46 protein-coding genes (1 of these 46 running past the window's edge) are annotated in these 57,671 nt (G+C 60.5%); 15 read left to right on the top strand and 31 right to left on the bottom strand.

The features are described 5' to 3' along the window. Positions 1-1,199: helicase-related protein (locus tag DW754_RS05745; RefSeq protein WP_233508890.1), on the top strand; the 1,199-nt coding region annotated here is incomplete at its 5' end. A gap of 64 nt (positions 1,200-1,263) precedes the next feature. Here DW754_RS05745 and DW754_RS05750 read toward each other — a convergent pair. The 5 genes from DW754_RS05750 to DW754_RS05770 all read right to left on the bottom strand — a co-directional run bounded on the left by DW754_RS05750 (position 1,264) and on the right by DW754_RS05770 (position 5,336). Then, positions 1,264-1,572 carry a type II toxin-antitoxin system YafQ family toxin gene (locus DW754_RS05750; RefSeq protein WP_117758774.1) on the bottom strand — a complete coding sequence of 103 codons (309 nt, stop codon included), beginning with the start codon at positions 1,570-1,572 and terminating at the stop codon, positions 1,264-1,266. 2 nt (positions 1,573-1,574) lie between these two features. Further along, positions 1,575-1,874: a type II toxin-antitoxin system RelB/DinJ family antitoxin gene (locus DW754_RS05755; protein ID WP_117758773.1), complete on the bottom strand. Its 300-nt coding sequence runs from the start codon at positions 1,872-1,874 to the stop codon at positions 1,575-1,577. A 113-nt stretch (positions 1,875-1,987) separates the two neighbouring features. Beyond that, a complete protein-coding gene (locus tag DW754_RS05760) occupies positions 1,988-2,746 on the bottom strand; it encodes a TIGR00730 family Rossman fold protein (RefSeq protein ID WP_117758772.1) in 759 nt (252 codons plus the stop codon). A gap of 213 nt (positions 2,747-2,959) precedes the next feature. Further along, positions 2,960-4,099 (bottom strand): tRNA guanosine(34) transglycosylase Tgt, encoded by a 1,140-nt coding sequence (gene tgt / locus DW754_RS05765; protein ID WP_022093813.1) that lies wholly within the window; start codon positions 4,097-4,099, stop codon positions 2,960-2,962. Positions 4,100-4,535: 436 nt separating this feature from the next. Beyond that, entirely contained in the window at positions 4,536-5,336 is an 801-nt protein-coding gene (locus DW754_RS05770; protein ID WP_006235414.1) for an SDR family NAD(P)-dependent oxidoreductase, read from the bottom strand. Between the two features lie 294 nt (positions 5,337-5,630). Between DW754_RS05770 and DW754_RS05775 the strand changes: the two genes are divergently transcribed. Continuing rightward, positions 5,631-7,412 carry a hypothetical protein gene (locus DW754_RS05775; protein WP_117758771.1) on the top strand — a complete coding sequence of 594 codons (1,782 nt, stop codon included), beginning with the start codon at positions 5,631-5,633 and terminating at the stop codon, positions 7,410-7,412. A gap of 306 nt (positions 7,413-7,718) precedes the next feature. Here the strand turns inward: DW754_RS05775 and queA are convergent, their stop codons facing one another. The 3 genes from queA to DW754_RS05790 form a co-directional block, all read right to left on the bottom strand. Beyond that, positions 7,719-8,930, bottom strand: a complete 1,212-nt coding sequence (queA, locus tag DW754_RS05780; RefSeq protein ID WP_117758777.1) for a tRNA preQ1(34) S-adenosylmethionine ribosyltransferase-isomerase QueA — start codon at positions 8,928-8,930, stop codon at positions 7,719-7,721. Positions 8,931-9,000: 70 nt separating this feature from the next. Continuing rightward, a complete protein-coding gene (locus tag DW754_RS05785) occupies positions 9,001-9,576 on the bottom strand; it encodes an epoxyqueuosine reductase QueH (RefSeq protein WP_117758770.1) in 576 nt (191 codons plus the stop codon). Positions 9,577-9,586: 10 nt separating this feature from the next. Beyond that, the gene (locus DW754_RS05790) at positions 9,587-10,153 is read right to left on the bottom strand and encodes a DUF3267 domain-containing protein (protein ID WP_117758769.1); all 567 of its coding nucleotides are present in this window, start codon (positions 10,151-10,153) and stop codon (positions 9,587-9,589) included. Between the two features lie 133 nt (positions 10,154-10,286). Here DW754_RS05790 and DW754_RS05795 point away from each other — a divergent pair, with 133 nt between their 5' ends. Then, the gene (locus DW754_RS05795) at positions 10,287-12,437 is read left to right on the top strand and encodes a methionine--tRNA ligase (RefSeq protein ID WP_117758768.1); all 2,151 of its coding nucleotides are present in this window, start codon (positions 10,287-10,289) and stop codon (positions 12,435-12,437) included. A 36-nt stretch (positions 12,438-12,473) separates the two neighbouring features. Next, a complete protein-coding gene (locus DW754_RS05800) occupies positions 12,474-13,577 on the top strand; it encodes an RsmB/NOP family class I SAM-dependent RNA methyltransferase (RefSeq protein ID WP_117758767.1) in 1,104 nt (367 codons plus the stop codon). A gap of 24 nt (positions 13,578-13,601) precedes the next feature. Here the strand turns inward: DW754_RS05800 and DW754_RS10935 are convergent, their stop codons facing one another. Continuing rightward, positions 13,602-13,772 (bottom strand): hypothetical protein, encoded by a 171-nt coding sequence (locus DW754_RS10935; protein ID WP_158557554.1) that lies wholly within the window; start codon positions 13,770-13,772, stop codon positions 13,602-13,604. Positions 13,773-13,962: 190 nt separating this feature from the next. Between DW754_RS10935 and DW754_RS05805 the strand changes: the two genes are divergently transcribed. Then, the gene (locus tag DW754_RS05805; RefSeq protein WP_117758766.1) at positions 13,963-15,054 is read left to right on the top strand and encodes a hypothetical protein; all 1,092 of its coding nucleotides are present in this window, start codon (positions 13,963-13,965) and stop codon (positions 15,052-15,054) included. 82 nt (positions 15,055-15,136) lie between these two features. Here the strand turns inward: DW754_RS05805 and DW754_RS05810 are convergent, their stop codons facing one another. After that, a complete protein-coding gene (locus tag DW754_RS05810; RefSeq protein WP_117758765.1) occupies positions 15,137-16,027 on the bottom strand; it encodes a DegV family protein in 891 nt (296 codons plus the stop codon). 319 nt (positions 16,028-16,346) lie between these two features. Between DW754_RS05810 and DW754_RS05815 the strand changes: the two genes are divergently transcribed. The 3 genes from DW754_RS05815 (at position 16,347) to DW754_RS05825 (ending at position 19,363) form a co-directional block, all read left to right on the top strand. After that, positions 16,347-18,263 carry a fructose-1,6-bisphosphatase gene (locus DW754_RS05815; RefSeq protein WP_117758764.1) on the top strand — a complete coding sequence of 639 codons (1,917 nt, stop codon included), beginning with the start codon at positions 16,347-16,349 and terminating at the stop codon, positions 18,261-18,263. Between the two features lie 78 nt (positions 18,264-18,341). Then, positions 18,342-18,737: a GtrA family protein gene (locus DW754_RS05820; RefSeq protein ID WP_117758763.1), complete on the top strand. Its 396-nt coding sequence runs from the start codon at positions 18,342-18,344 to the stop codon at positions 18,735-18,737. Between the two features lie 218 nt (positions 18,738-18,955). Beyond that, the gene (locus DW754_RS05825; protein WP_022095123.1) at positions 18,956-19,363 is read left to right on the top strand and encodes a GtrA family protein; all 408 of its coding nucleotides are present in this window, start codon (positions 18,956-18,958) and stop codon (positions 19,361-19,363) included. Between the two features lie 159 nt (positions 19,364-19,522). Here the strand turns inward: DW754_RS05825 and DW754_RS05830 are convergent, their stop codons facing one another. The 7 genes from DW754_RS05830 to DW754_RS05860 form a co-directional block, all read right to left on the bottom strand. Beyond that, complete coding sequence (locus tag DW754_RS05830) at positions 19,523-20,407, bottom strand: DUF4430 domain-containing protein (RefSeq protein ID WP_233508891.1); 885 nt, start codon at positions 20,405-20,407, stop codon at positions 19,523-19,525. Between the two features lie 9 nt (positions 20,408-20,416). Beyond that, a complete protein-coding gene (locus tag DW754_RS05835; protein WP_158561621.1) occupies positions 20,417-24,199 on the bottom strand; it encodes a DUF4430 domain-containing protein in 3,783 nt (1,260 codons plus the stop codon). A 431-nt stretch (positions 24,200-24,630) separates the two neighbouring features. Next, on the bottom strand, positions 24,631-26,394 hold the full coding sequence (locus tag DW754_RS05840; protein WP_117639742.1) for an AarF/ABC1/UbiB kinase family protein: 1,764 nt from the start codon (positions 26,392-26,394) through the stop codon (positions 24,631-24,633). An 8-nt stretch (positions 26,395-26,402) separates the two neighbouring features. Next, positions 26,403-26,819 (bottom strand): hypothetical protein, encoded by a 417-nt coding sequence (locus DW754_RS05845; protein WP_117583986.1) that lies wholly within the window; start codon positions 26,817-26,819, stop codon positions 26,403-26,405. A gap of 99 nt (positions 26,820-26,918) precedes the next feature. Then, on the bottom strand, positions 26,919-28,442 hold the full coding sequence (locus DW754_RS05850; RefSeq protein WP_117758761.1) for a C69 family dipeptidase: 1,524 nt from the start codon (positions 28,440-28,442) through the stop codon (positions 26,919-26,921). A 354-nt stretch (positions 28,443-28,796) separates the two neighbouring features. Continuing rightward, positions 28,797-29,651, bottom strand: coding sequence for a bifunctional 5,10-methylenetetrahydrofolate dehydrogenase/5,10-methenyltetrahydrofolate cyclohydrolase (locus DW754_RS05855; protein WP_117564484.1), 855 nt, complete (start codon positions 29,649-29,651; stop codon positions 28,797-28,799). Positions 29,652-29,653: 2 nt separating this feature from the next. Next, positions 29,654-30,286 (bottom strand): cyclodeaminase/cyclohydrolase family protein, encoded by a 633-nt coding sequence (locus DW754_RS05860; RefSeq protein ID WP_158561620.1) that lies wholly within the window; start codon positions 30,284-30,286, stop codon positions 29,654-29,656. Between the two features lie 550 nt (positions 30,287-30,836). Between DW754_RS05860 and DW754_RS05870 the strand changes: the two genes are divergently transcribed. The 3 genes from DW754_RS05870 (at position 30,837) to DW754_RS05880 (ending at position 34,888) form a co-directional block, all read left to right on the top strand. Beyond that, complete coding sequence (locus DW754_RS05870) at positions 30,837-31,265, top strand: hypothetical protein (protein ID WP_117758758.1); 429 nt, start codon at positions 30,837-30,839, stop codon at positions 31,263-31,265. A 240-nt stretch (positions 31,266-31,505) separates the two neighbouring features. Continuing rightward, the gene (locus DW754_RS05875; RefSeq protein WP_117757781.1) at positions 31,506-32,099 is read left to right on the top strand and encodes a hypothetical protein; all 594 of its coding nucleotides are present in this window, start codon (positions 31,506-31,508) and stop codon (positions 32,097-32,099) included. A gap of 308 nt (positions 32,100-32,407) precedes the next feature. Beyond that, the gene (locus DW754_RS05880) at positions 32,408-34,888 is read left to right on the top strand and encodes a phosphatidylinositol-specific phospholipase C (RefSeq protein ID WP_117758757.1); all 2,481 of its coding nucleotides are present in this window, start codon (positions 32,408-32,410) and stop codon (positions 34,886-34,888) included. A 92-nt stretch (positions 34,889-34,980) separates the two neighbouring features. Here the strand turns inward: DW754_RS05880 and DW754_RS05885 are convergent, their stop codons facing one another. Then, positions 34,981-35,250, bottom strand: a complete 270-nt coding sequence (locus DW754_RS05885) for a hypothetical protein (RefSeq protein WP_117758756.1) — start codon at positions 35,248-35,250, stop codon at positions 34,981-34,983. 168 nt (positions 35,251-35,418) lie between these two features. Between DW754_RS05885 and DW754_RS05890 the strand changes: the two genes are divergently transcribed. From DW754_RS05890 to DW754_RS05900, 3 genes are all read left to right on the top strand, one after another. Then, a complete protein-coding gene (locus DW754_RS05890) occupies positions 35,419-36,468 on the top strand; it encodes a YhcG family protein (protein WP_117758755.1) in 1,050 nt (349 codons plus the stop codon). Positions 36,469-36,531: 63 nt separating this feature from the next. After that, complete coding sequence (locus tag DW754_RS05895; RefSeq protein ID WP_117758754.1) at positions 36,532-37,320, top strand: ADP-ribosylglycohydrolase family protein; 789 nt, start codon at positions 36,532-36,534, stop codon at positions 37,318-37,320. A 32-nt stretch (positions 37,321-37,352) separates the two neighbouring features. Continuing rightward, positions 37,353-37,574 (top strand): hypothetical protein, encoded by a 222-nt coding sequence (locus tag DW754_RS05900; RefSeq protein WP_117758753.1) that lies wholly within the window; start codon positions 37,353-37,355, stop codon positions 37,572-37,574. 509 nt (positions 37,575-38,083) lie between these two features. On the opposite strand, the gene DW754_RS11270 is transcribed toward DW754_RS05900, so the two are convergent. The 3 genes from DW754_RS11270 to DW754_RS05910 form a co-directional block, all read right to left on the bottom strand. Beyond that, positions 38,084-38,254 (bottom strand): SHOCT domain-containing protein, encoded by a 171-nt coding sequence (locus DW754_RS11270; protein WP_089572150.1) that lies wholly within the window; start codon positions 38,252-38,254, stop codon positions 38,084-38,086. Beyond that, on the bottom strand, positions 38,181-38,552 hold the full coding sequence (locus DW754_RS10895) for a DUF1499 domain-containing protein (RefSeq protein ID WP_147338930.1): 372 nt from the start codon (positions 38,550-38,552) through the stop codon (positions 38,181-38,183). The genes DW754_RS11270 and DW754_RS10895 overlap by 74 nt, the downstream gene beginning before the upstream one ends. Before the next feature lie 116 nt (positions 38,553-38,668). Then, positions 38,669-40,006: a hypothetical protein gene (locus DW754_RS05910; protein WP_117758752.1), complete on the bottom strand. Its 1,338-nt coding sequence runs from the start codon at positions 40,004-40,006 to the stop codon at positions 38,669-38,671. Positions 40,007-40,224: 218 nt separating this feature from the next. Between DW754_RS05910 and DW754_RS05915 the strand changes: the two genes are divergently transcribed. After that, positions 40,225-41,406, top strand: a complete 1,182-nt coding sequence (locus tag DW754_RS05915; protein WP_117758751.1) for a cation diffusion facilitator family transporter — start codon at positions 40,225-40,227, stop codon at positions 41,404-41,406. A gap of 12 nt (positions 41,407-41,418) precedes the next feature. Here DW754_RS05915 and DW754_RS05920 read toward each other — a convergent pair whose 3' ends face one another. The 10 genes from DW754_RS05920 to DW754_RS05965 form a co-directional block, all read right to left on the bottom strand. Beyond that, positions 41,419-42,408, bottom strand: coding sequence for a hypothetical protein (locus tag DW754_RS05920; protein WP_117758750.1), 990 nt, complete (start codon positions 42,406-42,408; stop codon positions 41,419-41,421). 179 nt (positions 42,409-42,587) lie between these two features. Further along, positions 42,588-44,255 carry a formate--tetrahydrofolate ligase gene (locus tag DW754_RS05925; protein ID WP_117564492.1) on the bottom strand — a complete coding sequence of 556 codons (1,668 nt, stop codon included), beginning with the start codon at positions 44,253-44,255 and terminating at the stop codon, positions 42,588-42,590. 144 nt (positions 44,256-44,399) lie between these two features. After that, positions 44,400-45,467, bottom strand: a complete 1,068-nt coding sequence (gene ruvB, locus DW754_RS05930; protein ID WP_117629582.1) for a Holliday junction branch migration DNA helicase RuvB — start codon at positions 45,465-45,467, stop codon at positions 44,400-44,402. Then, a complete protein-coding gene (gene ruvA, locus DW754_RS05935) occupies positions 45,467-46,087 on the bottom strand; it encodes a Holliday junction branch migration protein RuvA (protein WP_117758749.1) in 621 nt (206 codons plus the stop codon). Before ruvA ends, ruvB begins: the two co-directional genes overlap by 1 nt. Next, positions 46,087-46,608: a crossover junction endodeoxyribonuclease RuvC gene (ruvC, locus tag DW754_RS05940; RefSeq protein WP_035137351.1), complete on the bottom strand. Its 522-nt coding sequence runs from the start codon at positions 46,606-46,608 to the stop codon at positions 46,087-46,089. The genes ruvA and ruvC overlap by 1 nt, the downstream gene beginning before the upstream one ends. A 280-nt stretch (positions 46,609-46,888) precedes the next feature. Next, complete coding sequence (locus DW754_RS05945) at positions 46,889-48,874, bottom strand: hypothetical protein (protein ID WP_117637342.1); 1,986 nt, start codon at positions 48,872-48,874, stop codon at positions 46,889-46,891. Positions 48,875-48,991: 117 nt separating this feature from the next. Then, positions 48,992-49,354, bottom strand: coding sequence for a desulfoferrodoxin family protein (locus tag DW754_RS05950; RefSeq protein ID WP_117758748.1), 363 nt, complete (start codon positions 49,352-49,354; stop codon positions 48,992-48,994). 150 nt (positions 49,355-49,504) lie between these two features. Then, on the bottom strand, positions 49,505-52,969 hold the full coding sequence (locus DW754_RS05955) for an SNF2-related protein (RefSeq protein WP_117758747.1): 3,465 nt from the start codon (positions 52,967-52,969) through the stop codon (positions 49,505-49,507). A gap of 28 nt (positions 52,970-52,997) precedes the next feature. Further along, entirely contained in the window at positions 52,998-56,801 is a 3,804-nt protein-coding gene (gene dnaE / locus DW754_RS05960; RefSeq protein ID WP_117758746.1) for a DNA polymerase III subunit alpha, read from the bottom strand. Between the two features lie 174 nt (positions 56,802-56,975). Further along, positions 56,976-57,671, bottom strand: partial view of a UvrD-helicase domain-containing protein gene (locus tag DW754_RS05965; protein WP_117758745.1) — the 3' portion only. Its footprint extends 2,928 nt past the window's final position; only the last 696 of its 3,624 coding nucleotides appear in the window; its start codon lies off the right edge, out of view; the stop codon is at positions 56,976-56,978.

The raw sequence follows: 57,671 nt of genomic DNA on the forward strand, positions 1-57,671 counted from the left end.
GCGGGAATGGCCTATTTGCTCAATGTGTTCGGCTGAGATCGGAAATCAACCGCCTTTCCGCGACGCCCGAACGCTCGGACGGACTCACGCGAGCACTCTCAATGCTCTGCGGCCCGCTTCGCCATGTCATTGATCCAAAAACGCAAGCAATCCAACAGGGAATTCAGCGCGTTGTTAGGCCGCGTTTTACCGGAGTTCGACTACCCGCCTACGAACCAGGGGCGTCCTTTAATCAAGTTCTCGATCTCCTGTGTGCGCACACAGCGAGAAACGAAGCAATTGTCGACGATGCCCTCGAGACCGCGTCAAACGGTCGACATCCGCTTGTGCTATCCAAAAGGAAAAAACATGCCGAAGAGCTATGTAGGCTGCTTCAAAGCCGCGGACACGAACCTATACTCTTAACCGGAGAAATCGACGCCAAAGAAAGAAAGGCAATACTGAACAGCCTTCCCGGCTTCGAGCATGAGCATCGAATTATCATCGCAACCGAAGGCCTTCTGGGCGAGGGTTTCGACCTGTCTTACCTTGACACTCTGCTCATTGCCACACCGATATCTTGGGACGGCAGCATAACGCAGCAGGCAGGCAGGCTACATAGAAGTCACGAGGGCAAGCAGCAGGTTGAGATATTCGACTATGTTGATTTGTCGATACCCATGCTCGCGCGCATGTACCAGAAGAGACTCAAGACCTACGCCAAGCTGGGGTATGAAGTCTTTGCAGCAAATGACAACAAACGGGCCGATCAAAACATCCTCGTTAGGCCGGCAAGGGCCGTGGAGGCCTTAGCAGATGACATCGCGCGCGCAACGAAAAGCATTTTTATTGCCGCGCCCTACGCATCCGCTGCATGCCTCGCAAAGCTCACTGCCGTACTCACAGGCGCCGCCGCCCGTGGGATTGCCCTTGAGATTTCAATTGCTTCGACTCCGCGCGATGACGTGAAAGCGATTTTTGCCGAGATGAACGTCAGTTATCTCATCAAAGCCGAAGGACGCCTGTGCGCATCAGTGATTGACGAGGAAACTGTCTGGTACGGAACTATTCCATTACTGGCCTTTCCTAAGAAAGAGGACTGCAGCATCCGTTTCAAAAGCAGCGAAGTTGCAGCCGAGCTTTTAAGCGAAATCCAGCGAAGAGGAGAACCGGAGGTCGCAGCCACGAACGGGACGTCTCCAACAGTTACGGTGGAATAGGGGCCGTTTTTGGCCAATCGGCCGCGAATCAATCCCTATTCCCCCGCGAAACATAAGCGAGCAATCAGCCCTGCGGGCCCTGAAATAACTCCTCATGCGAGCCCATTCTCACCAGTCGGATCACCGGATTAGTCTTATGCGGCAGATAGAGAACGACCACATCGACCATGCCATCGGATAGATGAAAGTCGATATGGCCGTTGTAATTGCCGCCTGGGTTTGAGAGCTCGTGGACGCCATATTCCGTAGGAAGCGAGCCGTGAGCCGCCAGCTCTGCGACCGCCGCCTTAAACTCGGATTTTAGCTGCGGATGAATGCGCATCGTTCGCTTGTAATCCGTCTTAAACTGAGCCTCGACCTTAATCTCAAACATCGCTAGTCCTCATCAAGGAACGACATCAGATTATTCACGTTATCGAACGCCGGGCTGTCGTCTGGCAGAATCCCCAGCTCGTGGGCCTCGGCGATCACCATGGCGCGCCTCGTCACCTCGTTGGGAACTTCGGATCGACCCACAATTTCAAACGGAATCTTCCGCTGATTTACAAGCTGCCGAACAGCAAGGTTGAGATACGAATTGAGACTCAGACCAACCGAATCCAAAAACTCAGTCGCCTGTTCCTTGAGCCCCTCTTCGATGCGAACCGTCGTAGGCTTAACCGTTGCAGTAGACATACGCGACCTCCTCGCCTCGTCTTTTGCATCAGTATACCCAGTTTAGATGGCAGAGTGATGTTAAATAGCATCAGTCTGCCGTTCTCATTACTACAACAACAGGCACGCTCGCCCTACTTCAGCCCGCTCAGGGCGATGTCGACTGCCTCGTCGAGGTCGTCGGTAATGTGCACCAGCTCCGGATCGAGCGGGCTGATCATACCGGCGTCCATCACCGGGCCGTTGAGCCAGTCGAACAGGCCCTGCCAGTACTCACTGCCTACCAGCACAAGCGGCATGCGCTTGACCTTGTGCGTCTGCACCAGCGTGAGCACCTCGAACATCTCGTCGAGCGTACCAAAACCTCCGGGAAACACGATGGCGCCCGAGCTGTATTTGACGAACATGGTCTTGCGCACAAAGAAGTAGCGGAAGTCCATGCCCAGGTTCACGTATTTGTTGAGCCCGTGCTCGTGCGGGAGCTCGATCCCCAAGCCGACCGATTTGCCGTTGGCACTCGCCGCTCCCCTGTTGGCCGCCTCCATGATGCCGGGGCCGCCGCCGGTGATCACGGCCACGCCGCGCTGGGCGATCTTTCGTCCAACCATGCGCGCCGCCTTGTAGAGCGGATCGGTCTTGGGCGTGCGGGCGCTACCGAAGATGGTCACCGCAGGCCCGAGCTCGGCAAGCGCGCCAAAGCCATCGACAAACTCGGCTTGAATGCGCAGCACACGCCACGGATCGACATGCAACCAGTCGGTTGAATCCTCGGGCGCCAGCAGGTTGGCGTACGTATTGTCCTTAGGAATCATGGGGCCGCGCATGACCACGGGGCCGCGGCGGTACGTCTCGTCGTAGGCGGGCTCGCCCTCGACGTTCTCATTCTTAATCATGGGTACTCCTATCGAGAAAAAGAAAAGCGAGCGGGGTCGACGCCATGCGCCAAACACCCGCCCGAACATCAACTAGTCGGTATGGTACCCACGATGCATCATGCGCTTGCAAGGCATCGGTCAGCGGTCGCGCAGCCGGCGTCAGCGAATGTGACGAGCAGCTGCCGCTCAGCCTTTGCCGTTGCCCACGCTCTGCAAGCGTGTCTTTCGCCCTTAGTAATCCACCGCGGCAGGGCTATTCATCCAATCGCTCACAAATGCGCCATAGCGGCCCTCGATAATGGCCTGGCGAGCACGCTGCATAAGGTTAAGCAAGTAGTAGATGTTGTGCATCGACAGCAAAATGCCGCCGAGCATCTCCTTCTGCGTGACCATGTGGCGGATGAGCGCGCGGCTGTAGCCGCCCGTGCACACCGGGCAGGTGCAGGTGGGATCGATGGGGCCATCGTCGTGCGCAAAGCGGGCGTTGCGGAAGTTGAGGCGACCCTCGCTAGAGAATGCCGTACCCATGCGGCCGGTGCGCGTCGGCAGCACGCAGTCGAACATGTCGATGCCCACACCCACGCCGCGCACGAGCGTGGTGGGGTTGCCGACACCCATCAGGTAGCGCGGCTTATGCTTGGGCATGTACTCGCTCACGAGCGGTGCCAGGGTCTCGAACATGGTCTCGTGATCCTCGCCCACCGAGTAGCCGCCGATACCATAGCCCGGGAAGTCGCCGCACTCCTCCAGATGGCGCAGCGAACGCAGGCGCAGATCCAGGTGCATGCCGCCCTGAACGATACCAAAGAGCGCCTGGTCATCGCGGGTATGCGCCTTGTAGCAGCGCTCGGCCCACATACTCGACAGCTCAACGGCGCGCTCAACGTAGGCGCGCGTGGCGGGATAGCCCGGGCACTGGTCGAGCTGCATGCAGATGTCGGAGCCGAGTTTCATGGCGATTTCCATGTTGTCCTCGGGTGTCCAGAACACGTGGCGGCCGTCGTAGTCGTTGACGATAAAGCGCACGCCCTCGTCGGTGAGCTTGACCGCGTCGTTGTGGCTGAACACCTGGAAACCGCCCGAGTCGGTGAGGATGGGGCCGTGCCAGTTCATAAACTTGTGCAGTCCGCCCAGCTCGGCGATGGTGTCCTCGCCGGGACGCATGGACAGGTGATAAGTATTGGCAAGCACGATCTGGGCGCCGAGCTGCTTGACGGTCTCGGTGGGAATGCCCTTAACGTTTGCCTTGGTGCCCACGGGCATAAAGATCGGCGTCTCGATGTCGCCATGCGGGGTGTGCAGCACGCCGGCACGCGCGTGCGTCGTCGGGTCCTCGGCGATCAGGTCGAATTTAAACAGGTTTTGATCCATAAACTGGAACTCCTTGGTTGCGGCTCATACGCAAACCATTATACGGGCAACCCGCAAGAAGCACCGACTCGACAGAAACTGGTGCGAGGAGGATACGGCAGGGACACGGCAAATGAGCGTGGATTTTTGGACGCTTACCGGATGAGCGTGGATAATCTCCCACTTTTGCCCAAAGCACAGCCCAAAAACGGGAGATTATCCACTTTCATTCTGCGGGCACTCATTTAAGTACGTCCCCGATGAGTGGAGCTATTTACCAGCCACGGCAACGCCGATATTTTGGCAACGTCAGCGAGCGGGTCGCATTTGAGACAAGGTGCCGTGAAATGAAAGGGCGCTGACCTTCTGGTCGCGCCCTTGAAATTGAACGGCAGATTGTCCAAATGCGGCCCGCGCAGCGTCGGCCGGTCCGCCGTTCGGTAGAACGGCGGAACCCCTAAGGACGCTGGCCCATGCCACCCTCGAGGGTGACGGTCTCGCCGTTCATATACTTAAAGTCGGGACCGCAGAGCTGAACGACAACGCGGCCGATTTCCTTCTCGACGTCGCCGTAGTGGCCTGCCGGCGGCATGTGGACGTTGGCCTTGAACGCCTCGGGATAGGCATCTTGGAAGTTCTCGAGCGCGGCGGTCCAAGCAAGCGGGCAAACGATGTTGACGTTGATGCCGTCCTTGCCCCACTCGTTGGCGGCGACGCGAGTCAGGCCGCGGATGCCCTCCTTGGCGGCAGCATAGCTGCACTGGCCGTAGTTGCCAAACAGGCCGGCGCCCGAAGCAAAGTTGACCACGGAGCCCTTGGTCTCCTTCAGGTGCGGATAGGCCTTCTGCATGTACAGATAGGTGGCATACAGACCGGAGTAAATGGCCAGGTTAAACTGATCCATGGTGTGGTCGGCGATGGTCACGCCCGAGGCGCTGGCCTGAGCGTTGTTAACGACGGCGTCGATGCGACCGAACTCCTCAATCGCCTTGTCGATAACGTTCTGCACGACGGCCTCGTTGTCCTGACCGGCGGAGACATCGGCCTGAACAGGAAGAACCTTAACGCCGTACTCAGCCTCGAGAGACTCCTTGGCGGCCTCGAGCTTGGCAACGTTGCGGCCGGTGATGACGAGGTTCGCGCCCTCCTTGGCAAAAGCGATATCGATGCCGTAACCGATGGAGCCAGCGGAGCCGTCCTTGAGCGTGGCCTTGCCGCCGCCGGTGACGATCACGGTCTTACCAGTGAAAAGTCCCATACAAAGTCCTTTCAAATCGCGACGGGCCCGCCCGTCGACTGCGCGCATCCAACTTCACGCGCCAAAAGCTGACATGCAACTTTAGCGTGTTCAAGTGAATAGAAAAGGCCTCGGTAGGCGAACGGCATAACGTCTTTCGGCGAAGGGATTGTCAAGTACAAACTGGATAAAGTGGCCGAGTTTTTGCTATCGACACGAGCCATCGAACACGTTTTGAAACTTTGCTGCAGTGCGCGGGATGTCGGCGCGAGACTTTATCATAGGGTGACAAACAACGATGAGGAGCACATGCCTATGACAGACGAGCTGGACCCCCAGACTCAACAGCATATTGATAACTCCGCAGACACCATTGACGACTGCGATACTTCCACCAGAAGCGATGGCGGCATTGATACCGCTGTCGAGGAGGCTCCTGCCGCCGCAGACGAGGCCGCAGACGCAAATGTCGCCGCAGAGCAAGACAAAGAAGAGCAGCTAGAGCAGCCGGACCCGAGCGATACTGAGCCCAAGGCTGAGAACGCTCCGCAAGCAGCAGGCCCCATCGAGGTGTCTTCGGAAGAAGAGCTCGACGCCGTCATGGACTCCATGATGGATGCCGTCAAAGCGATGAAAGACGCCGTGGCCGACGCTGACGTTGACGCCGAGGAAGAGGAGGCCGCCGAGGCAGCCTCGACCTTCGTACCCGGCGAGACTCCGGTTGCCGACCAGGGCAGCACCATGCCCTCGTTTCTGCAGCTCGAGCATCCCACGATTGGCGCCGATGCGGTCGACCCGCACGCAGCAGGCTTTTCTGTAATCGAGGGCGGTACCGGCAATATCGCCGTGCCGCAGGCTGCCGATGCGGACGCTGCCGACACCGCTCGCCCGACCGCCCCGCACTCCTCCGCCGCGAGCCGCGATCTGGGGACCGCTGTCTCGAACACTGCGAACGCCGTGGGCACCTTTATCGCCCAGGGTGCCTCGGCCATGCGCGAGATGAACGCCGCGAAAAAGGCACTTGCCGATGCCCGCGCCCACCTGGCCGAACTTGAGCAGCGCATTGCCGATCAGGCCGAGGAACTCGAGACGCGCCAGGATATCGCAGGCCGCTACGACCAGATCGTCGCCGACCAGCGCCAGGCGATTGCCACGGCCCAAAAGACTGCAGCGGCCGCCGAGATTGACCGTGATGCCCACGCCTCCAAAGCGACAGAGCTCAAGGGTCAGCTCGAACAAATGAAGACAGAGGATGACGCGACTGAGCTCCGTCTGAAGGCCGCGCTCGATGCCGTGGAGGCCCGCGAGGCGAGCTCGCGCGAGACCGGCAACCGCCTCGTTCGACGTCTTGAGGATTCCAAGCGCATCCGCGACAAGGTGAAGGCAGAGCGAGACGCCGGCATTGCCGCCGCACAACAAACCGTCGACGCCACGCGCGCCCAGCTCGAGACGCTGCGTCATGAGTATGCCGAGCTGCAACGCAATCCCTCGGCAAATCCCGCCAACTATACGGTGCGCACCAGCGAGCTCTCGATGCAGATTTCCGACACGGCAGATGCCCTGCGTAAAGCCGAAGAAGATGTCCCGCGCATCACCGCCGACCTTGAGCACTCGCTTGCCGCAGCCGAGCAGGCCGTCGAGCAGGCTCAAGCCCCTATCGCCGACGCAAAACGCGCGCACCAAGCCGTGACGACCGAAGCCGATGCCGCGCGCGACGAGCTGCAGACGGCGAAGACAGCCGCCGCGACTCGTCAGCGCGAACTGCGCGAGAAGATCACTGCCGAGGACAAGGCACGCCGCGACCAGGAGCAGAGCATCGCCAACGCCCAAGCAGATGCCGCACATGCGCAGTCGATCATCGAACAGGCGACCGAAGTGCACGACCACCCAGAGATCACTGAGTCGCTTGCAGGATCCTTGGCCCGAGACAAAGCCGAACACACCGAGACCGAGCGAGAAGTCGCCCAGCTCGAGGCCACCGAGGACGCGGTGCGCGAACGTACCCGCGACTCACGCATCAAATTCACCGGCGCCATCGTCTGCATCGTTGCCGTAGTTCTCGTGATCATCTTGATCTGGCTGTTCGCGAGCAAGTAACCACTCCCCAACGATTACAAGGACTGTCCCCAGGTGCCGGCACATAAGGAACGTCCCCAAGTGCCAACAAAGGCGACGCCGATGTTTTGGCGCGGACAGCGAAAACCCGCTAGAGCGGCATCCTCTTGACAACCAAAGAAATGCCGGTGTTTTGGCAACGACAGCGAGCGGGTCGCATTTGAGACAAGGTGACGTGAAACGAAAGGGCGCTGACCTTCTGGTCGCGCCCTTGAAGTTGAACGTCAGATTGTCCAAATGCGGCCCGCGCAGCGTCGGCCGGTTACGGCGTTTGGAAAACGCCGTAACCTACAAAATGAGCATGGCGTCGCCAAAGCTGAAGAAGCGGTAGCGCTCCTCGATGGCGGCGGCGTAGGCATCCATGATCTGGTCGCGGGTGGCAAGCGCGCTTACGAGCATCATGAGCGTGGAGCGCGGCACGTGGAAGTTCGTGATCAGCGCGTCGACCACGTGATAGGTCGAGCCGGGCATGAGGTAGAGCTGCGTCGTGGCGTTCTCGCGCACCACGATGTCACCGCGGCCGAGCGTGTCGGCGCCGTCCTCGAGGCCTTCAAAATAGCGCGCCGTCACAGCCGGATCGGACACCGGAGCATCGGCGTCAAACGCGCTCTCGAGCGAGCGCACCGCCGTGGTACCGACAGCAATCACACGATGGCCCTCGGCCTTCGCCTTATGCACGGCGTCGACAACCTCCTGCGACACGTGGTAGCGCTCGGTGTGCATCACATGCTGCGTGGGATCGTCCTCCTCCACCAGACGGAAGGTATCGATGCCCACCTCGAGTTCGACGGCGGCAAACTTGGCACCCTTGGCCTCGATGGCAGCCATAAGCTCGGGCGTAAAGTGCAGACCCGCCGTGGGAGCGGCAGCCGAGTGCTCTTCCTTCATGGCGTAGACGGTCTGGTACTTCTCGGGGTCGCCCTCGTAATCGGTAATGTAGGGCGGCAGCGGCACGTGGCCGGCAGCATGGATGGCCTCGTCGAGCGTGCAAGGGTCGCCGGCGGCATTGCAACCGGCCGGCTCAAAGCGCACCAGACGGCCACCGCGGCTATCGGTGACAAAGTCGATGACCTCGGCCGTCAGCACCACGGGAGCCCCCTCGGGCGCATGGGCGCCACCGGCGCGATACTCAATCTGAGCACCGGGCTTCAGGCGCTTGCCCGGCTTGACCAGGCACTCCCACACATGGCCGAGCGGATCCACATCCTCACGGCGCTTGAGCAGCAGCGTCTCGACCACGCCACCCGAGCCGGCCTTGCGACCGATCAGGCGGGCCGGCATCACGCGCGTCTGGTTGATGACGAGCACATCGCCCGGCTCGATATAGTCGATGATGTCGCGGAAGATGCGGTGCTCAACGGTACCGCCGTGCTCCAGCGGCTTCCCCGCCTGGGAGCCTTTGCGATCCACCACCAGCAGGCGGCAGGAGTCGCGCGGCTCGGCAGGAGCCTGGGCGATCAGTTCCTCAGGAAGGTTGTAGTCAAAATCATCGGTACGCATAGACACGTCGGATACTCCTTATATAGCTAAAGTCCGCTCTACATCCTAGCAGGCTGCCAGCTCAAAAGAACTACTTTTTGGACGCTTTGCGCTCGTCGCGGATGCGAGCGCGGTCCATGGCCGCCTCGACGGCCGAGAATCGGCAGCCGCAGTAATTCTGCCGATACATGCCCAGCTCACGCGAACGACGCGTGGCCTCGGGATAATACGGGCGAAAATCGCGAATCACCGGGGTGAGACCGCGGGCGACAGCCAGACGCTCCAAAACATCATTGCAGGTATCGAACAGCTGATACGGCGAGACGGCGAGCGTCGTGCCCACAAACTCAAACCCGCGCTCCTGGGCCACGCGGCACGCCTCGGCCAAGCGCAGGGCATAGCACGCGCGACAGCGACGGGGTCGATCGGCGCCCAGCGGGGCCACGCCGGCCTCCCAGCGCTCGCGGTCCTCCCCCGCTTCGATGAGCTCGATGTCGCCATCGGCACACCACCGGCGTAGCTCGTCCAAGCGGCGCTGCCATTCATCGCGCGGCTGAATATTGGGGTTGGTCCAGCAAATCGTGGGTTCAAACCCCTCTTCGCGCAGCAAGCGAACCGGCTCAAGTGAGCACGGCGCACAGCAAGCGTGCAACAACAACGGCCTCATCAACATCTCCTCACCCGAAAAAGCGCACGCCAAAGGACGTATCCTCGCAGGCGACAATGCGGCGGTCGCGCAGGATGGTCCGCACGTAATACCAATCGCCCACGCAGCCCGACAAGTGCAGACCAGCCGCCAGGTAGCACAGCAGCGGATAGCCCGAGAACGCAAACCCCAGGGCAAACGCCACCGTCAAAACAACCGTCGGCGCCAGGCAAACCGCCATGTACCGCCGACGCGAATACACGACGCCCTCGGCGCAGGCATAGATCATCGCCGTCTCACGATTCGCGCCAAAGGTCACATGCGCGCCCGCAGGCGCCAGCAGCTTAAAAAACACCGCATGCACCAGCTCGTGCACGGCAAACGACGCTGCAGAAACCGCAGCCACACCGACCATCCAGCCCACGACGGTGGTCCAGCCGCCCGCCTCAGCCGCGTCCAAGTCCGCAGGCCCGCCCAACAGCATAAACACCGGCACCAGGCACACGGCAAACACCGCGATCACGGCCATCCCCCACACGAAGCAAGCGTGCAGAAAAACCTCGTCCTCAAACGCATGTATGTTGGAAATCTCATTCATAGCATCTTAGGATAGCGCCCCTGCCACGCACCCGCCCGCATGTGCGATAATGTCGAACGATATGCACGAATTGACCACCGCGCCGCCGAACCCCGTGCCCGGCCGCGCTCTTACCTATATGCGAAGGAGTCCCATGGCATCCAAATACTCCATGAACGACCGTCCCAGCTGGCCGCGCCGCGCCATCGTTACCGCCGGCGAGCCCTACGGCAACAAGGGTCTGCACTTTGGCCACGTCGGCGGCGTCTTTGTCCCGGCCGACTTCTTCGCCCGCTTCCTGCGCGACCGCCTGGGCCGCGAAAACGTCATCTTCACCTCGGGCACCGACTGCTACGGTTCGCCCATCATGGAGAGCTACCGCAAGCTCAAGGAGAACGAGGGCTACGACAAGTCCATCGGCGAGTATGTCGAGTCCAATCACTCCCGCCAGGCCGCGACCCTCAACAACTACAACATCAGCTGCGACATCTACGGCGGCTCGGGCCTTGAGCCGGCGGCCCAGATCCACAACGAGGTGACTGCCGAGATTATCGAGCGCCTGCACGAGCAGGGCACCATCTCCAAGCGCTCCACGCTGCAGTTCTACGATGCCAAGGCCGGCACGTTCCTCAACGGCCGCCAGGTCATCGGCCGCTGCCCCATCCAGGGCTGCAAGTCCGAGAAGGCTTATGCCGACGAGTGCGATCTGGGCCACCAGTTTGAGCCCGAGGAGCTCATCGCGCCCAAGAGCCAGCTCACCGGCGAGGTGCCCGAGCTGCGCCCGGTCGACAATCTCTACTTTGACCTGCCGGCCTACCTCGACTTTATGAAGACCTACACCGCCAAGCTCGCCCAGAACCCGCAGGTTCGCTCCGTGGTCTCCAAGACCATGGAGGAGTGGCTGCTGCCGGCTCAGCTCTACATCCAGAACAAGTTCCGCGAGGCCTTCGATGCCGTCGAGGACCAGCTCCCCGAGCACACCGTGCTGGAGCCCGAGGGCAACAAGAGCAGCTTTACCGTCACCTTCCCCAGCTGGAAGGAGCGCGACGACGCCCACGCGGTGCTCGCCAACGGTGGCGTGCGCTTCCGCAGCGGCAAGGCACTCGTGCCCTTCCGCATCACCGGCAACATCGACTGGGGCGTTCCGGTGCCCGAGGTCGATGGCGTCTCCGACGTCACCTGCTGGTGCTGGCCCGAGAGCCTGTGGGCGCCCATCAGCTATACGCGTACCGTGCTCGCGCGCGATGCCAAGGCCGCCGGCGTGACCGAGGGCGTCGCCGCCCAGGATGCCGCCCTCATGGGCGAGCCCGCCGCCGACTCCACGCAGGTGCCCGCACCCACCTACCAGCACAGCTCGCTCGACTGGCGCGACTGGTGGTGCTCTGACGACGCTCAGATTTACCAGTTCATCGGTCAGGACAACATCTATTTCTACTGCATCGCGCAGACCGCCATGTGGGAGGCCCTGGGCTGGGACCTCACGCAGAGCACCGTCAGCGCCTGCTACCACCTGCTCTACATGGGCAAAAAGGCCAGCTCGTCCTCGCAGACGCCTCCCCCGCCGGCAGACGACCTGCTCAACCACTACACCTGCGAGCAGATGCGCGCGCACTGGCTGTCGCTCGGCCTATCCGAAAAGCCGGTGAGCTTTAGCCCCAAGGCATACGACACGCGTGTGACCGGCAAGGACAAGGACGGCAACGAGGTACGCGCCTGCGACGACAAGCGCGTTATCGACCCGGCCCTTAAGGAGAGCGCGCTGCTGACCGGCGTGTTCAACCGTCTGGCCCGCAGCTGCTTCTACGGCGTCGCCGTCAAGGAAGGCGACGAGAGCCCCTACCGCAACGGCTGCATCCCCGCCGGTGCCGCTTCTGACACCGTGGTCGAAGCCGCCCAGCAGGCAGCCCTCGCCTTTGAGCAGGCCATGTACAAGTTCGAGACGCACCGCGCGCTTGCCGTGTGCGACGACTACCTGCGCGCCGCCAACAAGCGCTGGAGCGACGCTTCCAAGGCCGCCAACAAGCTCGAAGGCAAGCCAGCAAACGCCGCGATGACGCAGGCCCTCGTCGACGCCTTTACCGAGCTGCGCGTGGCGACCGTCCTGATGCACGGTATTGTGCCGGCCGGCTGCGAGCTCATCTGCGAGTACTTTGACTTCGACCCGGTCGCTTTCTTTAGCTGGGATAACATCTTTGCCTCCACGGATGAGTTTGTGGAGAGCCTGGGCGAGAAGCCCGGCGAGCACCGCGTAAAGCCGCTGCCCCCGCGCTTCGACTTCTTTAGCAAGCACGAGAGCCAGTACTAAACACTCGACATGTAATGGAATGGGAAGGAAAGACGGATGTCCAAGCCGCGTCGTCGTAAGCAGAAAAAGCAGGTCAAGGCCGAGCTCAAGCTCAGGCAGTTTGCCGCCACCGAGCTTTCCGACCAGCTTGCCGCCCTTCCTTGCGCCGCCGACCTGCCGCGCTTTATGGTCGACACGGTCGCCGGCGCCTATGCGCCCGCCGATGCCGAGCTCATGATCGAGGGCTTCGGCGCCGCGGCCACACGCCCGGTCACGCTGCGCGCTAACACGCTCAAGGCAACCGCCGAGGACATCGCTGCGGCGCTCGATGCCGCCGGCATCGCCCACAACCCCGTCACCTGGTACCCAGACGCCTTCGTCCTGCCCGAGGCACAGGTTTCCGACCTGTGGGACCTCGACATCTACCGCGACGGCAAGATCTACTTGCAAAGTCTGTCGTCCATGATGCCGCCGTTGGTCCTGGGCGCCCAGGCAGGCGAGGACATCCTGGACATGTGCGCAGCCCCTGGCGGCAAGACGACGCAGATCGCCGCCCTCACGCAGGGGCAGGCGCACCTTACCGCCTGCGAGATGAGCATTCCCCGCGCCGAGAAGCTCGAAGCCAACCTCCACCGCCAAGGCGCAAAAAACGTGCCCGTCATGCGCACCGACGCACGCGAGCTCGACGAGTTCTTCCGCTTTGACCGCATCCTGCTCGACGCTCCCTGCACCGGCACGGGCACCGTCGTCAGCGGCAACGAGAAAAGCCTGCGCGGCCTGACCGAGCAGTTGCTCGGCAAGTGCGCCCGCTCGCAGCGAGCACTTCTGGACCGCGCCATGGGAGCCCTCAAACCGGGCGGCACGCTCGTCTATTCGACTTGTTCGATCTTGCCGCAGGAAAACGAGGACGCCCTGCAAGAGGCCCTCGACAAGCATATGGACTGCGAGCTCATTCCCCTCGACGGCACGCCGAGCGAAAGCGAAGCGCGTCGCGCCCAGGATGCCGGTGAAGAGCCGCGCATCGAGTCCAACGCTCTCACCGAGGCAATCGCCGCGGGTCAGGTATCGGCCATCGCCAACGGCCTGCCCGGCACGCTCACCATTCCGCCCAGCCGCGAATTTGAGGGCTTCTACATTGCCCTGATCCGAAAACGCAGCTAGCGCACGGATCCAAAACTCAACAAGCTATCTCCGTGCGCGTTTGCCCTGCTGGTCGCGATGCTGTTTAAGCATCGCGCGCTCCTTGCGTTCGGCCCTTTTGCCTTTAATGGCCGTAACCACAAAGTAGATGACCGCGGCGGCTACGATTGCGCCCACGCATAGGCCAATCGAGCCCAACATTGCCGAAAATTCCATACCGCGTCACCTCTCTTTTAAACGGGACTTTCAAGATAGCACCTCGATCCCCGCCACCACAGCTCCTTCACGTTCGCCGCCCTTCGGTCTAACGGAGGACGCGGCGGGGAAAAATCAACTCGTCAAACGATTTAGCATTCGCAATTCCGGCTGCATCGCGCCGGCCGTCATCACATAGAATCGAGCTTCCATGGATACCCTCAACGATCTAAATGAGCGCGTCGACGCCTTCGTCGGCACCAGCTCCTTCGACACGCCTGCCGCGGCAAGCGACCAAGCCCCCATCGATGTGCCCGCCGAGGTTCACGAGGACATCGTCGCCTCGGTCGATTTCTCCGAGGTCGAGCTCGCAGACGAGTTCACCGAGCCCCAGGTAGCCGTGACCCCCAACGGACTGCTCCCCATGGAGCCGCTGCCCATCGACGGGCGTTTGCGCAAGGCGGCCCTTCGCATGCCTGACGAGATTGAGGAGGCCAGCGGCTTCACGCTCTTTGGCCGCCGCATCAAGTCGCTCATTTACACCACCGATGTCGCGGTTATCCGCAACTCCAACGCCGATGCCGTCTTTGCGGTCTACCCTTTCACGCCGCAGCCCGCCATTACGCAAGCGCTGCTGACCGTCGCCGAGTGCCCGGTCTTTGTAGGTGTGGGCGGTGGCACCACCACTGGTAAGCGCTCCGTGCAGATGGCAGCCGTCTCCGAGATGCAGGGCGCGGCGGGATGCGTGGTCAACTCCCCCGCCACCGCCGAGATGGTCGAGCACATCACCAACATCGCCGACATCCCCGTCATCGCTACGGTCGTTCGCTGCGACGACGATGTCCACGCCAAGGTGCGCGCTGGAGCCAAGATTCTCAACATCGCCGCCGGCAAGAACACGCCCCAGGTCCTACGCGAGCTGCGCAAGCACTATCCCAACCTGCCGCTCATCGCGCCGGGCGGCAAGACGCCAGAGAGCATCCGTGAAACCATCGCCGCCGGCGCCAACGCCATCATCTGGACGCCGCCTTCGGCCCAGCAGCTACAGACCGACATGATGCAGCGTTATCGCAAGATGAAGGAAGACGCCACACCTGTCATCTCGCACGACGATGTGCCCATTATCGACCAGGTCTCCGCCGCCGAGGTCAGCCAGGTCGAGAACATGAATCCCGACGTGCCGATTCCCGACGAAGTCATCGAGCGCGTCGCTTCGATCCACGAGCGCGTCGAGGAGCATCGCGCCAACCGCGGCCTCAAGCCGTCACTGCACGGCTTCTTCTTCCGCGGAAAGAAACGCTAACCCCCAACAGCAAGGCCCGCCCCACAAACGTGAGGCGGGCCGTTTTCGTTTGAGCAATCATGCAGCGATGTGATGGGGCAAACTAATCCACGCGCTTGTCGCCCATAAAGAAGAGCGCCACCGTACCAGGTCCGGTATGCGAGCCAATCAGAGTACCGATGTTATTGATCTCAATCTTGCCTTTAAGCTGCGGAATCTGTTCCTCGATCAGCGCCGCAACTGCTTCGGCATCCTCGCGGCACGCCGAGTGCGACATGATGCACTTACCCGAATAATCCGCACCGTCCTGCACGTGTGCCATCATGGTCTTAGCCATCTCGGAAATCGCGCGCTTCTTAGTGCGAATCTTCTCACGTGGCGACAGCCCACCTTCGCAATCGACCGTCATAAGCGGGCAAATCTTAAGCGCCGTGCCGATGATCGCGCTCGCAGCCGAAATGCGACCGCCGCGCAGGTAGCTCGACAGATCGGTCGAGAAGAACCAGTGGTGTAGGTTGAGCTTGTGCTCCTCAACCCAGGCAGCCGTCTCGTCGAGCGAAGCACCGCTATCGCGCACGTCGGCGGCATATTCCAGCAACAGGCCAAAGCCCGAAGACGCCGCCAGCGAATCGATGACGCGCACCTTGCCGCCCTGGGGATAGCGGTCCGCGAGCATCTGCGCCGCAACGCAGGCCGATCCATACGTGCCCGAAATACCCGACGACAAGGTCAGGTGCAGCACGTCTTTACCCCCGGCAACGAACGGTTCCCAAAACTCCTCGTACTCACCCACGCTCACCTGAGACGTCTTGGGCATGGCGCCCGCGGCAATCTGGGCAAAAAACTCGTCCGGCGCAATCGACTGATACAGATCGTCCGTATAGACAACATCGTCGATCTCGTAATGAAAACACACGACAGGGATATTGCGCGATTCAAAGAACTCGCGGGTTCGATCGGCGGCGGATTCACAGGTCAGGACAAAATCACTCATATGAGGCTCCTTACTCATTGCTGCGCAAATTATCGCACAGCAAATGTGAATACGGTACAAATGTCCACTATTTACCAAATTGAACCAAAGGTAGTGAACATCTTTACCGTCATCATCTCTATCGATCCCGGAGGCATGCGCCTGCAAAACGACCCCGCGTCTCCATTCAACCGCCATATCCACCTCGACTAAATCGATTTACCAAACCGTTCGGCCAACAATTCGACCTCCCATCTCCAATCGAAACAAAAGCGGCGCATACTGATAAACGTTTGACGCTGTTTTTATCAGTTTTAGCAACCACATCGGAAGGTGCCTCATGGTCGCATTCGATCGCAATCCGCAAGACTTCAAGTATCTGCGCCTGCTATCGAGACAGTTCCCTACCGAGCAATCCGCATTCACCGAGATCATCAACCTCTCGGCCATCCTCAACCTGCCCAAGGGCACCGAGCATTTTATGAGCGATGTGCATGGCGAGTACGAAGCCTTTATGCACATCCTCAACAACTGCTCGGGCGTCGTGCGCGAACATGTCGACGAAATCTTTGGCGACACGCTCTCCTTTGACGAAAAGGGCGAGCTGTGCACGCTCATCTACTATCCGCGCGAGAAGATCGATCTTGTCCGCAGCCGGCGTGAGGACTCGCCCACCTGGTACAAGACCATGCTCGACCGACTCATTGTGGTCGCCCGCTCGCTTTCGAGCCGCTATACCCGCTCCAAAGTGCGTAAGGCCATCCCGCGCGATTACGCCTACATCATCGACGAGTTGCTGCACACGCATCCGGATGAGAACAACTACCGCGTGCGTTATCACGAGCGCATTATCGAATCCATCTTGGAGACCGCCAGCGCCGACGACTTTATCGAGTCGCTCGCCTCACTCATCAAGCGCCTCGCCGTCGACCACCTGCACCTGGTGGGCGACATCTTCGACCGCGGTGGCGGCGCGGCCAAGATTATGGACCGCCTGCTTACCTATCATTCGCTCGACATTCAGTGGGGCAACCACGACCTGCTGTGGATGGGCGCCGCTGCCGGCGAGCCCGCCTGCATCGCCACGGTGCTGCGCAACAACCTGCGCTACGACAACTATGAGATTCTTGAGAACGACTATGGCATCTCGCTGCGCGAGCTTGTCGCCTTCGCCGACGCCACCTATACCGCCGGCGAGTCCATCAGCCCGCTCATCAAAGCCATTAACGTCCTGCTTTTTAAGCTCGAGGGCCAGATTATCCAGCGCCACCCCGAGTTCGACATGGCAGATCGCCTGCTGCTCGACAAGATCGATCACGACGCCAGCACGGTCACGCTTGCCGACGGCAGCGTATGGCCGCTCACGACCAACGACTTCCCCACCGTCGATCCGGCGGACCCCTACACGCTCATGCCCGAGGAGCAGCACATCATCGACAAGCTCGTGTCCGAGTTTGTCACCGCCGATCACCTGCATCGCCACATCGATTTCCTCTATACCCACGGCTCCCTGTATAAGGTCGCCAACGGCAACCTGCTCTTCCACGGCTGCGCGCCGCTCAACGAAGACGGCACCTTTAGCAGCATGAACTGCCTGGGCACCTGGCACGCCGGCCGCGATTATTTTGATTTCTGCGACCATATCGCCCGCCGCGCGTGGCGCGTTGGCGACCGCGATGCCCTCGACTGGATGTGGTACCTGTGGATCGGCTTTAACTCACCCGCCAGCGGACGCGTGGTGCGCACGTTCGAGCGCGCCTACCTCGCCGACAAGAGCACGTGGGTCGAGCCGATGGACCCGTACTATACGCTCACCACATCCTCGTCCGTTTGCGACGACATCATGCGCGAGTTTGGCGTCGCCCCCATGGCTTGCTCGCCGACGGGCCACATCATCAACGGCCATACGCCCGTTAAAACCACCAAGGGTGAGCAGCCCATCCGCGCCGAGGGCAAACTGCTGGTCATCGATGGCGGCTTCTGCCGCGCTTACCATCCCAAGACGGGTATCGCCGGCTATACGCTCATCTCGAGCTCGCGCGGCTGCCGCCTCAAGTCGCACCGGGCCTTTACGACGGTTGCCGAGGCACTCACGCGCAACGTGGACATCGAAAGCGAGACCAACCGTTTTGACCAAGCAGACCGTCGCCGCATGGTGAGCGACACCGATTCCGGAGCCAAGATCCGCAGCCAGATCCAAGACCTGCGCCAGCTGCTCGATGCATATAGAAACGGTGCTATCGAGGAGCGCGCCTAGCACCACCCGTGGGGATTGGCTAAACTTGCTGAGTTTGTCATCCCCGCGGCGCCCCGGCGCCACCATAAGGCAGGTACCATGCAAAAGCTCCTTGCGCAGATCATGAAATTTGGCGTCGTCGGTGTCATTGCCACGGTTATCGACTTTGGCATTATGAATCTGCTCCACTACGGTCTGGGCCTCAACATCCTAATCGCCAATACCAGCGGCTTTATCGTCTCACTCATCTTTAACTACCTCGCAAGCATGAAGTACGTGTTTGCGCACAAGGAAGGCATGAGCCGCCGCCGCGAGTTCATTATCTTTGTCGTGCTGTCCGTGATCGGCCTGGCACTCAACGACGGCATCGTGTTGACACTCAACGCCGGCCTGGGGCTCGAGGCCAATATCGCCAAGATTTGCGCCACCGCGCTTGTCATGGTCTACAACTTTGTGACCCGAAAGATCTTCCTGGAAGGCGATGAGACCAAGTAACTCGCAACCTTACAGCTTTACAATGCCCACGGATGACGCGCGTCGTGCGCTGTGTTGTTCGTGGGCATTGCTCGTTTACGGGCAAATTTTCAACGTTTGCGGATTAGCACTTGATAATTTGGCGAGTTCGTATAGTTCTTGGCAAAGACCTTACGTTTCCCTTGCAAAAGCTCTAAAGTATCCTCTGCTCGATTCATCAACGCATTGGATGTGATTACGTGCGCAAGGCACTGGCACAACCTCATACTAAGCAGTTCCTCAAGTTCGCTGTCGTGGGCCTTATCTCCTTTGGCATCGACTGGGGTATGCTCATTGCGCTCGTCGAGCTGTTCCACCTCGACTTTTTGATGAGCACCACGGTCTCGTTCATCACGTCCGTCGTGGTCAACTACTGGCTCAGCATGAAGTACGTGTTCGACCATCGCGAGGGCATGAGCCGCAAGCGCGAGTTCACGATCTTCACCATCCTGTCGGTGATCGGCCTGGGCCTCAACGACCTGTACATGTTTGTGGGCGTCACGTTTTTGAGCATCGGCTACCAGGCCATGAAAGCGATCGCTACGTTCCTCGTCACCTGGTACAACTACTTCAGCCGCCGCTTCTTCCTCGAGGGCGCACGGTCGTAGTCGATTCACTATTTGCTTGAATGTATAACCGGTTGGAATTCCCGTTCCAACCGGTTTTTTGTTTGCCGAGAGACCCGGCGACCCAGTCCTCTACGCATGAAAAACGGGTGGCCCGGATGCTTATCCGAACCGCCCGTTTGGTGCGATATGTCGAGGCCTCTAGCCTGTAACGTAATACCAGACCACGTTGTCGCCGTTGGAGAGAACGTAGTTGCTGCACGCCGTCATGGGCGTTGTGCCGTTGACGGAGTACATCCAGCCACTCGTGCCGCCGTACTGTTTCTCGGCCAAACCACCAATCGCGGAGACATACGTGCCGTACGACGAGCCACGTGCGTTGACAGAAAGGCCCAGCGCGTACAGGGCATCGTAGACGGTAGCGCCTTCGTTAAAGGTAAAGGTGCCACCAGAGGACACAGGATTGCCCACGGCGCTCGATGTAACCGAAACCGTCACTGTTACGTAGCTGGACTCCTGCGAGCCGCTCTGGCCGCCCGAGGGAGCGCTTCCGCCATTAGAGCTGGAGGCTCCATCAGACGACTGGCCGCCGCCCGAAGAAGCACCGCCAGACACATTGGAAGTATCGCCGGTTCCCGTATTCTGGGCAGCGGATTTATCTCCAGACTTCTTGCCGTCCTGACCATCGGACTTCTTGCTATCCGAGCTTTTATCCGATTCCTTGTTTGAAGACTCGGAATCGTCCTTGGACTCATCCTTTGCGTCATTCGATGACTTGGAATCCTTGGAACTGGCCTCGCCCGAAGTCGTAGTCGAGCCAGACGCCTTGGTGTCCTTGGTGACGACGCTCTCCCCCGTCACGGTCTGAATGATCCAGTCGATGGACCAGGCACCGCTTGTGGAAGGATGGACGAAGCCCAGCGAGACGACGATCAGAATGGTGCACGCGGCAGCCAGAACGCCAAGGAGCGCCTTGCGACGAGGGGCGGACGCCGCCGAAGCGGCGCCCTTTTGCTTTGCATCGTCGAACTGAATGAACGAGGAATCTGGTTGCTTGGGATCAGCGTCCTTGGATTTATTGGACACAGCCCTCACCTACCGACGTTTGGTGAACACGAACACGCCGACGATGGCGAGACCGATGACGCCGGCGGCAACGCCAACAATGGCGAGCGGGTTGATGCCAGTCTCCTGCTCGGAAGCGCTAGAGGACTTCTTAGCAGCGGTCGTGGAAACAGCACCCGTATCGGACTTGGAATCGGACTTCTTGTCGGACTTGCTGTCCTTCTTGCCAGACTTCTTGTCAGACTTCTTCTCGTCCTTCTTATCGGACTTATCGGAGTCTTTCTTGTCGGACTTGTTGTCCTTGGTCTCGGTCTTGGTCGACACCGTCGTCTTGGTCACCGGCTTCTTGCCCGGGGCAATAGCGCCGCCCTTCGAGCCGGAGCCAGAACCCGCGCCAGCGCCAGCACCGGAACCGTTGCCAGCGCCGCCGTTGCCACCATTAGTGCCAGAACCGCCATTACCGCCAGGGTTAACAGCATTCTTGGTCCACTTGGCATACAGCGTCAGATCGGCCGTCACCGGCGTGCTAAAGTCATACGCCTGCGTGCAAGCCTCATCGGTATACCAGCCAGCGAAGGTGTAGCCATCGCGCGTCGGATCGGCCGGCTTGACCAACTTGCCGTCGGCCGTAGCAACAAACTTAGTGTCGCAAGCAGACCCGCCGTTGGAATTAAAGGCGACCGTCCAAGACTCAACAGCCCCGAGTTTGAACAGCGTGCCCGAGTCATTGATGTAGTACAGGTTGCCAGATGCATCGGCAATGACCGGAGAGTCACAGTACTGGTAATGGCCAGCCGCATCATAAATCTGCGTCGCCTCTGCATCGCCGAGCGTATAGCGATACACGCCACCACCAGCAGAGTAGTTGACGTAATCCTTGCTATCCGCGCTGTTAACGGTGAAGTACACATAGGTCTTGCCGCCCTGAACACTCACCAGCGGAGTAGCAGCAATACCGTTGAGGCCAGCCGGCAGCGCCTTGCCGTCGGCAGCAGCGACCATCGTGGTCTTACCCGTCTTCAGGTTATAGAGAACCAGAGCAGAGCCAGTACCCGTCTGTCCGCCGACAATCAGATTGTCACCAGACACCGCAGGGGCGCTCAGATTATTCGTAAGGCCCAGATCAACCGTCTTCTGTTCACTCAACACGCCCGTCGCCGAAAGCAAAATCACATGGAGCTTTCCATCGTGCGTCATCTGATAAAAGGTCGAACCATTGGACGGATCGGCAATGCAATCGGCATTTGCGACAGCGCCGAGCTTCATGGTCGAAACGACATCGCCCGTCGTCTTATCAATGCACTTAAGCGTACCCGCGCTCGTAGGAACGATGGCATACTTATCCGTCAAAGCCGCACCAGTCCAGTAATAGCCCTCGGCAGGGTCGATGTTCTGCCAAGAAACTTCGCCCGTGGCAATCTTAATGCGCGCAAAGGAGCCGTTGCCGTAGGTCGCGTTGTAATTCTCGTCATACGAAATATCGACCGAGCCTACATAGACGTACTCGCCGTCCGAAACGACGGTGCAGGAGCTCTGCGTCAAGTCCGTCAAACCAGGCGTCAGCCACTTGCAGATCAGCTTGTCTGCAGTAATCGCCTGGACCGCACCGCCGTTGAGCGGAACGATGATAAGGCCATTGGTATAGATCGGACGAGAGGTATAGCTCACCTTGGAGGCAAGCGGCGCAGAGGCAACCTTTTTGCCCGTGGACGAATCGATCTTAATGAGCTCGTTCTCGGTCGCGATGTACACAAAGCCGTTGGCGATGACAGGTTCGCTGCAGTTGGCATACTGCTGACCAGACTCGGCCTTCCAATCGAAGGCCCACTTAAGACCGGCAGCCTGCGCAGGCGTCTTGGCATCCGTTACGGTCGAACCGTTGCCACTGTTGCCGTAGCCGGCCCACTCGGCATCCCAATCAGGAGCCGTCGCGCTCGGGTCCACGACAATCTTGTCGGGGTCGGGCATGGGCGAATTATCGGTGGTGTAGGCAAACGTAACCTTGTCGCCGCTCTTGAGCGTGACCTGGTTGGCGCAGAGAGATGTGAGCTCTCCGTTGATATACAGATGCCAATATCTATTGGTCGCACCATCCCAGCCATACGGCTTGTGATCGAACGGCGAAGTAATGGAATTAAGGAGCCAGTACTCACCACTCTGGGAGCCGTTATACGCAACGCTCTTGGCCTTCAGAAATGCCTCAATAAGGTTCTGGGCCGTGGAGCCTTCGGGCAAAGAAACATTGCTTGCCGAGCCCCAGCGAGTATTGTTGCCGTTGACATCGGGACCGATAACATCGACAGACCCAAGAACCTGGCCAGGAAGGGCATCGCTGTCGCCAGCATACATAAAGGTGACGGCGTCACCCTCTTGGAGCTCGTAGGCACCAGCGCCAACGTTCTTGAACTCGCCATTTACGTAGAAGCGCCAATAGCTATTGGTTGCAGCATCCCCGACATAGGGCTTACCGTCGACGTCGAACGGCGAATAAATGCCGTTGAGGAACCAGCCCCAAGACGATTCGCTAGAATCGAGCCTAAGACCAGTCTGCTCCAGCAAATCCTTGGCAGTAGAGCCCGCCTTGAGACCCGTCTGGCCCGTCGAGGCCCACACCTGCTGTTTGCCGTCCTTGTCCTTGCCAAGCACCTGAACGGAAGCATGGACGGAATCAGAGGGCAACTGGTCGCCCCAGCCACCGTAGAACCACGTAACGGTATCGCCGGCATGAATGGTGACATTGTCCGCCGTGTAGTCGCTCGACTTGCCGTTGATGAACAGCTGCCAAGAGGTCGAATAATCGAGCGGCGTACCCAGCTCAACGCCGTTGTACTTAAGGCTCAGAATGAAGGAGCCCGCAACAACGGCGTCAATATCATTCGCCTCGAGCGCGACCTTCGTAAGGTCAAGTGCGTTCGAGCCGGACGTCACCACATACTGCGCGTTATCGACCCAAGTCTGAGTCTTGCCCTGGGCATCGCGACCAATGACGGTCACATTTGCGGCAACCTGGTCCTTAACGACAGGGGACGAGCTACCAGCCGTATAGGCAAACTCAATCTTCTGCCCCTGGGTGAGCTTGACGCCGCTCGCGCCAACCGAGGAAGACGCGCCGTCGACAAACAGCTGCCAGTAGGCATAAGTCGCCGGATCGAAGGCAAGCGTGCGGCCATCGCTCGGGGACGTAATGCTTTCGAGGTAGAAACCGTATGCCGTGTTCGGATCGTATTTCGCCTTGAAGCCCACCTTCTGCTGCAGCTTAACGAAGGCGTCCGCAGCCGTCGAGCCCTCGTCGAGCTTAAGCTGCGTAGGTGCCACCCAGGTCTGAGCCTTGCCGTCGGCATCGGTGCCGATAATCGAGAACGAGACCTCGACTTGCTTCTTGGCGACATCGCCAGTTTCTGTCGGGCTCTCCGTCTGAACGGCAGCCGCGGCGGCAGATCCTGCTTGGCCAGTGGGCGCCGTCGAAGACTGCTCGCTCGTGGCAGGGCTCTCCCCCGTCGCCGAGCCTTCGTCGCCAGTTGCTGCCTCTGTTGTGGCGGCACTAGCCGCAGGCACGCCCTCGGAATCCGAAACCTCGGTGCCGCTCTGCTCAGTGGTACCGCCCGCAAGCGCTGCGTCCTCGCCCGGCGTCGCAGCCTGAGCCACGGCCTCGGCAATGCCCTCGGCGCCCTCGGCCCACAGCTGAGCCGGCGTGGTGCCAAAGGCCATCGCGAAGGCCAGGAATGCCACCAGGCCGCGCTTGGCTACGCCGCGTGCAATCGCGCCACGGCGATGCAGCGAGGCGCGCTCGCGCTCGTCCTCAAACATATCCATTTGTCCCCCATTGTCTGTACTTGGAGCATTGCCCAGCGGCTGCCCCACGTCATCGCGCATGTTACGCTCGAGTTCCCCCATCGGGGTCCCCCTTCCCTCCAGAGCCCTATGCACACCGGCGGCATACGCCGCAGCCGCATGCAAGATGGGAGGCGATCCGACTTAACCTTAACGGCTCAGGCGCGTCGTCCGATCTGCGACGCGAACATCCCGAGCCAAGAGGAATTACGGTTACTGGTACAGCCGGGGACTTGCACCCCGATTCTCCCAAACGCGCAGGAAAACCGCGCGTTCGTGCGTCTCCGCACCACCATCTAGGCCATCGATTATTATCGTCAAAATGGTATCACGCAAAAGGGCCCCGCACACAGGCGAAGCCCAAGGTAAAAGCTATTGTTTGCGATAGGAAAAAGCGGTGACGGTCGCAGCCTCTAGTGTTTGCCGCCGTGGCTGTTGAGCCAGATATTGCGGCCCAGCATAAGCGCCAGCACCAGCGCGCTCACGTAGCCCATAAAGCCAATGACCGGGATACCAAACACAACCGGCTCGATGCGTGCGTAGTACACCACCGACGAACCGATAAACAGGCCGGCGATAACGATAGCCATCGACATGCGGTCGATAATTCCGCCCAGCTGTCGCAGTGCCTTATCGCTGCTCATGATCTGCGTGTTCACCTTAAGCTGGCCGCGCGTAAGCATGCGCGAAGCCAGCCCCAGGTACTCAGCCGCCTCGAGTGAGCCCTTCGCCGCGCGATAGCTGCTCGCGGCAAGATCGCGCCCCATATCGCGCACACGCGCATAGGTGCTTTTCTCGTTTTTAATGTGCGTTTGGATGATCTGGATCATGTTGACGTTGGGCATGTACTCGGTCAGCAAACCCTCGAGCGTCACCATGCCGCGCGCGAACATCGTCACCACGCTCGGCAGCTCAACATCGTTTTTGCGCGCCAGGTTTAACAGCGAGGTCAAAAACTCGCCGATATCAAGATCCTTCAGGTCAAGGCCCGCAAAGTCAGCCACGATAAAGTCAAGGTCGGACAAAAACGCTGAATGATCGAGCTCGGCCGAATCGCCACGCGTCACGGCGAAGCGCATGAGCGAATCCTTGAGCTTGGGAACGTCACCCTCGGCCACGGCGAAAATCATGTCCTTTACGATACCGCGATCGTGACTCGACATGCGTCCGACCATGCCCAAGTCGATAAAGTAAACGATACCGTCCTTGAGAATGATGTTTCCCGCATGCGGGTCGGCATGGAAAAAGCCGTCGTCGAGCACCTGCGTCGAGTAGTCCTCGACGATCGCGGCACCGATCTTTTCCAAGTCATAGCCCTCGGCCACCAAGCGTTCAGGATCGGCGATCGAAATGCCGTCGACGTAATCCATGACCACCACGTGCTCGGTGCATAGGTCCAGATAGGATTTAGGGCACGTCACGCCATGAACGCTCTTATGGAACTCGTAGAAGTCGTTGAGGTTTTTGGCCTCGGCCAAAAAGTTGGTCTCCTCGCGAAACGAGGTCCACAACTCCTCGACTACGCCGTGCAGGTCAACGAATTGATCGGTGTTGACGAACTTGGAAACGATACGCACCACCGAGCGGATGATATCGATGTCCTGTGCCATAACCTGCTGCGCACCGGGGCGCTGCACCTTGACGGCCACGTCCTCGCCCGTCACCAGACGAGCGCGGTGCACCTGCGCGAGCGATGCGCTACCAAGCGGATTGGGGTCGATCGCATCGAACATCTCCCCCAGGCGCAGGCCGTATTCTTCTTCCAGACAACTGAGTACGACCTCGTACGGCACCGGCTCCACGTCGGAGCGCAGACGACGCAGCTCGTCGCAAAAGCGTTGCGGCAGAATCTCGGACCGGTTGGCCAGAATCTGCCCCATCTTGACGAACATGGGGCCGAGTTCCTCGAGCAGGCGGCGCAAACGAACCGGCGTGAGGTTATCCCACACGCGGTACTTTTTGACCAGACGAACAATCTGCCCGATGCGTTCGCGACGACCCGCCGGCGTGAGCTGGTATTCCTCGTCCGGCGCCATCGCGTCGGGCTCCTCGGGCACCATATCGACAGCACGCGGCTTCTTGCGAGCGCCCGAGACGGCGGCATCGACCTCATCGACAACCGCCGCCTCGTCACCCAGAGGATCTAGATTGTTGTAATCGGTGGTGGAATCTGCCATCTGCGCTGCTACTCGGCCTCTTCGGTATCCTTCGCATCGTCGGGCTCAACGGACTCGACGGGCACCGAGGTCACGTTGTCCTCGACTGAATCGACGATGTCGCGCACATGGGCTAGGAAGGCCGTGCGCTCGGGGGCGGTCATAACGCGGACGCGGGCAAGGATGAGCTCGTCGAGCACGCGCTGGGCCGCGGTCTCGCCCTGCATGCCCAAGCGCTCGGTCAGATCGGAGATGGTACCGCCGGCCTGCTCGAACATGTCGGACACACTGCGGGCGATATCGGGGGTGGCGGTGTCCTTGCGGACCTGCTCGCCCTTGGTGTTAAGGTCGTCGAGGACCTTCTTGCCGCCTTCGACAGCAACGGCGGCAGCGCCAAAGCCCACGTTAATGGCGCCGTTAACAAGCTGATCGAGTTTCATAACCATGGTTGTCTCCAATCACAAACAACTGCATTGGCGTTCTTGTACCCAAGATTGAGCGAAAGCGACAAAGCGTTTTAGCGCTATTCGATTGACGGGAAATCCCTACCTCACGTTGTCGTTCATCGCGAAAGAGTTCTTCATGGCGCAGCTCGTGGTGTAGAGCACCTTGCCCAGTAGAGCATCGGTCTCCACGCGAACACGCTCGGCAAAGGCCTCATTGGCGCGTGCAAGCTCGGCAGGCACTTCGGCCTCGGGCAGAACGGCTACGGCAGCGTCGATGTCATGGATCTGCTTGTGGCCCATGCCACCGACCTTCTCCTGATAATCCTCGACCGCGCGACCGCACTCATGGAAGCGGACGTCAGCCAGCGCGCCGATCAGGCGGTTGGCCCAGTAGAAGTTTTCGGACGTCACGCGAGCCTGCGTGTCGGCATAGTACTCGGGCATGGTCTCGACGTTGGCGTACAGCGGAACCAGCGCGTTAAACGAGTTGGAGCCAAACGCCATCCACTGCACGGCGCGATAGGCCGGCTGTGCATAGGGACGCAGCTGCAACACGGCGAGCTGGCTGTTGCGGTTGATGCCGATGGGGCGATAGGCGCCACGCGTAGCGGGCGTGCCCTTGCTACCGTAGCAATCGTACTCCGTGCCCTGGTAGTGGCTCGAGAGTACGTACTTGATGTCCTCGATGGTCACCTTGCGCTCGGGCACGCGGCTCCAGGGGATATCGTCGCTCTCGGGCGTGTAGTCGGCGTCGGGGCCATCCCACACGTCGCTGGGGTTGAGACAGCGCTGCATGTACCACGCGCGCGGCGTGTTGTAGACGTGGTCGCTGTCGCTGTGCGAGCCAAAGGCCTCGCGCGGGTTAAAGACCGCAGCCGGGCCGTCGCCCTCGACGCCCAGCGTCAGGTCCAGATGCCACTCGGCCATCCAGGCGCGCAAGTCGGCGGAGCACATGTGATCGGCCTGGGCGCCCTCGGCGTCATCCAGGTCAAAGCTGTCGATACCCAGCTGGTTGGGCATGGTCACATAGGCGTCATCGGGCACGCGCTTGGCGATCCAGTGGTGACCGCCGATGGTCTCGAGCCACCAGATCTCGTCCACGTCGCTAAAGGCGATGCCGTTGTTCTCGTAGGTGCCATAGCGCTCGAGCAGGTCACCCAGAATGCGTACGCCGTCGCGGGCGGATTTGGCATATGGCAGCACCAGGGTCACCATGTCCTCCTCGCCCAGACCGCCGGGCTGCGCCGGAACATAGCCGTCCTCGTCCTCGTTGCCCTTGGCGGGCACGTAGTCGACGAGCGGGTCGGCGCCGCGAACGCGCTCGTTGGTGGTGAGCGTCTCGGTTGCGGACATGCCCACATTGAGCTCGTTGAAACCGGCCTCGGCCCAGATGCCGTGGCCCGGGACAACATCGGGGACGCTCGTGTAGCGCATGGGGTTATCGGGCAGTTCAACGGTCAGGTGACTCAGGACGCTCGTGTAGACGCGCGGCTGCTCGTCGGGATGCACCACGCGCATACGCTTGGGCTCAAACACCCCGTTGGACGAGTCCTCGTTGCGGGCAACCAACGTCGACCCGTCGTAGCTCGCGTTCTTACCAACCAAAATCGTTGTGCACGGCATGCGCATCCTCCTTGAGCGAAGAAATCAAACGATAACAGTGTATCGCTTCGGCGCAGAAAGGGCGAAACCGCGGCGCTGGCAACCCCTGTGGTCAAAAAATGCCAAATGTGAGTACTGTCACCAATTTAGTAACATCAATTTTGCTACGTATGGGTGCCAAAAGTCTACATTTGTTCAAAAATTAGATGATGTAATTCCTCATAGGTCCAATAAAATAGGCTCTTTATCGATAATAAATATCGTTAGAGAGCCTATTTGACCTAAAGAATATGTGACTATCTTGGAAACAGTACTCATATTTGGCATTTTTTGTCCACGGGGTATAGAGCTAACCCCTCAAACAGCCCAAAACGCCTATTTCGATGCGCGCTCGGCCGCCTCGATCACGTGTTTGGCGAGGATCGCCGTCGTCACAGCGCCCACGCCGCCCGGCACGGGCGTGATGGCGTTAACGACCGGCTCCGCAGCATCAGAATCGACGTCACCCACCAACTTGCCAGCGGCCTCGTCCCAATTAATGCCAACATCAATGATCGTCTGGCCCTCTCGAACCGCATCCACGTCAATCGTACGCGCGCGTCCAACGGCGGCAACCACAATGTCGGCAGCACGGCACTCGGCAGCAAGGTCGTGCGTATGCGTATGGCACGTCGTCACTGTGGCATTGCGAGCCGTAAGCATGGCGGCAACGGGACGGCCAATCACCAGCGACCGACCAACGACCGCGACCTTGGCCCCATCCAGCTCAACGCCGTAATGATCCAGCAAAGCAAGCACGGCTTCGGCTGTGCAGGGGGCAAAACCCTCGCCGCGCCCCGAAAGCGTGGTGAGCAGCGAAGCCGGCGTCATGGAGTCAACGTCCTTGGCAGGATCGAGTGCCGCGGCAACCGCGTCCTCGTCAAGGCCGGCGGGCAGCGGGCGGAACATCAGGCAGCCATGAACAGACGAATCGGTATTGATGTCCTCGATGGCCGCCAACAGCTCGTCCTGCGAAACATCGGCGGGAAGCAAAACGCGGCGAGCCTCAATGCCAACCTTTTCGCAGCGCTTGAGCGCACCGCGCTCGTAGGATAGGTCGTCCTCGCGTTCACCCACGCGCACGATAGCCAGCGTCGGCACAACGCCGCGCTCGCGCAAAGCCACGCAGCGAGCAGCAAGTTCCTCAGTCAAAGCGCGAGCAACGGGGGCACCCTTCAGCAGTTCAGCCATGGCTATCCCCTCTTCCTTGCGGCGTCGGCGGCGCGGCGCGCCAGCGCATCGGCGCGCGGCAACCACATGTCGAGCAACTCATCACACGCCGTCTCGAGCTCCTCAGCACGAGCGCGATCCTTCATAGACGTGGCGTTCGCAAAGAGCGTCAAGCTCGCGCCCTGCATAGCGGAACGGCAGAACACGGCGCCGCACGCCACATCGGACAGCAGCTGACGCGAACCCTTGTCGGCCATGTCCTCGAGCAGCGCCAGCGCACGCCCGCAGGCATCCATAATGCGATACGGCGGCATAGCGGCCACATGCAGCGCATCCTGAATCGCGGTCGCTCGAGCCGGATCGTCACGCGGAATACCGTACGCCGCGGACACCTGCCCATAGGCACGAACGTCCTCGGCAACCAACTCGACAAGCTCCTGGGCCAGCTCATCAGCCTGGGCAAACGCGCGCGTCAGGTCATCCGCGCGATCGGCAAGCGCGGGGTTGGTCGCGCCGTAGCGCGCGACCATCCCGCACAGCGAGGCGCCCAGCGCACCCACAAAGGCGCTCGCGCTGCCGCCGCCGGGCACCGGCTCGCGCGCGGCAAGCGCCTCGGCAAACCCGCGGCAGGTCTTGTCCATCATCTCTTGGCTCATACGCATGCACCTTCAAGTCATATACATCGGTCGGGTGGCAACCGCCGACCGACCGCATCGATCACATAATGGTGCTAAGTCTAGCCCATAAGCACATGGGCGTCAGCGCACCTGGCCATCGCGGATTTCTATGACGAACGATAGGCCATGCCAACGCAAACATGGGACACATGGCCCACGTTTCGAGACTCCCGGGCAGCGGCAACTGGGGCATACATATAGGTAAGGAGCCCCATGTTGGGGCAACGCTCATCACGGCACCGGACGACGAATGGAGGAATCACCGCACAGCAAACAAAGTCATCATGTGCACGCGCAACCGCCGCCCCAGCGATCCGCGGCACACGATGTCCCTGGCAGACAAGGAGGACACCACCATGAAGAAAAAGACCCTATCGATCCTTTCCCTTTGCGTCGCCCTCTTTGCCGCATTTGCCCTTGTCGGCTGCGGCGGGAGCGCATCGGGCGGAGGCGGCAGCACCGCCAAGAGCGAAAGCAAGGAAAAGGCCCCGTCGCCAAGAAGACCGACTTTATCTGGTTTAAGGTCGAGATGCCCGAGGGCGTCGGCGTAAGCGACTCCGCCGGCAAGAATGCCGACAGGGTCCAGCTCACCTTCCCCGAAGACGAGAACGCCTCGGCCGATCGTTTTATCCCCGTTTGGAAAAAAGCGCTGACTGCCGAGGAATCCCACGCCGACCAGGCGGAAAAGAAGGGGGATACGTTCCAGTGGAAGGATGGCGGGTCCGTCGAGTATAACGGCAGGACGTGGCTCGTCGGAACGTACGAGGACAACAGTGGCATCACAACCCTCCTCTTTACCGACGTTGAGCCGGGAAGCGTCTACGTCCTCATCTCGAACTTCGACCAGCACAAGAAAGAAGCCGAGGCGCTCCTCAACTCCATCGAGTTCCCCGATGACATGGCAGAGGCAGTTTCCGAGGCACGCGAAGTCGAGATTTCGAGCATCGAGATCAAGTAACGGGACACCCGCACGCGCCTACGCGCACCAGCGCGCATGCGCCCATTAAAACAACGGGCGCCCAACCCGGGGAGGGCCGACAGCATCGGCCCTCCCCTCTTTTGGACCCGCGCATATTGCCACTTGTCGGCGCAATTCCAGCCCTCAGAATGGGACACATGGCCCACCCTAGCGAGCCGTCCACGCGTACAGTAAAGGCAGGTAATCCATGGGCGGTTACAGATCGAGGAGGACACGACCATGAAAAAGAAGGCCTTTGCGATTCTCACCCTCTGCATCAGTCTCTTTGCCGCAGTTGCCCTGGTGGGCTGCGGTGGCAGCGGTGGCGCTACCGGCAGTGGCGGTGGCGGCGGAGCAGAAAAGCCAGCCGTGGATATGAGGACCGACTTCATTTGGTTTAAGGTCGAGGTTCCCGAGGGCGTCGAGATCACCGACGTTGCCGGCGACACCGCCGACAGGGCCCAGTTTAAGTTCACCGAGAGCGAGCATGCGAGCGACCGCTTCATACCCATCTTCGACCCCGATAAGAACGCCGACGAACTGTTCGACTACGAGGCAAAGTGGAAGGCCAACTCCGGATGGACCGAGAGCGACCCCGTTAAATACAACGGCAAGACCTGGCGCAGTGCTTACTTTACGCACTCGGGCGGCGTAACGACCGAGTGCTTTACCGACGTTGAAGGCGGCAGCGTTTACGTGCGCATCGACAACGTCGAGGAGCACAAGGACGCCGTCGAGACCATGATGAAGTCCCTGGAATTTGCCGATGATATCGCCAAGGCCAAGACCGAGGCCATGGACGTCAAGCTCGAGGATATCGAGATCAAGCGCTAAGCGACTGGCGAGCGCAGCGGGAAACACGAGCGCAGCGCAAACAAGCGACGGTACCCCAGCGCTTCGTACTAAGGGAGGGCCGGTAAACCGACCCTCCCTTTCTTATGCCGGCAGCCGACGAACGCGAAGATGCCGGGCGGCAAAACCGCCCCCCCCAGCGCGGTAACGGCACAACATGAACAAGCACCCCAGCACGTCCGCTCGCCGATTTATAGCGCCGCGCAGACAATTGAGCCGACACCTTTAAACATCCGGGCAGTAAAGTGACCAAAATAAGTGCATAACCGCACCCTGCGAATGGAGGAGTTATGACCGAACATCATGCCATCAGTCGCCGAGCGTTTACGCTGGGCCTTGGACTCGCGGCGTTGTCGCCACTTGCAAGCCTGCCCGAAACCGCCACGCTGGGCATTAGCCCGCGGACAGCCTTTGCGGACGGCACGGCCGAGTCAGCGGCCACCCTCGACAATTTCGTCATTCGCCTTCGCCCCGCGGGCTATTTTCGCACCGCGAGCGTCAACGAAGACGGCAACGTCATCGGCAACGTCTGCCACCTGTTTAATGACGGCACGTCCAGCAAGCTCATCCTTGAGCACGTAGGGACCGATGCGGACGGCACAAACTGGTATGCCATCCGCACCCTGCTCAATTTCGAAGAGCACAAGAAGACGGGCTACAGCATTTGGTCGGTCGATGGCGACTCGGACAAAGATGGAAAGGTCATCCACGTATGGAGTGGCGAGTACGACCATAAGGACAGCCGCGCCTATACGTTCGACCGCCAGTTCGACGGAACTTATATTATTCGAGACCGCATATACACGAAAAACGGTATTAACTACCTGGCCATAGAATCGAAAGGCAAAGACCAAGACAACAACAAGATTTGCCAAAAGAAATATTCCATTCCGTGGGAGCTCGAGCTTGTCGGCTACAGCATGGACAAGACCAATGCCACAGTTAGCAGCATCGACTGGACCACGTATAGCAGCTACGTCGACGGACCATGTTGGATGAGCCACGTCGAAGGCAACAAGTACCTCGACGAGCTGAGCATCCCGGGCACGCACGATTCGGGAACTTGCAGCGTGGACAACGACACCGAACCCCAATCCTCGCAAGCAAAGTGCCAGCAGGACTACATCCCCACGCAGTTGCTCGAAGGCATTCGCTATTTTGATATCCGACTCGGAAAAGGCGACGACCCCGGCATCGACCATGGAAGTTGCTACCTGCTCAAAAAAGACGGGCACTTCATGCATCTCTCCGATGTCGTTGGCTACTTCAAAAAGTTTTTGAACGAAAATCCGTCAGAAGCTCTCATCATGCTTGTATCCCGAGGCAACAACGAGGCTACTGACGAGAGCCTTACGACGGCTTTCGCCAAGGTTTTGGACGACAACCCCAAACTGTTCTATACGTCGAGCCGCGTTCCCACACTGAACGAGGTGCGCGGAAAGATCGTCCTGCTGCGCCGATTTGGACTCGCCGGCGACAGCGTAAGCGGCCACACGTGGGGCCTCGACCTAACCGAATGGGACAGCAAAATCGCAGCACACCCCAGCAGCTCCTCTATGTGTCTCGTCCAAAACGCGCAAGGCTTTGAAGCCGCAGGGGAAACAGGCGACAAAAAAGCCTATTGCACCAAGGTATATGCCCAGGACCATTACGAATGCACCGGAACCGACAAGATCAGCTGGGTCGATATGGCCCTGCAGGAGACGGCTAAGCTCACCCGCAACGAGGTAGATGTCGAGGACGATAACGGGGCCAAGGAGCAAGTCCTGGAGCGCTGCTGGTCTATCAACTACACCAGCTGCACGAATCACAAGCAAGGAAGCAACCCATTTACCGCAGCGCGAGTAGTCAACGAGCATCTGTACAAGAGCCCGTACATCAACCCCAGCGACAACGAGGAAACAAAGTCAGATTACCTCAAGCACATTGGCATCATCGCATCCGACTTTGTTGATGCGGCGCTGGCCCGGAGCATCTACCAGCGCAATTACGATTACGATACACAGCACAAGCAGACAGCTTCGTACTACCTCCCGAGCCGCATGCGCATGACGTACGGCGACTCGCTGAGCGATGCCTCGCTCCAGGATGGCAAGACCGTTGGCGAGGGCCATTTCCGCCTTGTCGACAGCAGCAACGTACTCAACGTGACGGCTTCGGGCCATGCGTTTGCCATCGAATATGTGGATGTCGACGCCTTGGGCAACGAGACCGTTACGGAGCTGCGGGGCTCCGTGCCCATCGATATCGATCCACGCGCGCTGACACCCCACTTTGAGGGGCTCGAAGGCCTTAAGGCCGGCGAGGACGTGCGCGCCAAGATTGCGGCATCACTCGAGGGCAAGCTCGAAACCGATGCCTGCACGGCCCAGCTCGAGTTTGTGCACGACGCGAACGGCGCTCCGGGCACGGCAATGGCCGAGGGCGAAACATTTGCCGCAGGGACGTACTGGGTGCGCGCGAAAGGCCTTTTGGGCGACGCGGCACAGAACTACACGCTCGCCAGCGATGGAGCCGCAAGCTTTACCGTAGCGGCCTCGGGCAGTGCAGGCGGCACCGGCAGCGGCACGGGTTCCAACGCAGGCGGCGCCGACAAGAACGGCAAGGGCAACAAGAGCGACCAGGGCAAGAACTCGGCCGGAAAACTCGCCGACACGGGCGACGGCTCCGGCATTGCCGCCGGGCTCGCCGCTGCCGCCGTGGCGACAACGGTCGCTGGCGCTGCAATGCTTGCCAGTGACCGCGACAATACCGAGGACGTTAACGAATAGGCAAGCCAGTCTTTTGGGCGCATTAACTCAATCGGGGCGCAGAATACCGTTCTGCGCCCCGATTTTTACCTTGGCCCGAACGCCGCTATCGGCTACATCACCATGTTCAGAGCTTTCACAAATTCCTGGGCCTTCGCACGGCTACTCAGGCTAAAGACGCAAGCGGTCAACAGCCTGTTACGCAGGAAAACGTCGCGACCCTTGATCCTGTTGACCCCCGTGATGTCCTTAAGGTAGACAATCTCGGTGTGCCTGTCGCCAAAAGTGCCCTTCTTGAGCACCTCGATACGATTGGGGTAGATCTTAACGTCTTTAAACCTACCCGAACCTTTGTCCTGGAATAGCAGCGTGTTGTTGTCCATACGTGTCACTCCCGTGGGGTTCGCTAAAACTGTCTCTATTGCCACATTTTAGTCACCGCAAGGCTCCCATGCGAAGGTGCCAGACAGCACAGCAATTCGTGTCCGCGCGAGGCTTTAAACTAGATGCGATATAGATGCATTCCACAAGAGGAAAGTGGGGCGACAGTGATGGGCGAACTGGTAAACCGCGGGGAATCGACAATCGTGCCAGAAGTTTTTTACAAGCAGGTTTCCTCGATCCTCAACGCCGCTCGCGACAAGGCCTATACCGCCGTTAACTTTGCGATGGTTGAGGCATATTGGGAGATCGGCAAGAGTATTGTTGATGAGCAGGGCGGAGAGGAGCGCGCCAAGTATGGAGAGGCGCTGCTCAAGGCCCTCGCAATCAGACTTACCAAAGATTTTGGTAAAGGTTTTGAAGCAAGAGAGCTGCGTAAAATGCGTCAGTTCCATCTTGCATTTCCAATTCGGGACTCACTGCGTCCCGAATTGAGCTGGACACATTACCGCAGGTTAATACGCATTCCTGACCCCGAAACTCGAACATGGTACATGAACGAATGCGCCGATTCTCGCTGGAGCACGCGTCAGCTCGAACGCCAGATCAACACCATGTTCCGAGAGCGCCTACTTGCCAGCAAGGACAAGGAGGTCGTCACCCAGGAAATCCAAAAGAGCACCCCGGCTCATCGTCCCGAGGATATCATCCGCGACCCATATGTGCTGGAGTTTTTAGGTTTCTCGGACGATACTGCGTTTCGCGAGAGCGATCTAGAGCAGGCGCTCATCACACATCTTCAGAAGTTCCTGCTGGAGCTTGGCCGTGGCTTCGCTTTCGAGGCGCGCCAAAAGCGCATCACCTTTGATGGGCGCCATTTCTATATTGACCTTGTTTTTTACAACTATCTGATGCGCTGCTTCGTGCTCATCGACCTTAAGACCGATGACCTTACGCATCAGGACCTGGGCCAGATGCAAATGTATGTGAACTACTACACGCGTGAGCTCATGAACGAAGGCGACAATCCGCCCATAGGCATCGTGCTCTGCGCGGACAAAAGCGATTCGATCGTCGAGTATACGCTGCCCGAAGACAACGACCAAGTGTTTGCCGCCAAATACCTGCCGTATCTTCCAAGCAAGGAAGAGCTGGCGCGCGAGCTGAGTGCCGAGTACCGCGCCATCAACGAAGCGACTAATGGCGAAGCGCAAGGGTAGCAGCACGTTGCGACCGATACCCCCGACGGAGTTTCATATCCCCCGACATAAGAGGAGCGCTCCATGACAGGCAGACCGAAAACAACACTGCGCGGCTGCATCTATGGGCTTGCCGTCGGCGACGCGCTGGGTGTTCCCTACGAGTTCAGGCCCCGCGGCACGTTCGAATGCGCGGACATGATCGGCTACGGCACGCATGGGCAGCCCGCCGGCACCTGGAGCGACGACACATCTATGACGCTTGCTACCTGCGACTCGATTAGGGAGCTCGGGCATATCGACACCGCGGACATGAGCGACAAGTTTGTGAGCTGGATTGCCCGTGGCGAGTATACGGTCGACGGCGTTTTCGATTACGGCGGTACGACCGCTCGCGCCCTGCGCACCGGCAAAGGAGGCTCCGGCGAGCGCGACAACGGCAACGGCTCGCTCATGCGCATCGCGCCCCTGGCGTTCACCGATGCGACAGACGAAGAGATCAGCGAGGTCTCCGCGATTACGCATGCCCACAGAACGTCAACCGACGCATGTATCATATTTGTCGAGCTGATAAGAGACGTGATGAACGACGTGCTCCCCTCGTGGGCGCTTCACCTGAAAGGCGCGCCCGAGCACGAAATCAGGTCTGGCGGCTTCGTGCTTGACACGCTTAAGGCTGCCACCTGGTGCTTTGTGAACACCAACAGCTACGATGAATGCGTGCTTGCCGCCGTCAACCTAGGCGACGACGCCGACACCACCGCAGCCGTCGCCGGCGCCCTCGCCGGCACGGTATACGGTATCGAGGCCATCCCGCAGGAGTGGGTCGACACCCTGCGCGGTAAAGAGTTGATTGAGAGCTGCCTGTTTTAGGGCGCCATTCAAGAAATAAGGCAGGAGGCATCATGGAGAGGAAGGTCGCAAATATAGACGAGTTCCAAGTGGACGAAAACGGGATTCCGCTATTTCCAGTAGGACTGAAGGAAGAAGCCAGCCTCTATATCCTCCCCGACGGGCGTTACCTCCCCTGCGGGGTCTACAGGACCGCGGACGGCGGTTCGATCATTTATGAGCCATCCGAACTAAGCTTCTTCGGACAGATGCTTGCTCAATTCAAAGAGTACTAGAGGTTTGATCGCCCGTTAGATCGACACTGCTCAAAACCAGGGGGCAGGCTATCCTCCACCGCGGCCCGTGAGGTAGAATTATGCCTGCCGCGGAATCCGCCTGCGGGCAACGCTCTAATCTCTGATTGGGGTGAAGCCTATGAACTTGTTTCTTGAAATCCTGCGCCTCTCGATGTATGTAACCGGCATCGTCCGGAACCTCTACTCGATCTGGCGGGAATATAAGCAGTAACGGATAGCGAAGGGAGTCATGCAAAGGGCCGGTTGCACCCGGCCCTTTAGACGATAATACCTGCGTTGCCCGCGCTTCCAAAGTTGACCGACTGAGGAGCGGGTTCCGCGGCACATCCTGATTTTACCCAGTGGCAAGGCTCTTTTACAGCCGTTCCACCGTTTATTTACATCTGCCAATCAAGACGAGACTACTACGCACCTTTATTACACACGATATTTTCAGCCTGGTATAACCAAGTTCAATAATAGAATGCAAATCCAACCACCGTGTCTGATTACAAAAAGATTTTTGCCTTTTCTGCAGCAAACTCTTCCTCGGTAAGCACTCCACTATCACGCAGCGTTGCAAGCCTCTCAAGCCTTGCAACTACATCAATCACTATCCGCCAGCGTCTCAATAGTCTGTGAAACCTGCGGATACCGCTCAAGCTCCTTCGATAGGGCATCGACTATCTCGGCAATATTCTTTGCATTTTTGCCCCCGTTTAATACGTTTGCCCTGACCTTAGATGACGACTTGACAGTAACGCCAGATCCGCCTTCAACTGGAACAACCGAAATACTGATATTTTCGCCCCAAGACCAAAGGCTCATACCAATCTCGGCTGCAACTGTTCTTGTTGTGGGCGATGCACTATCAACTTTTACTTTAGGCAGCTTTTCCATAGCTGCCTTCAAGGCATTAAACGTGTCGTCAGGAGAATACGGTACCTGAAGCTGAAGCTGCTGATCCGCAAAACCCATAATCTGGCCTCCGCTTCTTACAAGATTAAGGCTATCGGCAATGGTAGCACGTTCCCAGCAGTCTTAAGTTCGTCTCATGACCTTGCGATGCAGCCCGACGCCCCGGCACCACTCCCCTACTTACCAAAAATCGCAGCGAACAATCCCTTGCGTTTGGGCTTTTCTTCTCGGTAGGAACCCTCAGCTGCCGCTGCAACCTGGCGCGGTTGCTCACCACCTCCACGGCGCACGATCTGGTATAGGAAGGGCGATTTAACGTATTTGACCTCGATGGGCGTGGCGTGCACGGTGCTCTCGCCGGACAGATGCAGGCTCGGGTTGAGCGGCGCCACGATATGCGTTTCGCGCTTGTCGCTAAACACCACCGCGGCCGCACGACCCGTCTGGCCGTTTACGGCGATGCGCACCTGCTCGCCGTCGCGGCTGTCCGTTGCCGGACGGTCGACAAAGTAAACCGGCACCATCACCAGGCCGTCCTTATGCTTGCGGGCCTTGCGCGCCCAAGTGCGGATGCTCTTTTTATTGAGCCCCAGCACCGCCTCGGCATCGTTGCCGGCAATGTCGAGCGCCAACTTATCAATGACCACCTGGTCCTTGGTAGACGCATCGACGGAGACAACGCGAAAGTCACCTTCCTGCATGGCCGGGTCAAACGGCCCAACCTTGGCAAAGTCCCACGGCTCCAAAATGCCCATAAGGCGAACATCCAGATAGTTTGCCCGCGGATACGCCCAGTCGAGCACCTCGTAGTACACCAGGGTTTCCTTGCTCAGGCCCTTGCCCGGGAAGCTCGCCATCATACGCAGGTCCGCCAGCGCCATGGGGAAATAGAAGAGCATCATGTCGTTTTGGATCGCGTCTTCCACGTCGTGCCCGGCAAAGGCATCCGGGTACTGGCGCACCAGCTGCAGCGCGTTGGCACGTGCCTGCTGCGGCGAAATTTCGCAGGGAATACCCTGCTCCGGCACATACTCCGCACCCACGCCCATGGTCAGACGTTTGCTAAACGTACCGGGCTTGAGCAGGTCGGCAATGCCGATCTTGTTGCCGCAGGACGGGCACTCAAACACACGCTGCGTTGACTCGCCCTCAAAGGACGCTCCGCAGAAGGGGCAGGGAATGCTCACGTGCGTCGCTTCTTGGAACTCCTGCGCCGTGCCGCGGTCCTCCCACAGCAGATGTTCCAGGACCGACTGATTGCGCCAGTGCGAATTGAAGAAATACCAGTCCGGGTCCTCCGGGCGCTCGAGTTGCGACACATGCGTGAGCTTGAGCAGTCCATCCACTACCGTCAACGGCGTATGGCGAATGCCCAAAGCGCTCTTGGGCTCTCCGGCGTCCGCCTGCCACGGAATGACCGCACCGCAATAAGCGCACTCAAAGCTGCGCTTAGCTTGGTGCGAGTACATAGGGCCGCCGCAGTTTTGACATTTAATGGCAAACATCTCGTCCATGGAAACGTCCTCCTTTGCACAGGGGCTGTCGACATAAAGTATGTCGAGCAAACAGGCACATGCCCATACCCATGTGGCCCAAAATGGACCACCCAGGCAGACGAGAAGGCTCGCTCGTTAGCACCGGCAGACCATTACTGCATTTTCTGAGCATCGGTGCACAGCGCCTCCGCGCGAGCTACACTATCCCCTTAAACATGATTGTGAGGACGACCGCTATGCTATTTGTAAATCGGCTGGTACATACGCTTGTTCCCGGCAGCGAGGGCGAGCCGGTCGATACCTCCTGCCGCACCAACGCGGGCTTCGCCGCAAGCCTCATCTGCATTGGCCTCAACATCACTCTGTGCCTGGCCAAGGGCATCGCGGGCCTGCTCGCCGGCTCCGTCTCCCTCATCGCCGACGCTTTCAACAACCTCTCCGATGCCTCGAGCAACATCGTAAGCCTGCTCGGGTTCCGCCTTGCCAGCCGCCCGGCAGACGAAGGCCACCCCTATGGCCACGGCCGCTACGAGTACCTAGCCGGTCTGTTCGTCGCCGTCCTGGTTTGCGCCGTCGGCATCAACCTGATCCTCGAGTCGGTCACCAAGATCATCAAGCCCTCCCCCACCGCCTACACGCCGGTCTCCCTAGCCGCTCTCGTCTTGTCCATGCTCGTCAAATTCTGGATGGCCGCATTCAACCGCGCGCTGGGCAACCGTATCGATTCCGAAACACTCATTGCCACAGCGCAGGACTCCAAAAACGACGTCATCACCTCGGGTTCGGTCTTGATGGCGGCGCTTATTTCGCAGACGACCGGCTTTGACCTCGATGGCTGGGCAGGCCTGGGTGTGGGCATCTTCATCTGCATCAGCGGCATGGGTCTAGTGCGCGACGCCATCAGCCCGTTGCTGGGACAAGCGCCCGACCCCAAGCTCGTTCAGGCAATCCGCGACAAGATCATGTCCTATCCGCAGGTCTTGGGCACACACGACCTGATGGTGCACGACTACGGCCCCGGTCGTCAGTTTGCCAGCGCCCACGTGGAGATGCCCGGCGAGGGCGACGCATTTGAGCACCACGAGATTTTGGACACCATCGAGCACGACATCAAGCGCCAGATGGGCATCGGCATCACGTTGCACTGTGACCCCATCGCCACCACCGGCGACGACCTGCGCGGCTGGGTCAAGCGCGGCATCATGCAGATCGACCCCGCGCTCTCCATCCACGACCTGCACGAGCACGACGGGTTCGTTTCGTTTGACCTTGTGCGTCCCGACGGCTTTGACATATCCGACGAGGAGCTGCTGGAGCTCGTCACGCGCATCGTGCACGAGCGCCGACCCAATGCCTCATGCGTCGTTACGTTTGACTCGGGCTTTAGCTCGCCCGACCGTCCGGCCGAGCAGCTGTAGCCCGCTTAACAGCTAGTTTCCCTGAGCGCCCGAGATGCCGTTTTGCAGAGCGTTCCAGGCATCCGTCGCCATGCCGCCCAAGTTCTGAGCGGTGTCGCCCAGGTTCTGGGCCGTGTCGCCCAGCTCTTGGGCCTTATCCCCAAGCTCCTGTGCCTTGTTGCTCAAGTCCTCCAGCGTATTGGAACTCGAGCTGTCGGTACCGCTTTGGCCGTCGGGCGAGTTGCCCGAGCTATTCTTGTGCGTGAGTTGAATTTCGAGGTTGCCGCTGTCGTTATAGTAAGCAGAAGTAACGACCCAGTTGGCATCGATGACGGGCGTTGAGCCATCATCAGTCAGGACCACGGCATTCGAAAGATTGGCGCCGCGCGACTTGAGAAGTTTCTTGGCGTTGGACCAGTACTGCCCCGGGATATCGCTCAGATCGACGGTGCTAGACGAGGCGGACTCGGTTTGCTCGGCAGCGGTATCGGCCGTTGAACTCCCTCGTTTGTTGAGCATGCCCGACACAATGGCAAACACAACCGACAGCGCAAAGAAGATCGCCAGCACGATGAGGATCTTCTTGATCACGCTCGACGAACGCGACGGCTTCTTCTCCTCGTCCTCGCCATATTGCGGAATCGACTTGGGGTACTCGCGATACGGCTCGCGCGACTCGTAGCGAGACTGCGCCGTGCGAGGCATATACGTCGTCTGCTGAGGCTGCGGAATGGGATTTTGTGGCAGGTCATCATAGGGATTCGGCGTCGAGGCGGCATAAGAATCCTGCGGCACGTAATCAAACGGGTCCGGAGCTGCGTTGCCATAGGGGCCTTGCGAAGATGCAGCGTAAGAATCCTGCGCCGTGTCGCCATAGCCCATAACCCGGGTGGGCTCGACCGAAGGCTGCGTCGCGGCAGGGTCGGTATAACCGGGGTTGGGAACAACGCGGGTCGCATCGGCGCTATCGCCAGCCTGCGCGGAACCGTAGCCGCCCATCACGGTTGTCTTGTCCTGATCCATGCAACGATTCCTTTCCGTCGCGCGTGAGCCTCAAGTTATCCATGCATTCTACCCGCGCAAAAGCCTATGATGGGCAGAGTCCGTCGGTATCTACAAGACATGCGCGGGCCTAAGGATAAAAAAGCCCCGCCGGGCCTTGGGGGCACGGCGGGGCGGACAAGCAGCTATGGGCAGCAGGCTTAGAACAGGCCGGTGATGTTGCCGTCGTTGTCGACGTCGATGTTCTCGGCCGCAGGGACCTTGGGCAGGCCCGGCATGGTCAGAACACTGCCAGTCAGTGCGACCACAAAGTGGGCACCGGCGGAAACCTTGAGCTCGCGCACCGTGATGCGGAAGTTCTCGGGAGCGCCCAGGGCCTTGGCGTTGTCGCTAAAGCTGTACTGCGTCTTGGCCACGCACACCGGCAGGTTGCCAAAGCCGTTCTCGCGCAGCTCGGCGAGCTGGCGCTTGGCGGCCGGCGTAAAGTCGACGCCGTCGGCGCGGTAGACCTTGGTGGCAATGGCCTCAAGAGCGTCGGCCACATCGGCGCCGTCCTCATAGGCAAACTTGAGCTCGCTCGGCTGCTCAATCAGACGCATGACCTCATCGGCAAGCTCGAGCGCGCCCTCGCCGCCCTTGGCCCAGACCTCGGAAAGCTTAACGTTGACGCCGAGCTTCTGACACTCGGACTCGATGAGCGCAAGCTCGGCCTCGGTGTCCGTCGGGAAGCGGTTGATGGCGACTACGCAGGGCAGACCATAAACGTTCTGGATGTTGTCGACGTGACGCAGCAGGTTGGGCATGCCGGCCTTGAGTGCCTCGAGGTTCTCCTCGTTGAGGTCGGCCTTGGCGACGCCACCGTTGTACTTCAGCGCACGAGCGGTCGCGACGACCACGACGGCGCTGGGGCGAACGCCCGTCATGCGGCACTTGATGTCGAGGAACTTCTCGGCACCCAGATCGGCACCGAAGCCGGCCTCGGTAATGGCGACATCGCCAAAGCGCATCGCCATACGCGTGGCCATGATGGAGTTGCAGCCGTGGGCAATATTGGCGAAGGGACCGCCGTGGACAAACGCGGGCGTACCCTCAAGCGTCTGCACCAGATTGGGCTTGAGCGCATCCTTGAGCAGTGCGGCCATAGCTCCTTGGGCCTTAAGGTCGCGTGCGCGGACGGGCTCGCCGGCATAGCTGTAGCCGACAACGATCTCGCCCAAGCGCTCCTTAAGATCGTTGATGCTCGTGGACAGGCACAGGATCGCCATGACCTCGGAGGCAACGGTAATGTCAAAGCCATCCTCGCGCGGCACGCCCTGGGCCTTGCCGCCAATGCCGTCGATGACATGGCGCAGCTGACGGTCGTTCATGTCGACAACGCGCTTCCAGGTGATGCGCTTAACATCGATACCGAGCTGGTTGCCCTGCTGAATATGGTTGTCGAGCATGGCGGCCAGCAGGTTGTTGGCGGCACCAATAGCATGGAAGTCACCAGTAAAGTGCAGGTTGATGTCCTCCATGGGGATGACCTGCGCCCAGCCACCGCCGGCGGCACCGCCCTTGACGCCGAAGACGGGACCGAGCGAAGGCTCACGAAGGGCCACGGCGCTCTTGACACCGCGACGGCGCAGGCCATCGGCCAGACCGATGGTCGTAGTGGTCTTACCCTCGCCGGCGGGCGTGGGGTTGATAGCGGTCACGAGGACGAGCTTGGCCTGGTGATCAGTCGGCTCGTTGAGCAGTGAATAGTCGACCTTAGCCTTGTCGAAGCCGTACGGAATAAGGTGCTTAACGTCGACGCCGGCGTTCTTGGCCACCTCGGTAATAGGCAGCGGCGTAACAGAACGTGCGATTTCGATGTCAGTAGGCATGGGCGGTCCTTTCGTTACCGGATGAGAAAAAGACCAATCCAGCATAGCACGGGCGTGCAATAGTAAAACACCCGCAACCGACAAACGGCGATCTGTTTATCCAATGCTCAGCGATAGCTTAACAACCCGCCAAAACAAAGCGCCCTAAATGGTAGGTTCAATCCCCAGGTGCTCAAAGGTGCGAAGGGTTGCCTGACGGCCCTGCGGCGTACGAATCATCAACCCGCACTGCAGCAGATACGGCTCATAGACATCCTCGAGCGTGCCCGGGTCCTCGCCCACCGCGCTGGCAAGGGTCGTAAGTCCCACGGCACGACCGGAGAACGTCTTGGCAAGCGTCTCCAAGATACGAATATCCATCCAGTCCAGGCCGAGCTCGTCGATCTCAAAGAACTCGAGTGCCTGACGGCAAATATCGAGCTCGATGGGGCCGTTGCCACGCACCTGCGCATAGTCGCGCACGCGCTTGAGCAAACGATTAGCCAAGCGCGGCGTGCCACGCGAGCGTGAGCCGATCTCGAGCGCGCTCGGATGGTCTATTGTCACACCCAGGATGGACGCCGAGCGCGTCACAATCTGCGCGAGTTCTTCGACCGTGTAGTAATCCAGGCGATATGAAATGCCAAAGCGGTCGCGCAGCGGGCCAGTCAGCATACCCGAGCGGGTCGTTGCCGCCACCAGCGTAAACTTGGGGATATCCAGGCGAATCGATCGTGCGGCCGGGCCTTTACCGATCACGATATCGAGGGCAAAGTCCTCCATCGCGGGGTACAGGACCTCCTCGACCGAACGGTTGAGGCGGTGGATCTCGTCAATAAACAGCACATCACCCGGCTGCAGGTTGGTAAGGATAGCCGCCAGGTCACCGGTGCGCGCGATGGCAGGGCCACTCGTGGTCTTGATCTGAGCGCCCAGCTCGTTGGCGATAACGGTGGCCAGCGTGGTCTTGCCCAGGCCCGGAGGACCCGAGAAAATCACGTGGTCGAGCGTCTCGCCACGGCTCTGCGCCGCTTCGATCAACACGCGCAGGCTCTGCTTGATGTGCTCCTGGCCACAGTAGTCGTCCAGGCGCTGGGGGCGCAAAGTGCGGTCGACATCGAGGTCCTCGGCCGTCAGCTCCGAGCCCACCATGCGCTCGCCGTGCGCCATGGATGCCGCCGGCGAGTTGCCGGGCGTCGCCCACAGGTCCTGAGAGTCATCGGCTTCCCACATCACGCATCCATTCCGAGTCGCTTAAGCGCCGCGCCGAGCAGATCCTCGACACGCATATCCTGCCCATCATACCCGCTCAGAGCGACATCGGTCTCCTGCGGGCTAAAGCCCATGGAAAGGAGTGCCGCACGAGCATCATCAATGGCCGAGGGAGCGGCAGCGGGCACGGGCATCGCAACCTGTCCGGGAATCACGTCGACCGGCACAAAGCCCTTATCCTTGGCAAAGGTGCTCTTGAGCTCCAGGATCAGACGCTGCGCGGTCTTTTTGCCCACACCGGGCACCTTGGCCATGCCCTTGTCGTCCTCGGCCATCACCAGCGAATACAACTGGCCCACGGTATAGGTGGAGAGCACGGCAAGCGCCAGGCGCGGACCGACGCCCGAGACGGACACGAGCCGGTCGAACATCGTACGCTCATCCTTAGAGGAAAAACCGAAAAGTGTCATGGCGTCCTCGCGCACCTGCATGCGCGTGTAGAGGCGGACCTCGCCGCCGGGCGTCGGCAACGTGGCCGCAGTGCCGCCCGAGATGCCGAGCTCAAAGCCAACGCCCGACACGTCGACGACGGCCGAGCTCATCGTGGCCTCGACAAGCGTTCCATGGAGCTGGGAAATCATCAGTATCCGGTTCCTCTCTGTTGATAGAACTCGCCACCGGTAAGGGCACGGGTGCGGCTGAGGTTTACGTGGCAGATGGCGCAAGCCAGGGCATCGGCGGCATGGTCGGGATGCGGGTCGTGGTCGAGCTGCGTGAGCGTACGAACCATATACGCGACCTGCCGTTTGTCCGCGGCTCCGGTGCCCACAACAGCCTGCTTAATCTGCATAGGCGTGTACTCGCCAATCTCGAGCGCGCATTCCGAAAGCGCCACGAGCGCGGCACCGCGGGCATGCGCCGTAGGGATGGCCGAGCGAACGTTGGCGCCAAAGTAAATGCTCTCGATGGCAGCGGTATCGGGTCGATAACGCTCCACGACGCCCTTGAGGTCGCGGGCGATATGCGACAGGCGCACCGCGAGCGGACTACCCGCGCTGGTCTCGATGCAGCCATAGGCACGGCAGCGAACCTCGCCACGCCGCTCCTCGATAATCCCCCAACCCGTATGAGCCAAACCGGGGTCAATGCCCAAGATAACCAAGCCAACCTCCCCTCGCCACAAGCGCAGCGCAAGACAAGGCCCCGCGCATCATTCACGAACGTCTGTTCTAGAATAACACAATAGCGGCCGCATCTAGCAAGCAAGGTTGAACCATAGGTTGAGCATAAGTCAGCGAGCGAGTCCCTGCCGTGGCAAGGTGTCGCGAAAGAGGAGCGCCGCGTACTTTTGTACGCAAGCGACGGTTTGAGCGGCAGATTGCCCGGCAGGGGCTCGCGCAGCGTCGACTCGTTACGCGGTTTGGCAAAACCGCGTAACCTTTTTAGTTCTGCGAGAAGAACGGGAACTGTCGGGGATCAACCGGCGGATGCGGCATCGGGCCACCCTGGGGCCCACCCTGCGGGCCACCCTGGCCGCCCATCATCTTATCGATGGCGTCCTGAACCTCGCCCTCGAACTTTTTCATTCCCTCGTGTAAACGACGCTGACCGTCTTCAGAGCGCAACTCCTCCATTTGTTCGGGCGAAATACCCAGTAGCTCGCCCAGCACGCCCATCATCTCGTTTCGCACGCGCTCACTAGTATCCTCGTCAGCAAAACGGCGCACCTCGGCGCGCGCCAGCGAATCGACCGTCATACGCTCCTTGCCGTTAAGCCCCAGGTCGGACCACGCGAGCATGTACGGCCAGGAGCGCTCGGCAAACGAACGGGACGAAACGATCGGCGCCGTCGGCAACATGCGGCGGGCAGCCTCACCCTGTCGAACGAGCATCAGCAGCAGCGAGCAGGCCTCAGGCTTGCCAGCGGCCATCGGGATGTCGTCGAAAGATCGATTGCGGTCCACGTGCGCCTCAAGCGCGCCATCGATCTCACCCGGCTCGACCCCGCCGAGCAGCTGTGCCGCGCGGTCGAGCATATCGACCGGACCGTCGAGCGTCGAGAGCGCCTGCGCCAGCACTCGCTCCATACAATCTTCCACCGCGTTGAGCGTCACGAGCTCTTGGGGCACCACGGCAGACGTGCGGTTGCGCACGCGCGCCACAAACTCAAGCGTCGACAGGTACACATCGCCAAAGGGCGCATAATCGCCCTGGTAGCCGCCGCAAAGCGCCGGCGCCGCCAGTGCGTACTCGGTTTTGGACAGCGGGCTCAGCGCCATCGCACCCAACTCGAGCGCCGTGTCCTCCAGCATGAGGCCCAGCGTGCGAGAGCGCAGGCGCTCGGCGTCGCCCGCCGACACATCGCGGTCGAGCACGCGCGCGGCATCCGGCGCATCGCGCTCAACCGTGCGAATATGCAGGCGCTCGGCAATGGCGCGAACGGCGGCACAGCGAGCAGCCTCGGCCTCCTCCTGCGCCGGCGTAAAGATGCGGTTGCGCCCCAGCACCAGGCCAATCACATTACGTGGGCCCAGAGCGTCGACGGCCAGCGCCGCCAGCAGGGACGACGGCAAGTCGCCCTCGAGTGCCACCACGGCGCGCGACGCACCGTGGGCCCGGGCGTTGTCGCGCACGGCGAGCACCAGCGCCTGCCACAGCCACTCCTCGGAACGGAACTCGGGCAGTTCGTGATCTTCCAGGGCATCGAGCATCACGCCGCGCTGAATCTCCTGAACCAGCAGGCTCTCCTCAAAACACGGCGCTTGGGCCACCACGCGACCGCAGTCGTCGAGCACAAACGAACCGCCGGTATACACCGACTCGTCATAGGCACCGACCGGCGCCATACAGGCAAACCACACACTGCGCTTGGATGCGATCTTGCGGTAGGCGCCGCTGCGAACGGCGGCAATGGCGGCAGTCTCGCGGTCGGTCATGTCAAACGCATTGAATTGGAAATACGCAATGAGGTCAACACCGGTCGGCAACATCTCGAGTTCGCGGTCCAAGTCAAAAATCACGGCGATGCGCACGCCGTCCACGTCGAACACCGGCGGCGCCCAACGCGTGTCGTTGTTCTCGCCACGCTGCAGGGCAATGCTCGAACGCGCCGGCACCACATGACCGTCCTTGAGCATCATGTAGTCGAGCAGCGGCTGGCCCTCAAACGAAACCGCCGCGGGCACGATGCAGATCATGTCAAGCTCCTGGATACGCTCGGCGACACCAGTCAAGCCGGCAAGCATGTCGTGCTCAAAGTCGGCAGTGCCCACCAGGCCCCCGGGCATGGCGCCCATAAAGAGCGGAGCCGGCACGCACAGCACGCGTGCCCCGCGCTCGTGGGCCAGACGAGCCTGGTCCTCGATGCGGCCGCAAATGCCCTCAATATCACCCAGGCGCATATCGATCTGTGCAAGTGCGAGCTTCATGGCTCAGCCCTTTCCGTCGTAAACCATCGTTGTCGTAGTAAAAGCGCCGGCCGCATGATGCAGTCGGCGCTCGCATGTGCATATGCTAGCTATGATACCCCGAGCGGGGACGCGCTCCTAGAACGTCGCGGACCACAGCCCATGCAGGTTGCAATAGGCATAGACGGTGCCGGTCTTGGAGCCGCCGGCAAAAAACGTCGCGGGCTTCATGCCGGGCTGGAGGTAATGGACCTCCAGACGGCCCTCGGCCTCAAGGGCGATCCACTCGATGTAGTGCTCGGGCAGGCTGGGGTGCTCGACCGAGCCAACGCGTGCGCGAATCACGTGACCGTCGCGCTCGGTCTCGACAACAGGCACGTGCTTCTCGTGCGCCGCGTCCTCAGTGTTTGCGGTCAGTTCCGTGCAACCGGCAGGGGTTGCAACGTCGTTGCCAAGGGCGGCAATGAGCTTGCCGTCGGGGTCCTTATAGAATTTCGCCATGATGTTCTCCTTTGCTGATGTGCCGATGTTCTCGATGCTTCTTATGCCCAAAGGCGCGCGAACCATCCACGGCATCGCAAATGAACACATAACGAGCGGGGACGATGGGGCAACGTGCGCTATCCGCCCTGGCGGCCCCACCCGAGCGGGTTAGCGCCCGTCGCCGCCGAGCAGTGCCAGAACATCCTCGCGGGTAAACAGCGCCGAGGAGATGCCGTCGCCGCCGAGCACGCTGTTGACCAGGTCGCGTTTGGACTCTTGCATCTGCATGATGCGCTCCTCGATCGTGTCCTTGGCGATGAGCTTGTACACGGTCACGGTATGTTGCTGGCCAATACGGTGCGCACGGTCGGTCGCCTGGTCCTGCGCGGCCACGTTCCACCACGGGTCGTAATGGATGACCACGTCGGCAGCCGTCAGGTTAAGGCCCACGCCACCCGCCTTGAGCGAAATCAAGAACACCGGCACCTCGCCCGCTTGGAACTGCGCGACCATCTTGGCGCGGCTCTCCTTAGACGAAGCGCCCGTGAGCTTAAGAAAGCCGACGTCCTCCTTGGCCAAGCGCTTGCCGATAATATCGAGCATGCCCGTGAACTGGCTGAACAGCAGAATGTGGTGCCCGCCGTCGAGCGCACCGTGCACGAGCTCCATACAAGCGTCGAGCTTGGCGCTCCCCGCCTTGTAGTCCTCGTAGTGCAGGTGTGGGTCACAGCAGATCTGGCGCAGTTTGGTGAGCTCGGCGAGCACCTTGAGCTTGTCCTTCTTAAACTCGGATGCCTCACGATGCTGCACCTGCTGGGCGATGCGGTCCTGGTTGGCCAGGTAGAGCTTGCGCTGCTCGCCGGTGAGCTGTGCCATGACGGTGTCCTCGATCTTCTCGGGCAGGTCGGCCACCACGTCTTCCTTAACACGGCGCAGCACAAACGGCGACACGAGCGACTGTAGGCGAGCGGCGCTATCGCCCTCGGCATGCTCGACGGGGCTCTCAAAGCGCTTGGCAAACGACTCGCGCGTCCCCAAAAGGCCCGGCATCAAGAAGTCGAAGATGCTCCAGAGCTCGGACAGGCGGTTTTCGATGGGCGTGCCCGTCAGGGCAAAGCGCACGCCGGCCGGCAAGCGCTTGGCAGCGCACGCCACCTGCGTGAGCGGGTTTTTAATGTACTGGGCCTCGTCGAGCACGACGCGGGCAAAGTCCTGCTCGGCATACTCGTCGATATCGCGGCGCATGAGGTCGTATGACGTCACGACCACGTTATGCTCGGCCACGCCGGCGATCTGCACGCGGCGTTGAGCCTTGGCGTCCACAATGGCGCACACGTCGAGCGAAGGCGCGAAGCGCTCCAGCTCGGCAGTCCAGTTATACACGAGCGACGCGGGGCATACCACGAGCGTGGGCTTGGCGTCTCCCGCTTCCACGCGCGCCAGGATATGCGCGATCATCTGCAGGGTTTTGCCCAGGCCCATGTCGTCGGCCAAAATGCCGCCGAGGCCCAGGTGCTCGAGCGAGCCGAGCCACTGGTAGCCATCGACCTGGTAGCCACGTAGCGTGGCCTTGAGAGATGCCGGCACCGTAAAGTCCATCTTGCCGAGCGTATCCAGGCGCTCGACGGTGCGGCGGAACGCAGCGTCGCGATCGGCTTCGAGCGCGGGCGTGCGCGCGAGCATGCTGTCGACGAACAGGGTACTCGACGCGGGAAGCGACACGCCATCGAGCAGATCGACGGCATCGACACCCAGGTCCTCGGCAAGACCAAACGCGGCGCGCGCCCCCTCATCCAGGCGTACGATGTCGCCGGACGTCAGGCGCGCAAACGTCTGATGACGCTTGTAGGAGTCGAGATAGATGGCAAGATCTGCCGCCGAAAGACCGCTCGCGCCCAGTTCGACATCGAGCAGGTTGCTCTTGACGGTCGCGCGCACCGAAAGCTTGGGCGCAGGGCGCACCGAGATCTGGCGCAGGCGGTCGCTGAGCATGACCTCGCCCAGCTCGGACAGGGCAGACAGGCCCTCGGTAAGCAGGCAGAACAGGCTCTCGTCATCGCGTTCCTCAAACGCCAGGCCGCCCTCGTGGAAATCGAAGTACATGGCAGCCGTGTCCATAACGCGAAACTCTGCCACCTCGTCGCGCGGCGGCACGCCCGGGCGCTGGTCTTCGAAGGGGCTTCCCGGAGCGCCCAGGCCAAAGAGATCTGCCGACCAGTCGCCGTAGGTAACCGTAATTTTGCAGGTCACGAGCCCGTCGTCGACACCGATTGACATGGCAAAGCTCGGCTCGGGCGCCACGGTATCGAGCGCGGCGGGCGCGGTGAGGTCGGTGTAGTCGCGCAAAATGGGCAGCGCCATGCGGCAGAACTCACCCACCTGCTCGACGGCGATATGGACCGGCGTGCGACAGGGCAGCAGACGCGACAGAAACGGTGCGGCATGCTGGGCAAACGCCGCATCGGCGCGGCGCGCGCGGTGCGTGTCAACCAGATAGGCAACGTCGCCCGAGACAAAGCAGTACATATCGGCGGGCAGACGCAGGTCGTAGCTGCCACCGGCCGCCGGCGCGATCTTGGCGGCAAGGAGCGGCGGTTGTTTTGCCGAGGCCTCGTCCTCCCCCACCGGCGACAACTCAACCGCTACCTCATAGGAACGATGCGTTGTCGTTCCCCGCGACCAGGCGGGCTCAAAGGAAATGGTCCGGCCAGGTAGCAAGTCCAGCATGTATACGATGTCATGCTCGGACAGCGGCAGCTGGCGCTCGGCGACAAAGCCGCTGCGTGCAAAATCGTACGACGCCGAACGCGAACTCGTGATGTCGCTCAGATACACAACCGTTGCCACAACAAGGTCGAGCAGGCGCACCGAAACCTCGTCAAAGGCTTCGGGCGTATGGACAAACGTGAGCTTCTTGCCGTACGAGAAGGTGCCGCCTCGGACATAGGCATCGGCCATGCCGTCGATATCCTTGACCACGTAGGAGACCGATCCACAGCGAATGCGGAACTCGAGCGCCCAGCTAAAGCGGTCAGCGAACAGCGGATTGTAGTACGGCACCAACGAGGGCTCCAATGCCGCTTTGGGGGCGTCGGGATCAACGGCACCGGCAAGCTTGCGGCGCATGCTCGCCAGCTCATCCATGCGCGCGTCCAAAAGATCGGAGAGCGCCGCCACAAGGCTCGGGCTCGTGGGGACGGGCGCCGGGAAGGGAAAGTTGGGGTTGACGGCCGGCGCGGCGGACATGGCGCGCGCGGGCTGTTTCGGCTGCGCCGTAAACGTGCGAACCGGCGTGCGCAAACCTTCGACGGGCTCGGCGCCGCTGGCATCCAAATACGCCAGCGCCGTGGCAATAGCGTGCTTACACATACCGGGATAGCGGTATGCGGCGGGGCAGTCGCAGTCGTAGTCGATAACCTCGTGCTCGTCCATGTCGAGCGCCACGTGCGTCTTGTACAGGTAACCGCGCGAGCCGCGCACCGCGCCCTCGACCGTCACGTTTTTGGAGAAGCGCGAGCCGCTGTCCTCGATCGACAGCACGGCACCGTTGAGCATGAGCGAACGCCCCTTCATAAAGGTGCCGCTCAACGCCGCCTCTTTGCGAAGCGCCTGCACAAACGTCCCCTGCGCCATCACTTCCTCCAATCTCACCCGGGGTAGCTTAGATCACCGTCACGCGGCCCTGGTTACCCACAATGGCCTTGGCCTCGGCCAGCAGCGGAATCGAACGCGCGTTGACCTTGGCAGGTACCTCGGCACGCAGCACGCGCCCGTCCACCTGCTCGATAAAGATCTCCACGCGGTCGCCGCCCGGGCTAGCGGTGAGCACCGTGGCCAGGCGCGCCATATTGCCCTGGCTAAAGCGGCTGTTGGGCACCATGACCTCAAACACCTTGGGCTTGTTGTTCTCCTCGTTGAGCTCGAGCGGCACGATCTCCTGCGCGATGATCTGGTCGCCGCGGTCCGAGCGCTCGAGCTTGCCCTTAATGCGCACAAAGGCATCGGACAGCTGCGCGCCGGTCTCGGGATCGACCTCGCCGTACAGGTACCCCTCGGCCTCCTTGTAGGTCTTGGGGAACACGACGACGGTGGCCTCGCCTTCCATGTCCTCGAGCTGCACGATGCCCATGGGGTCACCGTTTTTGGTCACGCGCTTGGACACGCTCGAGACCATGCCGGCCCACCACAGCGCCTTGCCCTCGGGAATTTCCTGGTTGATGGTGCCGCCCGTAGGATTCTGAACTTCGTAGCCGGTGTCGATCTGCGAGAACGAGAAGTCACGCGCCTTGGCTAGTGCATACTCAAACGGGCGTAGCGGGTGGTCCGAGACATAGATGCCCAGAACCTCCTTCTCCTGACTCAACTTAAGGTGGCGGTCCCATTCCTGGCCATCCGGATCGGGCACGCTCACCTCAAAGCCCGAGCCCTCAACGTCGCCAAACATATCGAAGAACGACGTCTGGCCGCTCGCGCGATCCTTCTGGCGCTTTACCGCGGCATCGATGATGTTCTCGGGGTTGTTCTTGTCCACAAAGTGCATCATCTGGCGACGCGGATACCCCGTGGAGTCGAAGGCGCCTGCCTTGATGAGCGATTCGATCACGCGGCGGTTGGCCTGGCTGGAGTCCACGCGCTCGACAAAGTCGTGCAGCGTTTTAAACGGGCCGCCCGCCTCGCGCTCGGCGATGATCGCCTGCGCCACGCCGGTGCCCACGCCGCGGATGCCGGCCAGACCAAAACGCACGCCTTCCTTGGTAGCCGTGAACTCGGTGCCGGACTCGTTGACGTCTGGCGACAGCACGGGAATGCCATCGTGACGGCACGCCGAGACGTAGTGAACGATCTTGTCGGTCTTGCCCGTATAGGACGTCAGAACGGCCGCCATGTACTCATGCGGATAGTGTGCCTTGAGCCACGCCGTCTGCATAACCAGGATGGCGTAGCCGGCGGAGTGCGACTTGTTGAAGGCGTAGGACGCGAACTCGAGAACATCGTCCCAAATCTTCTGGGCGACCTCGCGCGTGTAGTTGTTCTTGATAGCGCCGTTCATCCAGTGGTCGTAGGTGGTCTCGTCCGAGCCATCCTCCCAGTGCAGCACCGTCGACGTGAGCAGCTTGATCTTTTTCTTAGCCACGGGTTTACGGATACGCGAGTCCGATTCGCCCTTGGAGAAACCGCACATCTCGACGGAGATGAGCATAACCTGCTCCTGGTAGACCATGGTGCCGTAGGTTTCGCCCAGGATGTCGTCCAGGCGGTCGTCGTAGGAGACGGCCGGCTCCTTGCCGTTCATACGGTTGATGTAGGACGAGACCATGCCGGCGCCCAGCGGGCCCGGGCGGTACAGGGCGATCAATGCCACGACGTGCTTGTACTCGGTGGGCTTCATGTTCTTGATCGTGGCCGTCATGCCGGCGGACTCGACCTGGAAGACGCCGGCAGTGTGACCGGAGCCCATGAGCTTAAAGATCTCGGGATCGTCAAAGGGGATCTCTTCCTCTTTGATGTCGATACCGAAGTTCTTTTTGATGTTTGCCTTGGCCTTGGAGATAACCGTCAGCGTGCGCAGGCCCAAGAAGTCCATCTTGAGCAGGCCCATGTCGGCAACGGTATGGCCCTCGTACTGGGTAATCTCGACGCCGCCCTTGGTGTCGAGCTTGGTGGGCACATGTTCGTTGACGGGGTCGCGGCAGATCAGAACGGCGCACGCGTGCACGCCCTCGCCACGGGTGAGGCCCTCAATCGAGAGCGCCGTGTCGATGATGCGGCGGGCGTCGTCGTCCTTTTTATAGGCCTCGGCAAAGTCGGGGTTAAACAGATCCTCTTTGCCGGGTTGTTTTTCGAGTACCTGCTTGAGCTTGACCTTGGGGTCGCTCGAGACCATCTTGGACAGGCGCTGGCCCATGTAGACCGGGTAGTCCAGAACGCGCGCGGCATCGTTGATGGCCTGCTTGGCCTTAATGGTCGAGTAGGTGATGACGTGGGTGACCTTCTCGGGGCCGTAGAGCTGGCGAACGTGCTCCACGACCTCGAGGCGCCGCTCATCGTCGAAGTCCATATCGATATCGGGCATCTCGGTACGCTGCGGGGACAGGAACCTCTCGAACATCAGGCCGTTCTCGAGCGGGTCGAACGCGGTGATGTTCATGGCGTAGGCGACGATAGCGCCGGCGGCCGAGCCACGGCCGGGGCCGACGCCGATGCCGTTGTCCTTGGCCCATTGCACGTACTCGGCGACGATGAGGAAGTAGGCGGCAAAGCCCTTGTCGCAAATGACCTTGTATTCGTACTCAAAGCGGTCTTTGATGTTGACGCCACCGATCTCGCGCGTGGCCCAGTCGTCACCATAGTGCTGGCGCAGGCCCTTCTCGCACTCGCGGCGGAACTGGCTCTCGTGCGTCTCGCCGGGATCGAGCAGCGGGAAGCGCGGCAGGATGATGGAGTCCCAGTCCAGCTCTACGTAGCACTTGTCGGCGATCTCGAGCGTGTTGTCGCAGGCCTCGGGGCAATACGGGAACATCGCCCGCATCTCCTCCTCGGTCTTCATATAAAACTCCGAGCCGGTCATGCGCATGCGGTTGGGGTCGTCGACCTTGGCGTTCATGCCAATGCACATGATGACGTCCTGCACCGGCGCGTCCTCGCGGCGCAGGTAGTGGAAGTCGTTGGTGGCAATGACTTTGACGCCCACCTGCTTGGCGATATCGATGAGCGTGCGGTCCATCTGCTCGTCGGTCAGGCCGTTGTCGGTGGTGATGCCGTGTTCCTGGATCTCGATATAAAAGTCGCCGGGTTCGAAGGTATCGCGGAAGGTCTCGGCCCACTTGATGGCGCCCTCCATGTCACCGCGGTCGATGTATTTGGGAATGATGCCCGCGATGCAGGCGCTCGTGCAGATCATGCCCTTGGCATGGCGGCGCAGGTTGTCGAGCGTCACGCGGGGCTTGTAGTAAAAGCCCTGCACGGCGGCCTCGGAAACCGTCTGCATCAGGTTGACGTAGCCCTCCTGGTCCTTGGCCAGGAGGATCATGTGGTAGAGCTCGGGCTTGTGGTCGCGGGCAAGGGTCTCGTCCGGCGTAAAGTAGACCTCGCAGCCAAAGATGGGCTTGATGACCAGGGGCGGCTTGAGCTCGTCGATGTTGCCCTTCTCATCCCACATGGCCATGTCCTTCACATACTGGGCATGCTCGCGCGGGTTTGCCTCGGGATCGGGCTCCACCAGCTCGTCGCGGCGATCCTTTTCCAAGAAGGCCTTGTCGTGGCTCCAGGTTTTGTACTCGGGTGTGTTGTGGTTGACGGCGTCGCAGGCCAGCGCCAGATCGGGCACGCCGTACATGTAACCGTGGTCGGTAATGGCCACGGCGGGCATGCCAAGCTCAACGGCACGGTTGACCATATCCTGGATACGGGTTGCGCCGTCGAGCATGGAGAAAACAGTGTGATTGTGCAGATGGACGAATGCCATGTGATGAGCTCCGATGCGGGTTCGTGTTCTGACTGAACGATTTTACCCCACGGCACGGACAGCACCCGAACCTAGCCAAACCCACACGGCTCCTATTGAGTTGCGGTGAAATACGGACTGTTTGCCGGCTTTTTTGGCCAAAACAGTCCGTATTCCACCGCAAGTTATTGAGGGCTAGAGGCTGTAGGTGACCACCTGAGGCTCGCACGGGTTGGCGAGGTCGACTTGCTCCACGCGGACGAACTTGACGGTCACGGCCTCAAAGCCCGCCTTGTGCAAAACATCAGCGTAGACGCGCGCCTGCAGGGCGTGCTTCTCCTGCAGCTGTTCCGGCGTCTCGTCCGGCGTGCCGCCCGTCTTGTAGTCGATGACCAGCGCGCATGACGAATCCGCCGGGTTCGTCGCCAAAGCATCGATGGCGCCCTCGGCATATGCACCGTAGCGAGCGATGTCTTCATCCTCGCAGCCCAGCGAAAAGAACGGCACCTCGGCGCGAACGCACGGCCAGGCAAGTAGCTCGGCACGGACCGCCGACTTGAGCCAGCGATCCAGGGCAACGTCGAAGCGTTCGCGCTGTTCCGGCGTCAGGCGCCACAGGCGAGCCAGGGCGTCGGCACGCTCGGCGGGCAGCTCATCGGCACCCATCTCGATCAGCCACTGGCAGGCGGCATGGAAGGCCGAACCCAAGGCCATGGGATTGCCGGCGGGCTCGACAGCGGCCACGTCCGCATCCGTCATTTCCGAGCCATCCGACTCGGCATCATCGCCAGCCTCGTCCATGGGCACGCGCGCCTCGGCGGCACGGTCCTCGGCCTCGGCATGCAGCGCCGCGGCAATTGACGAGTAGCTGTACGAATCGCGCACCGGATA

The organism is Collinsella sp. AM29-10AC, assembly GCF_003469085.1.
In the GTDB taxonomy this organism is placed as follows: Bacteria; Actinomycetota; Coriobacteriia; order Coriobacteriales; family Coriobacteriaceae; genus Collinsella.

Coding starts and splice junctions, on each gene's coding strand:
- DW754_RS05770 (WP_006235414.1), bottom strand. CDS start 5,336: ATGGGACTTTTCACTGGTAAGACCGTGATCGTCACCGGCGGCGGCAAG.
- DW754_RS05860 (WP_158561620.1), bottom strand. CDS start 30,286: ATGAGCCAAGAGATGATGGACAAGACCTGCCGCGGGTTTGCCGAGGCG.
- DW754_RS05835 (WP_158561621.1), bottom strand. CDS start 24,199: ATGGATATGTTTGAGGACGAGCGCGAGCGCGCCTCGCTGCATCGCCGT.
- DW754_RS05890 (WP_117758755.1), top strand. CDS start 35,419: ATGGGCGAACTGGTAAACCGCGGGGAATCGACAATCGTGCCAGAAGTT.
- DW754_RS05785 (WP_117758770.1), bottom strand. CDS start 9,576: ATGAGGCCGTTGTTGTTGCACGCTTGCTGTGCGCCGTGCTCACTTGAG.
- DW754_RS05775 (WP_117758771.1), top strand. CDS start 5,631: ATGACAGACGAGCTGGACCCCCAGACTCAACAGCATATTGATAACTCC.
- DW754_RS05910 (WP_117758752.1), bottom strand. CDS start 40,006: ATGGACGAGATGTTTGCCATTAAATGTCAAAACTGCGGCGGCCCTATG.
- DW754_RS05840 (WP_117639742.1), bottom strand. CDS start 26,394: ATGGCAGATTCCACCACCGATTACAACAATCTAGATCCTCTGGGTGAC.
- DW754_RS05845 (WP_117583986.1), bottom strand. CDS start 26,819: ATGGTTATGAAACTCGATCAGCTTGTTAACGGCGCCATTAACGTGGGC.
- DW754_RS05750 (WP_117758774.1), bottom strand. CDS start 1,572: ATGTTTGAGATTAAGGTCGAGGCTCAGTTTAAGACGGATTACAAGCGA.
- DW754_RS05755 (WP_117758773.1), bottom strand. CDS start 1,874: ATGTCTACTGCAACGGTTAAGCCTACGACGGTTCGCATCGAAGAGGGG.
- DW754_RS10895 (WP_147338930.1), bottom strand. CDS start 38,552: ATGGGTTTTGCGGATCAGCAGCTTCAGCTTCAGGTACCGTATTCTCCT.
- DW754_RS05875 (WP_117757781.1), top strand. CDS start 31,506: ATGAAAAAGAAGGCCTTTGCGATTCTCACCCTCTGCATCAGTCTCTTT.
- DW754_RS10935 (WP_158557554.1), bottom strand. CDS start 13,772: ATGGAATTTTCGGCAATGTTGGGCTCGATTGGCCTATGCGTGGGCGCA.
- DW754_RS05820 (WP_117758763.1), top strand. CDS start 18,342: ATGCAAAAGCTCCTTGCGCAGATCATGAAATTTGGCGTCGTCGGTGTC.
- DW754_RS05925 (WP_117564492.1), bottom strand. CDS start 44,255: ATGCCTACTGACATCGAAATCGCACGTTCTGTTACGCCGCTGCCTATT.
- DW754_RS05955 (WP_117758747.1), bottom strand. CDS start 52,969: ATGGCGCAGGGGACGTTTGTGCAGGCGCTTCGCAAAGAGGCGGCGTTG.
- DW754_RS05950 (WP_117758748.1), bottom strand. CDS start 49,354: ATGGCGAAATTCTATAAGGACCCCGACGGCAAGCTCATTGCCGCCCTT.
- ruvA (WP_117758749.1), bottom strand. CDS start 46,087: ATGATTTCCCAGCTCCATGGAACGCTTGTCGAGGCCACGATGAGCTCG.
- DW754_RS11270 (WP_089572150.1), bottom strand. CDS start 38,254: ATGCCCTATCGAAGGAGCTTGAGCGGTATCCGCAGGTTTCACAGACTA.
- DW754_RS05850 (WP_117758761.1), bottom strand. CDS start 28,442: ATGCCGTGCACAACGATTTTGGTTGGTAAGAACGCGAGCTACGACGGG.
- DW754_RS05895 (WP_117758754.1), top strand. CDS start 36,532: ATGACAGGCAGACCGAAAACAACACTGCGCGGCTGCATCTATGGGCTT.
- DW754_RS05900 (WP_117758753.1), top strand. CDS start 37,353: ATGGAGAGGAAGGTCGCAAATATAGACGAGTTCCAAGTGGACGAAAAC.
- ruvB (WP_117629582.1), bottom strand. CDS start 45,467: ATGTGGGAAGCCGATGACTCTCAGGACCTGTGGGCGACGCCCGGCAAC.
- DW754_RS05915 (WP_117758751.1), top strand. CDS start 40,225: ATGCTATTTGTAAATCGGCTGGTACATACGCTTGTTCCCGGCAGCGAG.
- DW754_RS05855 (WP_117564484.1), bottom strand. CDS start 29,651: ATGGCTGAACTGCTGAAGGGTGCCCCCGTTGCTCGCGCTTTGACTGAG.
- DW754_RS05880 (WP_117758757.1), top strand. CDS start 32,408: ATGACCGAACATCATGCCATCAGTCGCCGAGCGTTTACGCTGGGCCTT.
- DW754_RS05945 (WP_117637342.1), bottom strand. CDS start 48,874: ATGAAGCTCGCACTTGCACAGATCGATATGCGCCTGGGTGATATTGAG.
- DW754_RS05920 (WP_117758750.1), bottom strand. CDS start 42,408: ATGGATCAGGACAAGACAACCGTGATGGGCGGCTACGGTTCCGCGCAG.
- tgt (WP_022093813.1), bottom strand. CDS start 4,099: ATGGATCAAAACCTGTTTAAATTCGACCTGATCGCCGAGGACCCGACG.
- DW754_RS05760 (WP_117758772.1), bottom strand. CDS start 2,746: ATGATTAAGAATGAGAACGTCGAGGGCGAGCCCGCCTACGACGAGACG.
- DW754_RS05815 (WP_117758764.1), top strand. CDS start 16,347: ATGGTCGCATTCGATCGCAATCCGCAAGACTTCAAGTATCTGCGCCTG.
- DW754_RS05790 (WP_117758769.1), bottom strand. CDS start 10,153: ATGAATGAGATTTCCAACATACATGCGTTTGAGGACGAGGTTTTTCTG.
- queA (WP_117758777.1), bottom strand. CDS start 8,930: ATGCGTACCGATGATTTTGACTACAACCTTCCTGAGGAACTGATCGCC.
- DW754_RS05795 (WP_117758768.1), top strand. CDS start 10,287: ATGGCATCCAAATACTCCATGAACGACCGTCCCAGCTGGCCGCGCCGC.
- DW754_RS05870 (WP_117758758.1), top strand. CDS start 30,837: ATGCCCGAGGGCGTCGGCGTAAGCGACTCCGCCGGCAAGAATGCCGAC.
- DW754_RS05810 (WP_117758765.1), bottom strand. CDS start 16,027: ATGAGTGATTTTGTCCTGACCTGTGAATCCGCCGCCGATCGAACCCGC.
- DW754_RS05885 (WP_117758756.1), bottom strand. CDS start 35,250: ATGGACAACAACACGCTGCTATTCCAGGACAAAGGTTCGGGTAGGTTT.
- DW754_RS05800 (WP_117758767.1), top strand. CDS start 12,474: ATGTCCAAGCCGCGTCGTCGTAAGCAGAAAAAGCAGGTCAAGGCCGAG.
- DW754_RS05805 (WP_117758766.1), top strand. CDS start 13,963: ATGGATACCCTCAACGATCTAAATGAGCGCGTCGACGCCTTCGTCGGC.
- dnaE (WP_117758746.1), bottom strand. CDS start 56,801: ATGGCATTCGTCCATCTGCACAATCACACTGTTTTCTCCATGCTCGAC.